At 62.5% G+C, this 57671-nt stretch carries 51 protein-coding genes and 1 tRNA gene (2 of these 52 only partly in view); 18 read left to right on the top strand and 34 right to left on the bottom strand.

Annotated elements, in window-relative coordinates:
• Window positions 1-2606, top strand: partial view of a [protein-PII] uridylyltransferase gene (locus tag GLX_RS13585; RefSeq protein WP_014106536.1) — the 3' portion only. 292 nt of this gene lie to the left of the window's left edge; the window shows 2606 of its 2898 coding nt (coding positions 293-2898); its start codon lies beyond the left edge, outside the window; it ends in the stop codon at window positions 2604-2606.
• Here the strand turns inward: GLX_RS13585 and GLX_RS13580 are convergent.
• On the bottom strand, window positions 2596-4536 hold the full coding sequence (locus tag GLX_RS13580; protein ID WP_050856135.1) for a tetratricopeptide repeat protein: 1941 nt from the start codon (window positions 4534-4536) through the stop codon (window positions 2596-2598). The genes GLX_RS13585 and GLX_RS13580 overlap by 11 nt on opposite strands.
• Before the next feature lie 95 nt (window positions 4537-4631).
• Here GLX_RS13580 and GLX_RS13575 point away from each other — a divergent pair, with 95 nt between their 5' ends.
• From GLX_RS13575 to GLX_RS13550, 6 genes are all read left to right on the top strand, one after another.
• Window positions 4632-6152: a carboxypeptidase M32 gene (locus GLX_RS13575; protein WP_014106534.1), complete on the top strand. Its 1521-nt coding sequence runs from the start codon at window positions 4632-4634 to the stop codon at window positions 6150-6152.
• A 267-nt stretch (window positions 6153-6419) separates the two neighbouring features.
• Window positions 6420-7571: an L-dopachrome tautomerase-related protein gene (locus GLX_RS13570; protein ID WP_041247445.1), complete on the top strand. Its 1152-nt coding sequence runs from the start codon at window positions 6420-6422 to the stop codon at window positions 7569-7571.
• Window positions 7572-7648: 77 nt separating this feature from the next.
• Window positions 7649-9055 (top strand): threonine synthase, encoded by a 1407-nt coding sequence (thrC, locus tag GLX_RS13565; protein ID WP_014106532.1) that lies wholly within the window; start codon window positions 7649-7651, stop codon window positions 9053-9055.
• An 80-nt stretch (window positions 9056-9135) separates the two neighbouring features.
• On the top strand, window positions 9136-10401 hold the full coding sequence (locus tag GLX_RS13560; RefSeq protein WP_014106531.1) for a M16 family metallopeptidase: 1266 nt from the start codon (window positions 9136-9138) through the stop codon (window positions 10399-10401).
• Window positions 10398-11738 carry a TldD/PmbA family protein gene (locus GLX_RS13555; protein WP_014106530.1) on the top strand — a complete coding sequence of 447 codons (1341 nt, stop codon included), beginning with the start codon at window positions 10398-10400 and terminating at the stop codon, window positions 11736-11738. Before GLX_RS13560 ends, GLX_RS13555 begins: the two co-directional genes overlap by 4 nt.
• Before the next feature lie 152 nt (window positions 11739-11890).
• A complete protein-coding gene (locus tag GLX_RS13550; RefSeq protein WP_014106529.1) occupies window positions 11891-12868 on the top strand; it encodes a Tim44 domain-containing protein in 978 nt (325 codons plus the stop codon).
• 191 nt (window positions 12869-13059) lie between these two features.
• Here GLX_RS13550 and GLX_RS18505 read toward each other — a convergent pair whose 3' ends face one another.
• The 14 genes from GLX_RS18505 to GLX_RS13490 form a co-directional block, all read right to left on the bottom strand.
• Entirely contained in the window at window positions 13060-13206 is a 147-nt protein-coding gene (locus GLX_RS18505; RefSeq protein ID WP_014106528.1) for a hypothetical protein, read from the bottom strand.
• A gap of 39 nt (window positions 13207-13245) precedes the next feature.
• Window positions 13246-14205: a heme o synthase gene (locus GLX_RS13545; protein WP_014106527.1), complete on the bottom strand. Its 960-nt coding sequence runs from the start codon at window positions 14203-14205 to the stop codon at window positions 13246-13248.
• 2 nt (window positions 14206-14207) lie between these two features.
• Window positions 14208-15497, bottom strand: a complete 1290-nt coding sequence (locus GLX_RS13540) for a cbb3-type cytochrome c oxidase subunit I (protein WP_041247444.1) — start codon at window positions 15495-15497, stop codon at window positions 14208-14210.
• Between the two features lie 252 nt (window positions 15498-15749).
• Window positions 15750-16463 carry a class I SAM-dependent methyltransferase gene (locus GLX_RS13535; RefSeq protein ID WP_041247443.1) on the bottom strand — a complete coding sequence of 238 codons (714 nt, stop codon included), beginning with the start codon at window positions 16461-16463 and terminating at the stop codon, window positions 15750-15752.
• Window positions 16464-16533: 70 nt separating this feature from the next.
• Window positions 16534-16668, bottom strand: coding sequence for a hypothetical protein (locus GLX_RS19245; protein WP_267128674.1), 135 nt, complete (start codon window positions 16666-16668; stop codon window positions 16534-16536).
• A 20-nt stretch (window positions 16669-16688) separates the two neighbouring features.
• Complete coding sequence (gshB, locus tag GLX_RS13530; protein ID WP_014106524.1) at window positions 16689-17699, bottom strand: glutathione synthase; 1011 nt, start codon at window positions 17697-17699, stop codon at window positions 16689-16691.
• A gap of 110 nt (window positions 17700-17809) precedes the next feature.
• Window positions 17810-18346, bottom strand: coding sequence for a transcription elongation factor GreB (greB, locus tag GLX_RS13525; RefSeq protein ID WP_014106523.1), 537 nt, complete (start codon window positions 18344-18346; stop codon window positions 17810-17812).
• Window positions 18340-19287, bottom strand: coding sequence for an aldose 1-epimerase (locus GLX_RS13520; RefSeq protein ID WP_014106522.1), 948 nt, complete (start codon window positions 19285-19287; stop codon window positions 18340-18342). Before GLX_RS13520 ends, greB begins: the two co-directional genes overlap by 7 nt.
• Complete coding sequence (uvrB, locus tag GLX_RS13515) at window positions 19280-21523, bottom strand: excinuclease ABC subunit UvrB (RefSeq protein ID WP_014106521.1); 2244 nt, start codon at window positions 21521-21523, stop codon at window positions 19280-19282. The genes GLX_RS13520 and uvrB overlap by 8 nt, the downstream gene beginning before the upstream one ends.
• A 71-nt stretch (window positions 21524-21594) precedes the next feature.
• On the bottom strand, window positions 21595-22986 hold the full coding sequence (locus GLX_RS13510) for an ABC1 kinase family protein (RefSeq protein WP_014106520.1): 1392 nt from the start codon (window positions 22984-22986) through the stop codon (window positions 21595-21597).
• Window positions 22967-24820: a M3 family oligoendopeptidase gene (locus tag GLX_RS13505; protein WP_041247442.1), complete on the bottom strand. Its 1854-nt coding sequence runs from the start codon at window positions 24818-24820 to the stop codon at window positions 22967-22969. The genes GLX_RS13510 and GLX_RS13505 overlap by 20 nt, the downstream gene beginning before the upstream one ends.
• A 196-nt stretch (window positions 24821-25016) precedes the next feature.
• Window positions 25017-29549, bottom strand: coding sequence for a glutamate synthase large subunit (gene gltB, locus GLX_RS13500; RefSeq protein ID WP_014106518.1), 4533 nt, complete (start codon window positions 29547-29549; stop codon window positions 25017-25019).
• Between the two features lie 2 nt (window positions 29550-29551).
• Window positions 29552-31006 carry an NAD(P)-dependent oxidoreductase gene (locus GLX_RS13495; RefSeq protein ID WP_014106517.1) on the bottom strand — a complete coding sequence of 485 codons (1455 nt, stop codon included), beginning with the start codon at window positions 31004-31006 and terminating at the stop codon, window positions 29552-29554.
• Window positions 31007-31165: 159 nt separating this feature from the next.
• Window positions 31166-32059, bottom strand: a complete 894-nt coding sequence (locus GLX_RS13490) for a complex I NDUFA9 subunit family protein (RefSeq protein WP_041247891.1) — start codon at window positions 32057-32059, stop codon at window positions 31166-31168.
• Window positions 32060-32284: 225 nt separating this feature from the next.
• Here GLX_RS13490 and GLX_RS13485 point away from each other — a divergent pair.
• The 7 genes from GLX_RS13485 (at window position 32285) to hpf (ending at window position 38074) form a co-directional block, all read left to right on the top strand.
• A tRNA-Leu gene (locus tag GLX_RS13485) sits at window positions 32285-32371 on the top strand.
• Between the two features lie 255 nt (window positions 32372-32626).
• Window positions 32627-33274 carry a ribonuclease D gene (locus GLX_RS13480; RefSeq protein ID WP_014106515.1) on the top strand — a complete coding sequence of 216 codons (648 nt, stop codon included), beginning with the start codon at window positions 32627-32629 and terminating at the stop codon, window positions 33272-33274.
• 49 nt (window positions 33275-33323) lie between these two features.
• A complete protein-coding gene (locus tag GLX_RS13475; protein ID WP_014106514.1) occupies window positions 33324-34379 on the top strand; it encodes a KpsF/GutQ family sugar-phosphate isomerase in 1056 nt (351 codons plus the stop codon).
• Entirely contained in the window at window positions 34376-35113 is a 738-nt protein-coding gene (gene lptC / locus GLX_RS13470; protein ID WP_014106513.1) for an LPS export ABC transporter periplasmic protein LptC, read from the top strand. Before GLX_RS13475 ends, lptC begins: the two co-directional genes overlap by 4 nt.
• A complete protein-coding gene (locus tag GLX_RS13465) occupies window positions 35113-36378 on the top strand; it encodes an LptA/OstA family protein (protein WP_014106512.1) in 1266 nt (421 codons plus the stop codon). The genes lptC and GLX_RS13465 overlap by 1 nt, the downstream gene beginning before the upstream one ends.
• Entirely contained in the window at window positions 36375-37166 is a 792-nt protein-coding gene (lptB, locus tag GLX_RS13460) for an LPS export ABC transporter ATP-binding protein (RefSeq protein WP_014106511.1), read from the top strand. The genes GLX_RS13465 and lptB overlap by 4 nt, the downstream gene beginning before the upstream one ends.
• A 284-nt stretch (window positions 37167-37450) precedes the next feature.
• Complete coding sequence (hpf, locus tag GLX_RS13455; protein WP_014106510.1) at window positions 37451-38074, top strand: ribosome hibernation-promoting factor, HPF/YfiA family; 624 nt, start codon at window positions 37451-37453, stop codon at window positions 38072-38074.
• A gap of 147 nt (window positions 38075-38221) precedes the next feature.
• Here hpf and GLX_RS13450 read toward each other — a convergent pair whose 3' ends face one another.
• Both GLX_RS13450 and GLX_RS13445 read right to left on the bottom strand, forming a co-directional pair.
• Window positions 38222-38479 carry a DUF1150 family protein gene (locus tag GLX_RS13450; RefSeq protein WP_014106509.1) on the bottom strand — a complete coding sequence of 86 codons (258 nt, stop codon included), beginning with the start codon at window positions 38477-38479 and terminating at the stop codon, window positions 38222-38224.
• A gap of 83 nt (window positions 38480-38562) precedes the next feature.
• The gene (locus tag GLX_RS13445) at window positions 38563-39045 is read right to left on the bottom strand and encodes an Hsp20 family protein (protein WP_081477908.1); all 483 of its coding nucleotides are present in this window, start codon (window positions 39043-39045) and stop codon (window positions 38563-38565) included.
• 224 nt (window positions 39046-39269) lie between these two features.
• Between GLX_RS13445 and def the strand changes: the two genes are divergently transcribed.
• From def to truA, 3 genes are all read left to right on the top strand, one after another.
• Window positions 39270-39812, top strand: coding sequence for a peptide deformylase (gene def / locus GLX_RS13440; protein ID WP_014106507.1), 543 nt, complete (start codon window positions 39270-39272; stop codon window positions 39810-39812).
• 80 nt (window positions 39813-39892) lie between these two features.
• The gene (gene fmt, locus GLX_RS13435) at window positions 39893-40828 is read left to right on the top strand and encodes a methionyl-tRNA formyltransferase (protein ID WP_014106506.1); all 936 of its coding nucleotides are present in this window, start codon (window positions 39893-39895) and stop codon (window positions 40826-40828) included.
• Complete coding sequence (gene truA, locus GLX_RS13430) at window positions 40821-41642, top strand: tRNA pseudouridine(38-40) synthase TruA (protein ID WP_041247440.1); 822 nt, start codon at window positions 40821-40823, stop codon at window positions 41640-41642. The genes fmt and truA overlap by 8 nt, the downstream gene beginning before the upstream one ends.
• A 127-nt stretch (window positions 41643-41769) precedes the next feature.
• Here the strand turns inward: truA and GLX_RS13425 are convergent, their stop codons facing one another.
• From GLX_RS13425 to rpmH, 9 genes are all read right to left on the bottom strand, one after another.
• Window positions 41770-42411, bottom strand: coding sequence for a hypothetical protein (locus GLX_RS13425; RefSeq protein WP_014106504.1), 642 nt, complete (start codon window positions 42409-42411; stop codon window positions 41770-41772).
• Complete coding sequence (dapE, locus tag GLX_RS13420) at window positions 42411-43565, bottom strand: succinyl-diaminopimelate desuccinylase (protein WP_041247439.1); 1155 nt, start codon at window positions 43563-43565, stop codon at window positions 42411-42413. Before dapE ends, GLX_RS13425 begins: the two co-directional genes overlap by 1 nt.
• Before the next feature lie 26 nt (window positions 43566-43591).
• The gene (dapD, locus tag GLX_RS13415; RefSeq protein WP_014106502.1) at window positions 43592-44440 is read right to left on the bottom strand and encodes a 2,3,4,5-tetrahydropyridine-2,6-dicarboxylate N-succinyltransferase; all 849 of its coding nucleotides are present in this window, start codon (window positions 44438-44440) and stop codon (window positions 43592-43594) included.
• A 120-nt stretch (window positions 44441-44560) separates the two neighbouring features.
• Entirely contained in the window at window positions 44561-45466 is a 906-nt protein-coding gene (gene argB / locus GLX_RS13410; protein ID WP_014106501.1) for an acetylglutamate kinase, read from the bottom strand.
• Window positions 45467-45539: 73 nt separating this feature from the next.
• Complete coding sequence (gene yihA / locus GLX_RS13405; RefSeq protein ID WP_014106500.1) at window positions 45540-46211, bottom strand: ribosome biogenesis GTP-binding protein YihA/YsxC; 672 nt, start codon at window positions 46209-46211, stop codon at window positions 45540-45542.
• 11 nt (window positions 46212-46222) lie between these two features.
• Window positions 46223-47983, bottom strand: a complete 1761-nt coding sequence (gene yidC, locus GLX_RS13400; RefSeq protein WP_014106499.1) for a membrane protein insertase YidC — start codon at window positions 47981-47983, stop codon at window positions 46223-46225.
• Window positions 47983-48279, bottom strand: coding sequence for a membrane protein insertion efficiency factor YidD (yidD, locus tag GLX_RS13395; protein ID WP_014106498.1), 297 nt, complete (start codon window positions 48277-48279; stop codon window positions 47983-47985). Before yidD ends, yidC begins: the two co-directional genes overlap by 1 nt.
• Entirely contained in the window at window positions 48276-48626 is a 351-nt protein-coding gene (gene rnpA, locus GLX_RS13390; protein ID WP_014106497.1) for a ribonuclease P protein component, read from the bottom strand. The genes yidD and rnpA overlap by 4 nt, the downstream gene beginning before the upstream one ends.
• A gap of 76 nt (window positions 48627-48702) precedes the next feature.
• A complete protein-coding gene (gene rpmH, locus GLX_RS17535; protein WP_007399178.1) occupies window positions 48703-48837 on the bottom strand; it encodes a 50S ribosomal protein L34 in 135 nt (44 codons plus the stop codon).
• Between the two features lie 151 nt (window positions 48838-48988).
• On the opposite strand from rpmH, the gene GLX_RS13385 reads away from it, so the two are divergent.
• Entirely contained in the window at window positions 48989-49216 is a 228-nt protein-coding gene (locus GLX_RS13385; RefSeq protein ID WP_070097770.1) for a hypothetical protein, read from the top strand.
• 15 nt (window positions 49217-49231) lie between these two features.
• On the opposite strand, the gene gloA is transcribed toward GLX_RS13385, so the two are convergent.
• From gloA to rseP, 8 genes are all read right to left on the bottom strand, one after another.
• The gene (gene gloA / locus GLX_RS13380) at window positions 49232-49621 is read right to left on the bottom strand and encodes a lactoylglutathione lyase (protein ID WP_014106495.1); all 390 of its coding nucleotides are present in this window, start codon (window positions 49619-49621) and stop codon (window positions 49232-49234) included.
• Between the two features lie 17 nt (window positions 49622-49638).
• Entirely contained in the window at window positions 49639-50511 is an 873-nt protein-coding gene (locus tag GLX_RS13375) for an LpxI family protein (RefSeq protein WP_014106494.1), read from the bottom strand.
• Window positions 50501-51352: an acyl-ACP--UDP-N-acetylglucosamine O-acyltransferase gene (gene lpxA / locus GLX_RS13370; RefSeq protein ID WP_041247438.1), complete on the bottom strand. Its 852-nt coding sequence runs from the start codon at window positions 51350-51352 to the stop codon at window positions 50501-50503. The genes GLX_RS13375 and lpxA overlap by 11 nt, the downstream gene beginning before the upstream one ends.
• 129 nt (window positions 51353-51481) lie before the next feature.
• Entirely contained in the window at window positions 51482-51967 is a 486-nt protein-coding gene (fabZ, locus tag GLX_RS13365) for a 3-hydroxyacyl-ACP dehydratase FabZ (RefSeq protein ID WP_014106492.1), read from the bottom strand.
• 93 nt (window positions 51968-52060) lie between these two features.
• A complete protein-coding gene (lpxD, locus tag GLX_RS13360; protein WP_041247437.1) occupies window positions 52061-53197 on the bottom strand; it encodes a UDP-3-O-(3-hydroxymyristoyl)glucosamine N-acyltransferase in 1137 nt (378 codons plus the stop codon).
• A complete protein-coding gene (locus GLX_RS13355) occupies window positions 53157-53999 on the bottom strand; it encodes an OmpH/Skp family outer membrane protein (RefSeq protein ID WP_014106490.1) in 843 nt (280 codons plus the stop codon). The genes lpxD and GLX_RS13355 overlap by 41 nt, the downstream gene beginning before the upstream one ends.
• Before the next feature lie 7 nt (window positions 54000-54006).
• Window positions 54007-56424 (bottom strand): outer membrane protein assembly factor BamA, encoded by a 2418-nt coding sequence (bamA, locus tag GLX_RS13350; protein WP_041247436.1) that lies wholly within the window; start codon window positions 56422-56424, stop codon window positions 54007-54009.
• Window positions 56425-56616: 192 nt separating this feature from the next.
• Window positions 56617-57671 carry the 3' portion of an RIP metalloprotease RseP gene (rseP, locus tag GLX_RS13345; protein WP_014106488.1) on the bottom strand. The gene runs 55 nt beyond the window's last position, so only the last 1055 of its 1110 coding nucleotides appear in the window; the start codon falls outside the window, past its right edge — the gene reads right to left on this strand; the stop codon is at window positions 56617-56619.

Raw genomic sequence — 57671 nt, 5'->3', positions numbered from 1 at the left:
CCGAAGCCCCCTTCACCATCGCCGCTACCGGCGGGTACGGGCGCGGGTTGCTGGCCCCTTTCAGTGACATCGACCTTTTGTTCCTCACCCCCGAGACGAAGGTGGAAAACATACGCACCTGCGTGGAATACATCCTGTATTTCCTATGGGATCTGGGGCTGAAGGTCGGGCACGCGACCCGCACTATCAATGAATGCATTGCCGAGGCCGAGGCCGACACCACGGTGCGCACCACGCTGCTCGATGCCCGCATCCTGACGGGCAGCGAGTCGCTTTTCGAGATGTTCCAGGCCCGCTACATCGTGGCCTGCGTGCGCGCGGGCGCGGACCGCTTCATCAGCGATAAACGCAAGGAACGCGCGGCGCGGCACCAGCGCTTTGGTGACAGCCCGTACCTGGTCGAACCAAACGTGAAGGAAGGTCGCGGTGGCCTGCGTGACCTGCAGACGCTGTACTGGATGTGCCGCTACACCTTCGGCACCCGCCATGTGTCCGACCTGCTGGCCCCCGGCTTTAGCGAACTCGGCCTGCTGACCGAACCCGAAGCCAAGCGCGCGCGCCGGGCATGGGACTTCCTGTGGCGGGTGCGTTTCCACCTGCATTACGTGTCAGGTCGGGCGGAAGAACGCCTGACATTCGACGTGCAGCCCGTAGTGGGTGGCCGCATGGGCTATACGCGCCATGGGCGCCAGGTAGGCGTGGAGCGCTTCATGCGCCACTACTTCCTGACCGTGCGCGAGGTCATGCGCCTCACACTGGTGCTGGAACCCGCCGTGCTGCGCCAGGCGCTTGGCCCCGTGGCCAATGCGCCCGAAGCCGACAGCCAGATGCGTGACGCGGGCTTTACCGTGCTCGATGGCCGCATCCTGCCCCAGCGCGGCACGTCGTTCGCGGATGAACCGATCCAGATGATGCGCCTGCTGGACTGGGCCAAGAAGCGCAAGCTACCCATCCACCCCATGGCCATGCACCAGTTGATCCGCTGGGAGCGCAAGGCCGCCAGCCTGCGCGGTGACCCGGAAACCGCACGCATCTTCCTGGACCTCATGTGCGGTGATCCGCCAGAACGCACGACCCGTGCTTCCCGCACGGGGGAAGCTGCGGATGCACCGGATGCCTCACCCAGCTTCCACCTGATGGATGAGGGGCGGCGCAAGGGCAATGCCTACTGGCTGCATATCCTTAACGAGACCGGACTGATGGGCCGCCTGCTGCCCGACTGGTCGCGCGTTGTGGGGCAGATGCAGTTCGACACCTACCATGTGTTCACGGTTGACGAGCACATCATCGACGCGCTGCGCATACTGGGCCGGGTGGAACATGGCCAGATGGCCGATGAGATCCCCGTCGCCTACGACCTTGCGCGCAACCTGCATTCGCGCCGGGCGCTGTATGTGGCGGTCATGCTGCATGACATTGCCAAGGGGCGTGGTGGCGACCATTCGGAAATCGGCTCGCAGATCGCACTCTATGTCTGCCCCGAACTGGGTATGGACAGCGAGGAGACGGAAACGGTTTCGTGGCTGGTGCTGCATCACCTGCTACTCAGCCACACCGCGTTCCAGCGCGATATTGACGACCCCAAGACCATCCTTGACCTGGCCGACATCATCCAGTCGCCCGAACGCCTGCGCCTGCTGCTTTTGCTGACCATCGTGGACATGCGGGCGGTGGGACCACGCGTGTGGAATGCATGGAAGGCGACGCTGCTGAACGAACTTTACATGCGCGTGGCCGAAGTGCTGGAAGGCAGCCTTGCCACCACTGAACGCGACGTGCGCGTGGAGCGCGCTAAGACCGCCACCGCACAGTGGCTGGTGGAAGACGGGATGAACGAGGCCGATGTCCGGCACTTCATGGGATTGGGCTATGGCAGTTACTGGCTGTCGTTCGATCACGACACCCATGCCCGTCATGCCCTGCTGATTGGCGAATCCGAACGCCAGCATTCCCCCCTTACGGTCGAGACCCAGCCCCTGCCCGCGCGCGGAGTGACGGAAGTCACGATCTATGCCGCCGACCATCCGGGGCTGTTTTCCAAGATTGCTGGCGCTGTGGCCATTGCCGGGGCCTCGATCGTGGATGCGCGCATCCATACCATGACCAACGGCATGGCGCTTGATACGCTGTGGATCCAGGATGCGGGCGGCGCTGCCTTTGAGGAACCGCAGCAGCTTGGCCGCCTGTCACTACTGATCGAGCAGGCGCTGACCGGCCACCTCAACATCAACCGCGAGATTGCCCAGTGCGGCCGCAGGCTGAGTGGGCGGCGCATGCGCGCGATCCATGTGCCACCGCGCGTGGTGATCGACAACCGCGCGTCCAACACCTGCACGGTGGTGGAGATCAACGGCCGCGACCGCCCCGGCCTGCTGCATGATGTCACGGCAGCGCTGAGCGAGCAGAAACTGCAGATTGCCTCCGCCCACATCACCACCTATGGCGTGCGCGCGGTCGATGTTTTTTATGTAAAGGACCTGTTCGGACTGAAAATCACGGACAAGGAACGTCTTGACCGCGTGCGCACCACCCTGCTTGCCGGACTGCAGGAAGCGGAAGCGGCAGCCCAGCGCCGCTCGTCCGAACTGGAATCAATCACGATCTGACCGCAAAGGTCACCCGCACCATATCCTGCAGGGCGGCGCACAACTGCGCCACGACCTGATCCCATGCCTGCGCAGGCGGCAGCAGTTCCTGCTGCCGGAACTGCCGCAGCGTGGGGTACCACTGGCTGGCAGGCGCACCTTCGGGCAGCACACCTGTCCCGGCACGCTCCGGCGGCGCGTCAAACGCCGCCGCCCAGCGCCAATCCCCCCCAAAACGGCTGAGCAGCCACACCGGGCACCCCATGGCACCCGCCAGATGCGCCACAAGCGTATCCACGCTAATCACCAGATCCAGCGTAGCCATAAGCCGTGCCGTATCCAGCATATCCGCACCAGCCGGCAGTTCATGCCTGATGAAGGGTAATCCTCCCGCATCCGCATCACCCGGCCGCAGGGATATAAATTCTACCCCACCAATACAGGCAAGCGGCGCCAGATCGGCCACCGCAACCGAGCGCCGCGCATCAAAGCGATAGGCCGCATTCCCCGCATGGCACAGGCCAACACGCAAGGGCGTCGTGCGCCCTGCGTGCGGTCGCCACGGCATTTCACCCAAATAAGGGGTAAAGGCGGGTACATCATGTGCACCCAGCAGGTACGGCAGACTGAACAGGTCGCACTGGGCTGCGACGTGCATTTTATCATATATATCATGTGTGATAATTTCTATGGCATGCCCACGCGCATCATCCAGCGTGGCCGCCAGTCGGGCCATCGCGGCAGGCACGCGCAGCACAACCGGTACCCTGCACGCGGCAAGCTGCACATAGCGCAGGAAATGCACCCCATCACCCAGCCCTTGCGCCATATGCACCAGCAACCTGCGCCCCGTAGGCAGCCCCTGCCCGTTCCATTGGGGCAACCGGTGTGTAGCTGGGTGAGGCGGCGTGAAGGCCAGGCGGGATTCCCACAACGCCCAGCCTTGCGCCAGATCACCCTGCGCCAGCAGGCCGACGCCCATGTTGAAGCGGGTCCGGGCACGGGTTGCCTCATCCAGCGCGGGGTTACGGGCCAGTAAGGCCACGTAACAAGCGCAGGCCGCACGGACCGCCCCGCCTTCAAACAGGCCGGTTGCGTGGTTTAGGGCGATGCGCGCATCATCGGGTGCAAGATCCATGGCCTGATGCAAGGCAGTATCGGCACCGGCCATATCTCCCAGCGCCATTAGGGCAAGACCGAGGTTATTGCAGCTTTCCGCCTCCGGCCTTTGCGCCACGGCACGGCGCAGCAGGCGGGCAGCCTCGTCCATCTGCCCGCGCGCAAGGACAAGTGCGCCCAGCCCCGACAGGGCACGAACATCGGATGGATCAGTGACAAGGCAGGCCCGCAGCACACCCTCCGCCCCATCCCGGTCGTGATGGGCCAGAAGCATGTCGGCCAGTTCATGCGCGCAACCCGATGCCAATGTTGCGTGTCGCACGATATGGCGCATTTGGGTTATGGCCGCCGCCCGCTGTCCACGCCGCCACAAAAAACGGGCATAAAGCCTGCGGGCGTGTCCGTTCTCCCTGCCCGGCAGGCGGGCCGCATGGCCAAATGCCCGCGCGGCATCTCGCACGGCTCCCGTAGCTTCCATTATCTCGGCACGGACCAGCCATGTGGGCGCATGACCGGGCCGACGCAGACAGGCAAGGCGAATGGCGGCACACGCAGCCTGTCCATGCCCCTGCGCCAGCAGGGCACGGGCCAGTACTTCATGAAACGCACCTTCCGGCGCAACCTGCAACGCGCGACCGGCAAGAGCTATGGCGATATCCGCCCGGCCGGCCGCCAGCGCCACGCAGGCCAGGCCGTGCAGGGCATCGGGGTCATCAGGACATATGGTACGCAGGGCGGCAAAATGGGTACGTGCCCCGGCCACATCGCCTGCGTGCAGTGCCGCCTGGCCGCATGCCAGCAGGTGCGACCTGTCCTGTCGGGCCTTCATCATCGCGTGGACTCCCTTGCATGGCGTGGCGTGCTCCCGCACACTCGCCGTGTCATTCATACGCGACGAAATATTAAGATTTTCAGTCAGGAGCCCGCATGAACATCCAGTCCGGCACCACCAGCCAGCAGGCTTATGAAACGCTGCGGCAGCGCTTTGCCCGCATGGGCCAGATCCGCAACGCGCTGGGCATCCTGGGCTGGGACAAGGACACCATGATGCCCGTCGGGGCTGCCGACAGCCGCGCCGAAAGCATTGCGGCCCTTGCCGTGCTCTCGCACGAACTTATGACCGCACCCGACATGCCCGCCCTGCTGGAGCGCGCGCAGGCCCCCGATGATGCCATGGCGCGCGCCAACCTGCACGAAATGCGCCGCAAGCACGCCCACGCCGCGGCTATCCCCTCCGATCTGGTGGAAGCGTCATCGCGCGCCGCCTCGCGCTGCGAGATGGCATGGCGCACCGCGCGCCAGAACAACGACTTTGCCTCCCTGCTGCCAGAATTGCAGAGCGTGCTTTCCTACACGCGCGAAATTGCCGCAGCCAAGGCCGAGGCTCTTGGCCTTTCTCCTTATGACGCGCTGCTGGACCAATATGATCCGGGCACAAGACAGGCCGATATCGACCCTGTCTTTGCCGAACTGTCCAGCGAACTGCCTGACCTGATTGCCACCGCGCTGGCGCACCAGAAAGACCAGGCCACCCCCCTGCCCCTGCCCGGCCCGTTTGAAGTGCCCGCGCAGGAAAGGCTGGGGCGTGACACCATGCGCGCCCTTGGATTCGACATGCAGCGCGGGCGGCTTGATGTCAGCCTGCACCCCTTCTGTGGCGGGGCGGAGGATGATGTGCGCATCACCACCCGTTATGAACGTGATGATTGCCTTAACGCCCTGATGGGCGTGGTGCATGAAACCGGGCATGCGCTGTACGAACAGGGATTGCCCAGGGCATGGCGCGCCCAGCCGGCAGGCGAGGCACGCGGCATGAGCCTGCATGAAAGCCAGTCCCTGCTGATGGAAATGCAGGTGTGCCGCTCGCGCCCCTTCATGAACTGGATGGCACCGCGCCTGCGCGCAACCTTTGGCGGCAGTGCAACCGACAGCGCATGGACGCCTGATAACCTGCACAGACTTGTAACCCGCGTGCGCCCTGGCTTCATCCGGGTGGATGCGGATGAAGTCACCTATCCTGCCCATATCCTGGTGCGTTACGAGATGGAGACCGCGCTGATTGCGGGAAAGATGAAGCTGGCTGACCTGCCCGAAGCCTTCAACACCCGCATCCATGACCTGCTGGGCCTGAAAGTGCCCGAGGACCGGTTGGGCTGCCTGCAGGACATTCACTGGCCATCGGGATCATGGGGGTATTTCCCCACCTATACGCTGGGCGCGATCATCGCCGCCCAGTTGCGCGCAGCAGCCGAGCGGGACAACCCGGCCATCATGCCCGCCATTGGCAATGGCGATTTCACACCACTGCTGGACTGGCTGCGCCCGCGCATCCATGCGCGCGGCAGCGGGGCCACAACGGTAGAAATCGTACGCGACGCCACGGGGGCGGTGCCCAATACGGGACCATACCTGCGCCATCTGCGCCAGCGTTACTGTGCGCAGGTGTAGAATAAATCCCTGATAAAAAATCATGGAAGTTTCTGGGTGCCACCATTTTTAAAAAATTCTGTTTTCTTCTGAGTTTTTTAAAATATTCACCAAAAACTTCCTTATGATTGCCGGATATTCCCTGCACATGCCGCCACATCGCAACCGTGAGTCATGGCGTAACCAGACAATCACGCTCCCCCTTCATGATCGGGGGCGAACTGGCAGGGCGGGCATGCCATATCATCCCCTTGCCATTCGCGCCGGTTCGTGACGAGATATCGCGCGATGTACGCAAAATCCCTTCCCGCCCTCCGCTGCCTGCGCCATGCGGGCTTTCTCCTTGCCTGCGGCACCGGCCTGCTGGGCATGCTGCCTGCCGCACATGCCGCCAAGCCCGCCCCGCCGCTCAACCCACCCGCAGCACTTGAGGAAATCGCCGCCTCATCCACCAGCGCATGGGACCGGGTAGTCGTGCTGCCCGATGGTCGGCTGCTGGTCGAACTGCCGCGCTGGGCGGGCAATAAAGGGCCAGCTATTGCGGTGCTGGACGCAAATGGCACCCCCCAACCTTACCCTGATGCCACATGGAACGACCCGTCCGCCCCGCCATCCTCGCGCTTCGTGGCACCGGCCGACATGCAGCTCCAGCCCGATGGTACGCTGTGGGTGCTTGATAGCGGCCAGCCCGACCCTGCCGGCAAGCCGGTTGAAGGGGGGCCCAAGATCGTGAAGCTGGATACGCATGGCCAGCGGGTATTGCAGACCTGGCCGCTCAATCCCGACATGCTACGCGTGGGCAGTTACGCCGCCACCATGCGGGTGGCACGTGGCCATGCCTTTGTGGGTGATGCCGGCATTCCGGCCATGATCGTGGTGAAACTGGACACCAACACCCAGCGCCGCCTGATGGAACACACGCCAGCACTGACCGCCCACCAGCCCATTACGGTAGATGGCAAAATTGCCACCAATCCCGCAGGGCACACCGCCATTGTCAACATCAGCCAGATGGACATCAGCGCCGATGGGCAGTGGCTGTATTTCGAGCCGCTCTGTGGCCCGGTCTACAAGCTCGATACCGACCTGCTGGTAGACCCCAAGGTCACCCCCATCGAACTGGAGGAAGGCCCGACCCTGTGGTATAAAACGCCCCCGCTGGGCGGTATTACCGCAGGGCTGGACGGCACGCTGTATTTCAATGATGTCTCTACCGGCAGCATCTTCCGCCTGATGCCTGACCGTGTGTACCAGAAAATCGTGACCGACCCGCGCCTGCACTGGCCCGGCGGTTCGTTCGCCACAAAGGATGGGCAGCTATACGTCCCCGCTGCCCAGCTTGACCGCACGGCCCCGCTCAATGGCGGTATCAACGCCATACAGTGGCCGGTACATATCTACCGCATCAATGTAGGTGTGCTGCCTCCCCCCAAATTCTGACACGCCACGCGCGGAATTGCGCATGCCGGCGCATGCGCCCCCTTCGCGCGCGGGACGGTTGGGATTATGGTGGTGCAATGCGCTATATTTCTACCCGGGGGAATGCCCCCGTCCGCGACTTTTCGTCCGTTCTGCTGGCGGGGCTGGCAGAGGACGGTGGCCTGTACCTGCCCGAAAGCTGGCCCGAACTCACGCTCCCCCAGTGGCGTGACCTGCGCGGCCTGCCCTACCCGGAGCTTGCCGCCCGCATCATCGCGCCCTTTGCCGAAGGGTCGATCACACATGATGTGCTGCTCAAGCTGTGCCGTGAAGCCTACAGCCGATTCGACCACCCCGCGATCGTGCCGCTGACACAGGTGGAAGACGGGCTTTTCGTGCAGGAACTGTTCCACGGCCCCACGCTGGCCTTCAAGGACATGGCCATGCAGTTGCTTGGCCGCCTGTTTGACCATGTGCTGACCGAGCGTGACGAGAAGGTCACGATCGTGGGTGCCACATCGGGTGATACCGGATCGGCCGCGATTGAGGCATGCCGGGGCCGCGCGCGGCTGAACGTGGTGATCCTGCACCCCGAAGGCCGCACGTCAGAAGTGCAGCGCCGACAGATGACCACCGTGCTGGAACCCAACGTAACCAACCTGGCCGTGCAGGGCACATTCGATGACTGCCAGGATCTGGTCAAGGCCATGTTTGCCGACCTGCCCTTCCGCACCGACATGCATCTCTCGGCGGTCAATTCCATCAACTGGGCGCGCATTGCAGCGCAGGTGCCTTACTATGTCTATGCCGCACTTGCACTGGGCGCACCGGATCGCGAAGTCTCGTTTGCCGTGCCCACCGGCAATTTCGGCAACGTGCTGGCCGCATGGGTGGCGCGCCGCATGGGTCTGCCCATCCGCGCGCTGTGCGTCGGCTCCAACCGGAACGACATCCTCTCGCGCTTCCTCAATGAAAACGACATGAGCATCCACGGCGTGGTGCCCAGCCTGTCGCCTTCGATGGATATTCAGGTCTCATCCAACTTCGAGCGCCTGCTGTTCGAACTGCTGGACCGCAATGCGGGCGAATGCGCGCGCATCATGACCGATTTCCGCAAGACCGGCGTGATGAAGGTCTCCACCCCGGTATGGGACCGGGCCAATGCGCTGTTCCACGGCCTGTCGCTGGATGATGGAGCAACAGAGGCGGAAATCCGCATGCTCAACACCCGCAGCCACTACCTGGCTGACCCGCACACGGCCATCGGCATAGCGGCGGGGCGCGCTTTCCGTGAGGCCGGGATTCCCATGGTCGCCATGTCCACGGCCCACCCCGCCAAGTTCCCCGATGCCATGGCACAGGCAACCGGCATCCGCCCTGCCCTGCCTGCCGCCTTGGCTGACCTGTATGACCGTCCCGAGCGTTACAGCGTGGTACCCGCCAATCTGGGCGTGATCGAGGACAGGGTACGCGCTGCCGTCCTGTCCAACACGCCTGCCGACTGAACCAGTCCTTCTACCATCCTTTCAAGCAAACAAGGGGCGGCATGGGTGCATAGAGCACCCGTACCGCCCGCAGGACCAGCATGACCGACCTGATCAATGTGACCCGACTGGACTCCGGCCTGACCATCGTGACCGAACGGATGGACAGGGTGGAGACCGTCTCGCTTGGGGCGTATGTCGCCGCGGGCACCTGCAATGAAACCACGCCCGAAAACGGGGTCTCCCATTTTCTGGAACATATGGCATTCAAAGGCACGGGCACCCGCACCGCCGTCGGCATTGCGGAGGAAATCGAGAATGTGGGCGGCCACATCAACGCCTACACCGCGCGCGAGCACACGGCCTATTATGTCAAGCTGCTCAAGGAAAACCTTGACCTGGGCGCTGACATCATTGGCGATATCCTGACCCACAGCAGCCTGGCCCCCGAGGAGCTTGAGCGCGAACGCGGCGTGATCCTGCAGGAAATCGGGCAGGCCAACGACACGCCGGACGACATCGTGTTCGACCATTTCCAGGAAACCGCCTTCCCCGACCAGGCGATGGGCCGCCCCACGCTGGGCACCGAAGCGGGTATCCAGACCATGTCGCGCGCAACGCTGGTCAACTACATGGGCACCCACTATACGGCCGGCAACACCATCATCGCCGCCGCCGGCAACCTTGAGCATGCCCGCGTGGTGGACCTTGTGCAGCGACACTTTGCCGACCTACCCACCGCAACCGTGCCGCCGCAGCCTGCCGTGAACTACGTGGGTGGTGCGTTCACACGCGAGCGGGATCTGGATCAGGCCCATATCGTGCTCGGCTTTCCCTCCATGCCCTATGGCGATGCGGACTATTACCCGGCCCTGCTGCTGTCCACGCTGCTGGGGGGGGGCATGTCGTCGCGCCTGTTCCAGGAAATCCGTGAAAAGCGCGGGCTGGTCTATTCGGTCTATTCCTTCAACGCCCCCTTCCGTCAGGGCGGGCTGTTCGGCATCTATGCTGGCACGGGCGAGGCACAGGTAGCCGATCTGGTGCCCGTAACGCTGGAAGAACTGCGCAAGGTGCGCCATACGGTCAATGCGGCCGAACTGGGGCGCGCACGGGCACAGCTCAAATCCTCGCTGCTCATGTCGCTGGAAAGCACAGGCAGCCGATGCGAACAGCTTGCCCGCCAGCTCCAGATCTTTGACCGCCTGATCCCCACCGCCGAGACCGTGCGCAGGATCGACGCCGTCACGATTGAAGACGTGCAGCGCGTCGCTACCCGCATCTTCAGCGGCAGGCCGACGCTGGCATCGCTAGGGCCGATCAGCCATGTTCCCTCGCTCGACAGCATTGCCGGGGCGCTGGCGGCATGAGTTCCGAACCGCTCGACCTGATTGCGACCCTGATTTCCCGCGCCCGCGCCGCCGGTGCCGATGCGGCGGACGCCATATATGTCAATCGCACGGCCCATGGCGCGCAGGTGCGCAATGGCCGCACCGAGGACCTTGAACGCTCGGAGACCTGCGACCTTGGCTTGCGGGTATTCGTGGGGCAGCGCGCGGCCATCGTCTCGGCTACAGCCCTTGACCCTACGCGCTTCGACACGCTGGCTGAACGCGCCGTAGCCATGGCACGCGTAGTGCCCGAGGACCGTTTTGCCGGTCTGTGCGATGCTGCGGAAAAAGGCTTTGTGGACGCAACGGGCCTGGATCTGTTTGACCCTGCAACCCCCAGTACCGCCGATCTGGTGGCGCGTGCCCGTACGGCGGAAGATGCGGCGCTGTCGGTCGCTGGCATTTCCAACAGCAACGGGGCTTCGGCCAGTTTTGGCCTGTCTGACATCATCCTCATGACATCGGCGGGCTTTTCGGGCCGCTATGCGCGCACCAGCCATTCCGTCTCGGCCAGCGCGGTAGCGGGCAGTGGTACGAAGATGGAGCGGGACTACGATTACCATTCCGCCGTCCACCTGTCTGACCTGGAAGATGCGGCAAGGATCGGCCTGCGCGCGGGTGAGCGCACGATCGCCCGCCTCAACCCCGTGCGCCCACGCACCGGCAGGCTGCCCATTGTGCTGGACCCGCGTATCTCAACCAGCATGCTCAGCCATCTTTCAGGGGCAATCAACGGCATTGCCATTGCGCGCGGCACCTCCTTCCTCAAGGAGAAGATGGGGGCACGCATCATGCCGGCCGGTATCACCATCATCGACGACCCGCGCCGCGTGCGTGGCCCCGGTGCCCGCCCGTTTGATGGCGAAGGCATGCTGACCCATACCCGCACGCTGGTGGAAGATGGCGTGCTGAAGACATGGGCGCTGGACTCCCGCTCCGCCCGCCAACTTGGGCTTGAACCTACGGGTTGCGCCAGTAGGGGCACATCCGGGCCGCCCGCGCCGTCGCTTGGCAACATGCACATGCAGCCCGGCCACCTGACCCCTGCGGAACTGATGGCCGATATTGACGAGGGCATCTACGTGACCGAACTGATGGGGTCCGCCATCAACGGCATTACCGGTGACTACAGCCGGGGAGCGTCAGGTTTCATGATCCGCGGTGGCGTGCTGGCCGAACCCGTGGCGGAACTGACCGTGGCGGGTAACCTCAATGACATGTTCGCCCGCCTGGTTCCGGCCAGTGACCTGACCTTCCGCATGGCCACCAATGCCCCCACCATCCGTATTGATGACATGGTGATCGCGGGCGCCTGATCGTTACCCTTTCCGTGATTTCATGTTTCTACAGGCCCGTTGCCCCTGTTTTCGGGGTGCGGGCCTGCTTATATGCATGACAGGCGGCCAGATGATGCTGGCCGCATGGATAAAGATGGTTCCGACACAGGATTGCAGATAGCCTGACCCAGATGAAAAAAGATCCTTCGCGCCTGATGCCGCGTAAAAGCATCGTCCTCGCCGCCAGCGCGGCCCTGACCATGCTGCCACTGCTGGCCCATCCGCATGATGCCGATGCCCGTGCAGGCGGTGGCATGTCCATGGGCAGCCGTGGCTCGCGCACCTACAGTGCGCCTGCGCCATCTGCGACCGCGCCGATGGGGGCCATGCCCTTCCAGCGTACCATGACACCCCGCCAGCCCGACGCGGGCTATGGCGCGCGTGCGCCCTTTGGTGCTGGTGCAGGCAGCATGGCAATGGCCCGGCCCCGCCACCCGTTCATGAGCGGGTTCATGGGTGGGCTGATCGGTGCCGGGTTGTTCGGCATGGTGTTCGGCCATGGCATGTTCGGTTCGGGCATGGGAGGCAGCGGCTTTCTGGGACTGCTGATCCAGTTGGCGCTGGTCTTCTTTCTCGTGCGCTGGGCAATCCGCCGCTTCAGCGGTAGCGGCACGGGCGGCGGCACGCTCAACCCGTTTGCATCCGGTGGCGCAGGCCCGACGGGTGGCCCGGTCCCGCAGGGGAGCACGCAGCCGGTGGGTGTAGCCATTACGGCGGCCGACTATCAGGCCTTCCAGCAAGCGCTGATCAATATCCAGACCGCATGGAGCCAGCAGAACGTGGCCGCCATGCAGCATATGGCCACGCCGGAGATGGTCTCCTACTTCAACAACCAGTTGAGCGATCTTGCCAGCCGTGGTGCACGCAATGTGGTATCCGACGTGCGCTTCGAGCGTGGTGACCTGGTGGAAAGCTGGCGTGAAAACGGCATGGATTACGCAACGGTAGCCATGCAGTATTCCCTGATCGACATCACCACGGACATGACGGGCCGCGTGATTGATGGTGATCCGTCCAACCGCACCACCGTAAGCGAACTGTGGACCTTCGTGCGCTCAGCCGGGACGGGCACGTGGCTGCTCTCCGCCATCCAGCAGACGCGCCGCTGACCGGCACGATAACCTGAAACTAGACGACAAAAGGCCCGCATCACATGATGCGGGCCTTTTTTCATGCACAATCATAAAAGTTTTTGGTGATGTGTTTTCCCAAAAAACTGCATGAAGTGTCACATTTTAAAAGAAGGCGACACTCAAAAAATTTTTGTTTTTTGTCAATTTATACTTCAGGAACAGTTTTTTCAGATATGCGCCAGACTAAGCGCATACAGGATAACCGCCAGCGCCGAGAGCGTGATCGCTACCCCCCGGATACGCCCCCTGTGCCGACGCGCTGCCTCCTGCGCTTCCATCTCTGGTGTTACTTCAACCGCTGTTGCCTGGTCCATCAGCCCGATCTCCCTATTGAGTCAGAAAATACCCGTCCGTCAGTGGGCAATGAAGGCGTGATCGGCCAGCAGACCGCAGAATAGGAGAAACAGGTAGGCCAGTGAGTAGCGGAAGGACCGCCGCGCCGCGCCATCCCCCGTCAGGCTGACACCATTGGCGTCCTGCCTGTCACGCAGCACCTTGATGGCACAGTAGATGAACCCTGCCCCCAGCACACCGGCAACACCCGTGTAGAGCCAGCCCGCCAGATGCAGGAAGGACGGCACCAGCGATACGACAGTCAGGATGATGGTGTACCACAGGATCTGCCAGCGTGTATGCCGTGCGCCCCGGACAACCGGCAGCATGGGAATGCCCGCCCGTCCGTAATCCTTGCACGCATAGAGCGACAGCGACCAGAAATGCGGCGGTGTCCATAAAAAGATGATGCCAAACATCACAACCGGCATCACGGCCATGGACCCCGTGGCCGCTGCCCAGCCGATCATGGGCGGAAAGGCACCCGCTGCCCCACCAATCACGATGTTCTGCGGCGTGGAGCGCTTGAGCCACATCGTGTAGATTACGGCGTAAAAGAAAATGGAAAATGCGAGTATGCCCGCCGCCAGCGCATTGGTGGCCAGCCACATCAGGATGACGGAGGCAACCGACAGACCAATCCCGTAACCCAGCGCTGCTGCCGGCCTGATCCGCCCATCGGGGATAGGACGGGTTACGGTACGCTTCATGACCGCATCAATATCACGATCATACCACATGTTGATGGCGCCCGCTGCACCTGATGCCATGCATATGCACAGGATACTGACAACCGCCACCAGCGGGTTGATCGGCCCCGGTGCCATGTACAGCCCCGCAGCGCCCGTGAACACAACCAGCGAAATGACGCGCGGCTTGAGTAGTGCCAGCCAGTCGCGTGCATCGGTACCGACGCGGCTGGCATCAAAAGTCAGGACCGTGCCCTGTGCAGCATCCGGCAGTGTTGCGGAACCGCTCATGCTCATGCATCCCCATGAGTGGATACGGGGGTCTGCCATTCCGGCGTACGGGCACCGGGCCCCCAGTAATTGGTCGGCAGCGTTTCAGCCGGGCGTAGCCCCGCCTGCACGACGATACCCGCAAAGACGAGGATCGACAGCCCCATCAGAACCGCCCCCAGCATGCCCGCCATGCCATGGAACGCCAGCAGTGACAGCACGGTGCCACCAACCGTCAGGCCAAAATGCAAACGGCTGGCACCAGCCGGGGCGACATGGCCCACCATCTTGCCAATCCAGTAATAGAAACCGGTGAACAGCGCGAAAACCGCCGCATAAAGCGTGGCGGCATGCACGTCAGCCATCCCGCCGGCCCGCAGCGACATAACCGAACCCGCCAGCACAAGGGCCACAAAACCCGCCGCCCATTCCATCGGGACCGAAGCGCGAACCCGCCCCACACGCACCGTCTGCCCCCACGCGGCCAGCACGGCCAGCACCGGTAGCACGATCAGTGCGAGTTGCAGCACGGCGGCAGGAGCCACCATGTGTTCCAGCCCGCCGTGCAGCAGGTCATGCACCCAGACCGATGCCCCACCAATCGACATGACAGTCAGCGCCCCCAGCACCACGCGCGGCATCTGCAGGGGTGCGTTGGAGAATGTCTCGATAACCTGCGATACGATCCCGATCGAGGGCAGCAGCAGCAGCGCGATCTCGGGGCCGGCAAAGACATGCAACAGCGCATCAATCCGTGGTGCCATATCGGCCCCCGACAGCACGATCCGCGTAAGCCCCCCCGCCAGAACCGGCATGACCATAACAGCCATCATGGCCGTAAGCCCCTGCGCCCAGACAAACATCGGCAGGTCACGCAGGCGCTGTTCCACCGGGCCCATGTTAAGGATGGTAGCCACCATGTTAATGGCCTGCAGCAGCATGCCAAGACACCAGGCAAGCAGGGCAAAAACCGAGACCTGCGGTGCCACGGCGGGCGACAGCCCGGCCAGAACCCCCACAAACCCCATGGCCACCAGCGCCCACCCCGCCAGCGCCATGCGCGGGAAGGCCAGGGCGCGGGCGCGCAGCAGTAACGGCACAAACCAGTTGCCAAACCCGCCACACAGGGCAGGCAGGGCGCAGAAAAATACCATCATCATGCCATGGCGCCGGGCGATACGCTCCGCCGCGCCAGCCGCATCGCCACCTGCCCAGGCCTCCAGCAGTCCATGTGGCAGCAGGCCAGCCTGCAGGCCCACGGCCAGCAGGCCCCCGGTCATGCCCGACACGATCGCCAAGACAAGATACAGCATGCCTACCGTCCTGTAGTTACAGGACGGGGCTGTTCCCCGCACGGCCTCTGCCCCGAACTGTGTGCCTGTGGGCATTCGGTGTACTCCCTGCTGCCATGCACCGGTTCCCGGCATGGCCAATCGTTACCATGTTTTCATCTATATACAGCGACCGGTACGCAAAAACGACCCTGCAGGCCGTCCCAGCAGTCGCGCAAATGTCATTTCAGCCCTGCCGCAGGGACAGGGCTGGCGGGATGGTCAGTCCTGAAATCAGGCCACCATGGGATTGGCGGTGATGTCGGCTTCACGCTCAAGCGTCACGAGCGTGAACAGCCCGGCTGGCGGCACGGACTGTAACGTCGCGCGCCGCAGGTCGGCCGGCGGCAGAAGAGATTCGATGGCAAAATCCGGGTGCCATCCCAGCGAATGCGAGGCGCGCGCCATGCCACGCTCAACCGCCAGCCGCACGCCGCCCTGCGCGAGGAAATGGTTGACGAACAGGATATGGCCGCCCGGCCTGACCACGCGCTTGAGTTCGGCCAACAGGGCGCGCGGATGCGGCACGACAGAAGCTACGAACATGGCCACTGCTATGTCGAAGGCACCGTCCTCGAACTGGGTGGCCTCGGCGTCCATTTCCAGCAGGTTGTCCACATTGGACAGTTTAAGACGACGCACACGCTGGCGTGCGCGCTCCAGCATGTCACCAGACAGGTCGATACCAGTAATATGCTTGTCGGCGCGGTAATAGGGCAGCGCAAGGCCGGTGCCCACACCCACTTCCAGCACGCGCGTGCCGGGCAGCGCATTGACCGCCTCCACCGCGCGCTTACGCCCGAAGGCGGAAACACTGCCGAACAGCGCATCATACACACCGGCCCAGCGCCGGTAGGCGGCCTTGACCGCCGCCGCGTCCATCGCGGATTTGGGAGAAGGAATTTCCACTACTTTCTCGGCGGTCTCGTCATGCAGGACGTCACTCATCAGGCTGCTCCCATGCCCTGGCCATGGAAGATGGCACACCCGGCCCGCTCCTGTGCTGCACCCGCCATGATCAAATCCGTCCCGTTCTGCTGCATTGCAATTCCACCTGACATGCCTGCGCGCCAACCGGCCCACATAACCGCCTGTAATCCATATCCGATGCCATGCCCCATGGCGCGGCAGCCACGACCACCGTGCCTGCCATGAACATCGTTCCTCACATCCTTAAGTGCCCGGAGTCGCGGCTGACAGGCGGGCCTCGATCGCGTCCCATATCAGGCCGGCCGTATTGATGCCGTTAAAACGATCAATTTCCTGCAGACCGGTCGGCGAGGTGACATTGATCTCGGTCAACCATTCACCGATCACATCGATTCCAACAAAAATAAGCCCCTCGTCGCGCAGCATAGGGCCGATGGTGTCACAGATCTCGCGGTCGCGCGCGGTCAGTTCCGCACGCACGGGCCGACCGCCCACATGCATGTTCGACCGTGTCTCACCATCTGCCGGGATGCGGTCAATCGCACCCACCGGCACGCCATCCACCAAGATGATGCGCTTGTCCCCCCTGCGCACGGCAGGTTCGTAGCGCTGGATCATCAACGGCTCGCGCGAGCGAGCGAAGTGCATTTCCAGCAGGGCGTTGAGGTTGGGGTCATCCTCACGGATGCGGAACACGCCAGCCCCCCCGTTGCCGAACAGGGGCTTGACGATGATGTCACGCCACTTTGCACGGAATTCCTGTATTGCCTTCACATCCCACGTCACCAGTGTTGGCGGCATGAGGTCGGGGTAATGCGTGACCAGTATCTTTTCAGGTGCATTGCGCACGGCGGCGGGGTTGTTGACCACCAGCGCCCGACCGGGCCCCGTGCCGTGGATATGTTCAAGAATATGGGTAGCCGTGATGTAGGCCATGTCGAATGGCGGGTCCTGACGCATCAGCACCACGTCCATGCTGGCAAGGTCGATCACCTGCTCGGGGCCGAAGGCCGCGTGGTCACCTGTCCTGCGCTGCACCGTAACCGGGCGGGCACAGGCGGTCACACGGTCCATGCGGCCAGTGCCGTGCGGGGTGGCGCGTCCCTCGCTCAGGCTCAGCGCCTCGACCTGATAGACAAACAGTTCATACCCCCGGGCCTGCGCCTCCAGCATCATGGCAAAGGTTGAATCGCCATTGATGTCGATACCACCAAGCGGGTCCATCTGGACGGCAACCTTGAGCGGGCGTGACATGTAACTGTTTTCTCCACACGGGACAGAACCGGTTCAACAGACAGTCATGGACTGAAACTGTCTGCGACAAATGTCATAATATGCCTTGGGCCGCACTGCCAGCCCCCTTGTTACGGCGCAGCAGGATAGGAAATGGCCAGAACCTCTATCATCTCCTCGCCACGTGGGGTGGCCAGGCGGACCTCATCGCCTATGCCTGCGCGCATGAGCGCACGCGCCACGGGCGAGACAAGGCTCACCTGCCCCGCCGCCATGTCAGCCTCATCCACGCCGAGTATGGTAACCGTCCGTTCCTCATCGTGTTCCGTGGCGTAGGTCACGGTTGCGCCAAAAAACACCCGGTTGCGCTGGGGCTGGGCCGCTGGATCAACAATGATGGCGTTGTCGATGCGCTTGGTCAGGAAACGAATGCGGCGGTCAATCTCACGCAGGCGCCGCTTGCCGTACTGGTAATCCCCGTTTTCGGAACGGTCGCCATTCCCTGCCGCCCAGGAAACGATCTCGACAATCTTGGGCCGCTCGTCGCGCAGCAGCGTCGTGAGTTCGCCCCGCATGGCCGCAATGCCTGCTGGCGTGATGTAACAGGACAGCCCGCCCGGAGCCGGACCGCCAGCTTTGGGACCGGACGCCGCAGGATTCTTCAGCATCGTGACAGTGTCATGCGGATATGGCCTTCCATCTTCTCGCCCGGGGCCAGCACGCGCACCCCGTTATCGGCTATGTCGGGGTGGTTGAAGCCGTCATTCATGTTGCTGACCGGTTCCAGTCCGATATAGGGGTGCTGTGGTGGCGTAAACAGCACGAGATGACGCAGCGCCGCACCGGCTTCCACCGTCAGGGCATATTCCCTGCGCGGCCAGCGCAGGAAGGCGCTGCCGGACCATCCGGCGTAACAGTTGTCAATGGCGCTCTCACCCGCGTCACGCATATGGGCAAATGACCATGCCCCTTCCGCCGGGACCCGCAGGGCGGGCGCATGATCCGGCCCGTTGGTCCATACACTGCTGGCCGCAAAACCGAGCTTCAGCCCGTCATGGCGGGGAAAGTAGGGGTGGAACCCCATGCCTACGGGCTGGCTACGGGTATCGGTATTTTCCAGCAGCAGGCCAATGGAAAGCCCGGCCTCACGCAGGTCGTAGCGCAACTGGGCGCGGTAACTGAACGGCCACTGCAGGGCAAGGTCGCGCGTGGCCACATGTTCCAGTACCAGCGTAGCACTGCTGTCGGACAGCATGTCGATTCGCCACCGGCGCTGCCACCCGTTGCCATGGATGGCGCAGTCTTCCCCCGCAAAGCTGGGGGCCAGATGGTAATCCACCCCTTCAAAGCGGAAACGGTCCCCCGCCACCCGGTTGGAAAACGGGATGAGTGGATAGCCCGCCACCGCCCTGCCATGCTGTGCAACAAGGTGAGGATCGGTTACGGGGTGGAGGAATTCCATCTCACTGTTGTGCCAGAATGCGATGCTGCCCCCCACATCGGGCAGCAGGCCAAGTATGGCATTGCCCGCCCGCAGTTCCAGCGTGGGCGAGAGGCTTCGTTCCCGCTGCCCCGCGCAGGGCGCGGGTGTTGCCCTTCCCTCATCCACGTCGTCTGCCCCTGCCTTTTGCCTGTTGCGGATCAGGCCGCCCGGCAGCAGGCTCTAGCGGAACCGGGCCACGGTTACGCCGGGCCACGGCCTTGGGGCTGGTACCGGGCATGCCAGCGCTCGATTGGGGTAAGGGGGGTGGTTCCATGCCCAGCTCCAGCGCTTCCAGCCTGCGGATCTCGTCGCGCAGGCGGGCTGCGGTCTCGAATTCCAGTTCCGCCGATGCCGCGCGCATCTTCTTATCCAGTTCGGCAATGGCGGCCTTGTAGTCCTTGCCCACCATTTCGCGCACGCTGCCATCGGCCGTGGGGGTCACGGTCACGTAATCCTGCTCGAAGACCGAGGACAGGGCATCGCCAATATGCTTGCGCACGGACTGGGGTGTTACGCCGTGTTCCTCGTTCCACAGGTTCTGCTTTTCGCGCCGACGCGCGGTTTCCTCTATGGCGTAGGCAAGGCTGTCGGTCATCTTGTCGGCATAGAGCAGCACACGCCCGTCCACGTTACGCGCCGCGCGGCCAATGGTCTGGATAAGCGAGGTGCGCGAGCGCAGGAAGCCTTCCTTGTCGGCATCGAGGATGGCAACCAGCGAGCATTCGGGAATATCCAGCCCCTCACGCAGAAGGTTGATGCCGATCAGCACGTCAAACGCGCCAAGCCGCAGGTCGCGGATGATCTCGATACGCTCCAGCGTGTCCACATCCGAATGCAGGTAGCGCACGCGGATGCCTGCCTCGTTCATGTATTCCGTCAGGTCCTCGGCCATGCGCTTGGTCAGGGTGGTGACCAGAACGCGGCCGCCATCGGCGATGGTAAGGCGGCATTCCGCCAGCAGGTCATCCACCTGATGCTCAACGGGGCGGACAATAGTGACGGGATCGATCAGGCCAGTGGGGCGGATCACCTGTTCGGCAAACACGCCCGCCGTCCGGCGCATTTCCCACGGGCCGGGAGTGGCGCTGACGAACACGGTCTGGGGGCGATACGCATCCCATTCGGCAAAGGTGAGCGGCCGGTTATCAAGGCACGACGGCAGGCGGAAACCGAATTCCGCCAGCACGGATTTACGCGCATGGTCCCCACGTTCCATGCCGCCAATCTGCGGCACGGTCACGTGGCTTTCATCCACGATCAGCAGTGCGTCCTCGGGCAGGTATTCAAACAGGGTCGGTGGCGGTTCGCCCGGCGCGCGGCCCGACAGGTAGCGTGAATAGTTCTCGATTCCCTTGCACACGCCCGTGGTCTCGATCATCTCGAGGTCAAATGTGGTACGCTGTTGCAGGCGCTCGGCTTCCAGCAGCTTGCCTTCCGCATTGAAGCGGGCCAGCGTCTCGCGCAGTTCCTGTTTCATGCCCGTCATGGCCTGCGTCAGCGTAGGCCTGGGGGTTACGTAATGGCTGTTGGCGTAAATGCTGACAGATTCGAGGTCGCCGGTCTTTTCGCCCGTCAGCGGGTCGAATTCGCTAATCTCGTCAATCTCGTCGCCAAACAGGCTGATGCGCCAGGCCCGGTCCTCGTTCTGCACGGGAAAGACATCAATCGTCTCGCCCCGCACGCGGAAGGTACCACGCTGGAAAGCGGTATCATTGCGGCGGTACTGCAATTCGACCAGTCCCTTGATCAGCTTGTCGCGGTCGATTTCGCCACCGACCTCCAGCTTGACCACCATGCGCGAATAGGTCTCGACCGAGCCGATACCGTAGATGCACGAGACCGAGGCCACGATAATCACATCGTTACGTTCCAGCAGCGCCTGTGTCGCGGCATGGCGCATGCGGTCAATCTGTTCGTTAATCTGGCTATCTTTTTCGATATACGTATCCGACCGGGGCACATAGGCCTCGGGCTGGTAATAATCGTAGTAGCTGACAAAATACTCAACCGCATTATCGGGAAAAAACTGCTTCATTTCCGCGTAAAGCTGGGCTGCGAGTGTTTTGTTAGGGGCCAGGACCAGGGTTGGCTTCTGCGTTGCCTCGATGATCTTGGCCATGGTGAAGGTCTTGCCCGACCCGGTTACGCCCAGAAGCACCTGGTCGCGCTCCCCCCCTTCCACGCCGCTGACCAGTTCAGCAATGGCCGTGGGCTGATCACCCGCAGGGGCATACGGGGAATGGACCTTGAATTTATTGACTTTGGGCTTGGCCGCCTGCCGCTCCGGCTGGAACAGGACAGGCATATCCGCCGGGTCGATGTCGGTGGTCTTCTTTTTCCTGTTACGTGATGCTGTTGCCATAACTAGACACAGTGGGGATGCGGTCGCCGCTGCGCAAGAGCTGCATAGCGTGATCGCATCCCCATCCGCACTTACACCCGTGCGCCCAGTGGCTGCGGCACGCGGGCTTCACGCAGGGCATCGACCTGCCGGTGAGCCAGTGCTGCTTCGTTGAAGTCCGCTGCCACTTCCTGAAACAACTGGTGCCAGTTCACCTTGGCCTTCAACCGCAGGAACACGCTGCCAAGCCCCACGGCGGAGCGGTCCACCAGCACGAATTCACGCGGTGGCTGCACGCCACCGGTGCGCTTGAGGCCGTTATAGACCCGTTCCGCCACGGCGCGACCATATTGCGGGTCATTGTCTTCCTGAATGAAGCGCTCACGGTCATCCAGCAGTGGACCATAGATGAAGCGCGCCCATTCATTGAGCACGCGCACCGTATCGCGTGACAGGTTGACAAAGCCCCATGCCGCGTAGGCATGCATCGCCAGATCTTCATCATCCGTCTCAATCGCTTTGTGCAGGTCGATGATGCCCTGCACGAAACGTGAGGGGAAAATCCGGATGGCGCCGAAATCCAGCAGGTTGATGCCGTAATCATCGCGCACGGTGAAGTTACCCATATGCGGGTCGCCATGAATGACACCATAGCGGTACAGTGGCGCATACCACGCGCGGAACAGGGCACGCGCCATGCGGTTGCGCTCTTCCTGCGTGGGGTTGGTATCCAGTACTTTCTGGATGCCGCGCCCATTGACCCATTCCATGGTCAGCAGGCGCTGGGTGCACAGGCTATCAATCGGCTGGGGAACGGTTACATCCGGGAATTCAGCCAGCATCAGGTGGTAGAGCCGCATATTCGCGGCCTCGCGCTGGTAATCCAGCTCCTCGTACAGCCGGTCCTGCAATTCATCCAGCACGTCATCCTGGCAGATCGTGCTGTCGAGTTTATAGAACAGGCCCACCGCCATGCGGAACTGGCGCAGGTCAGATTCGACCGTGGATTTCATGTCCGGGTACTGCAGCTTGCACGCAACCTCCCGCCCATCGGGCAGCACCGCGCGATGCACCTGTCCCAGACTGGCCGCAGCCGAGGCTTCGCGGTTGAAGGAGCGAAAATTACGCTCCCAGTTCGGCCCCAGTTCGGCAGACATGCGGCGGCGGACAAAGTTCCACCCCATGGGCGGCGCATTGGCCTGAAGCTGCGCCAGTTCCTTGGCATATTCCTCAGGGATCGCGCCGGGAATGGTGGAGAGAAGCTGCGCGCCCTTCATGAGCGGGCCCTTCAGCCCGCCCAGCACGCTTTTCAGATCCTCGGCATGAATGGACTGGTTGGAGCGGAAGCCCATTTTATGCCCGGCAATGCGCGCGGCAATGCCGCCGACCGTGCCGGACGTGCGCACCATGCGGCGGAATTCACCAAACAGGCCGGTATTGTCGATATTCCGTTCATCCGCCACGTCAGACACGCTCCAGTTCATCAATAAATCCGGCGATCACATCCAGTCCCTTCTGCCAGAAACCGGGATCTGCCGCATCCAGCCCGAAGGGGGCCAGCAGTTCACGATGCCGCTTTGTCCCGCCAGCCTCAAGCATATCGAGGTACTTGTCCTGAAACCCCGGATGCCCGGAGCGGAACACCCCATATAGCGCGTTTACCAGGCAATCGCCAAAAGCATAGGCATACACATAGAACGGTGAATGGATGAAATGGGGGACATAGGTCCAGTACACATCATAATCTGGCGTGAAGTTGAAGGCCGGGCCAAGACTTTCAGCCTGTGTCTGGCGCCAGATTTCACCAATGCGCGCAGGCAGCAATTCACCCTTGCGGCGTTCTTCATGCACCAGTGTCTCGAAACGGTAGAAGGCGACCTGTCGCACCACGGTGTTGAGCATGTCCTCCACCTTGGCCGCCAGCATCAGCCTGCGACGAACAGGATCGGTCTGAGCATCGAGCAATGCACGGAAGGTCAGCATCTCGCCAAACACGCTGGCGGTTTCCGCCAGTGTCAGCGGCGTGCTGGACATGAGGTAGCCCTGCCTGCCCGCCAGAACCTGATGCACGCCATGGCCCAGTTCATGCGCCAGTGTCATCACATCGCGCGTGCGGCCACGGTAATTCAGCAGCAGGTAGGGGTGCGCCGACGGCACGGTCGGGTGCGCAAACGCGCCTGACGCCTTGCCCGGCACGGGGGGCGCATCAATCCATGCATGGTCAAAGAACTGCTTCGCAACCTTGCCCATGCGCGGATCAAAACCTTCATACGCGGCCATGACCTGTCTTGTTGCATCCGCCCACGGGATCAGCGGTTCATCCTGCGTGGTCAGCGGTGCATTGCGGTCCCAGTATTCCAGCTTTTCCAGCCCCAGCCACTTTGTCTTCAACGCATAATAACGGTGTGACAGGCGGGGATAGGCTTCGGTCACGGCCTGCACCAGCGCATCGACCACTTCATCCTCGACCATGTTGGCGCAGTTGCGCGCCGAGGTCGGGCGCGGGTAATGGCGCAGCCCGTCCATGATCGCCTTGTCCTTGGCCAACGTGTTGGTAATCAGCGAGAACAGCTTCACGTTGCGGCCCAGCTCATCCCCGATGGCGCGCGCGGCACCGGCGCGCACGCTGCGGTCGGGGCTGGACATGGTATCAAGCGCATTGCCCAGCGTGGTATTTTCTCCCCCCACACGCACACGCAGGCCGGCCATCGTCTCGTCAAACAGGCGGTTCCACGCGGCGGAACCAGTGACCGATTTTTCGTGCAGCACCGCCTCAACCTCATCAGAAAGCTGGTAGGGGCGGAAAACACGCAGATCGCGTAGGAAGGGGGCCCAGTGCGCCAGTGCCGGGTCACTCATCTGGGCTGCCAGCCCTTCATCAGGGATGCGGTTGATCTCGAGCGTGAAGAACAGCAGGTGGGTGGAGATGGCGGTCAGCCGCTCATTGATCGACTGGGCAAAGCGCGCAACATCCGAATCCGACGTATTGGCCGCAAACAGGAGCTGGGCATATGACCCCGCCCGGCCAAGCACCTCATCAATACGCTGGTATTCGGCAATGGCCTGCGCCAGTTCGGCACCGGACACGCCAGCCAGACGGCCTTGCCACACGCGGGCAAACGCCTGCGAATCCTCATCCGCCTGGTCAAGGTCGATAGTAAGCTGCGGGTCCTGCGGGTTTGCATACAGGTCCGACAGATCCCATCGCGGCGGCCCCGATAGAGCGGGTGCGCCGCCAGAAGGCTGGCCGGATTCCTCCAGCAGGGGGGAAAGGCCGGGCGCGCCGGACACGGGAGCGGAAAAATACGCTTTGGACATAGATCGACCACCAACCATCACATCAGGCAGACCCGGCACCCATGCGCCAGTCCTGCGATTCCCATGTGGTCAAACCTAATGCGTCCGACAAGCCTATGCGACCCCGCTGGCCAATATTCTGCCCCGCATACAAAAGGAGCCGGGCATCGCTGCCCGGCTCCCACACTGTTTCCTGTATGCAAAAAACCGTTACGGTTTACGCGCCACGGGCCATGGCCGGGGCCTCGAAACCGATCACGCGCGCATATTCCGTGGGTACGACATGCCAGAAACGCGGCAGGGTCCTGTCCCAGTTATGCAGCAGCAGTTCGGCATAACGACTGCCGGTTTCGCGCGCATGGATCTCCACCTGCTCGCGCAGTACGGCTTCCCATTTCGGATCCTGCACGCGGCACCACATGACCGTATCGGGGTTGACCCGTTCGGCAAAGGTGCCGCTGACATCATAGACGAAGGCCATGCCACCGGTGAAGCCCGCGCCGAAATTGTCGCCAATTTCCCCCAGGATCACCACTGTGCCGCCGGTCATGTATTCACAGCCGTTGGAGCCACACCCCTCGACCACCGCGGTAGCACCCGAGTTACGCACCGCAAAGCGCTCACCCGCCTGTCCCGCCGCATACAGCGCGCCTGCTGTCGCGCCATACAGCACCGTGTTGCCGACAATCGCGTTCTCGTTCGACACAAGGCTGGAAGACGGCGAGGTACGGACCACGATGGTCGCCCCCGAAAGACCCTTGCCCACATAGTCGTTCGCATCGCCCAGCACTTCAAGCTTGAGGCCCTGCACCGCGAATGCACCCAGCGACTGCCCCGCCGAACCACGCAACCGCACTGTCAGGTGCCCCGGCGCGAGTGTGCTCATGCCGAACTGCCGCACGATCAGCGAAGAAATGCGCGTGCCGATGGCGCGATGCGTGTTCTGCACGTTGTACTGCAACTGCATCTTCTCGCCGTGATCGAACAGCGGGCGCGCATCAGCGATCATCTGCGCATCCAGCGTCTCGGGCACCTCGTTGCGGCCTTCGCGTGTGCAGTAGCGGCCATAGGGGCCGGGATCGGCCTGGGCCAACAGCGAATTGAGGTCAAGGTCATCCAGATAATCCGCCCCGCGCAGCACCTGATGCAGCAGGTCGGTGCGACCGATGATCTCGTTAAGCGTGGTGAAGCCCAGCGAGGCAAGGATATTGCGCACGTCCTCGGCAATGAAGGAGAACAGGTTGATCACCTTCTCCGGTGTACCCTCGAACTTCTTGCGCAGTTCCTCGTCCTGCACGCACACGCCCACGGGGCAGGTGTTGGAGTGGCACTGACGCACCATGATGCAGCCCATAGCCACGAGGCTGGCCGTGCCGATACCGAACTCTTCTGCCCCCAGCATGGCGGCGATCACCACGTCACGGCCGGTTTTCAGGCCGCCATCGGTGCGCAGCTTCACCCGATGGCGCAGACGGTTGAGCATCAGTACCTGATGTGCCTCCGCCAGCCCCAGTTCCCACGGCATGCCCGCATACTTGACCGAAGACTGCGGGCTTGCGCCCGTGCCACCGGAATGCCCCGAAATCAGGATCGCATCCGCCTTGGCCTTGGCCACACCTGCGGCAATCGTGCCGATGCCCGAACGCGCAACCAGTTTCACGGTCACGGTAGCCTCGGGGTTGATCTGCTTGAGATCGTAGATGAGCTGCGCCAGATCCTCGATCGAGTAGATGTCGTGATGCGGCGGCGGCGAGATCAGGGTCACGCCTTCGGTCGCATGGCGCAGCTTCGCGATCAGGCCGGTCACCTTGAAACCGGGCAACTGCCCACCCTCGCCGGGCTTGGCACCCTGCGCCATCTTGATCTCGATCTCGCGGCAGTCATTAAGGTACTGCGCGGTCACGCCAAAACGACCCGACGCGATCTGCTTGATGGCAGACGAGGCATTATCCCCATTGGGGCGGGGCTTGGCGCGTGCCGGGTCTTCACCACCCTCACCCGAATCGGACTTGGCGCCAATGCGGTTCATCGCAATCGACAGCGTTTCATGCGCTTCGGGGCTGAGCGCGCCCAGCGAAATGCCCGGCGCGATCAGACGTTTGCGCAGTTCGGTAATGCTTTCGACCGATTCTACGGGGATGGGTGTGCGCCCGCCACGGAAGTCCAGCAGGTCACGCAGGGCCACCGGCGGCAGGCGGCGCACGGCATCGGCATAACGCTGGTAGATGGAAAAGCTGCCGGTGCCCACCGCTGTCTGCAGCATGTGGATCAGGTTGCCGTCAAACGCATGCACTTCACCGCTGCGACGCAATTTGTAGCGCCCACCGACGGAAAGCGTCTCCACCTGTCTGTTCCACGCCTTGTGGTGGAAGCTCAGCACATTACGCGCGATACCGGTCAGGCCGATACCGGAAATGCGCGAGGGCATGCCGGGAAAAAATTCCGCCGTCAGCGCACGCGAAAGCCCGATAGCCTCAAAATTGTAGCCGCCACGGTACGACGCCACGATGGAAATGCCCATCTTGGACATGATCTTCAGCAAGCCTTTGTTCACCGCCTTGCGGTAGCGCTCCACCGACTCGCTCAGCGTCAGCTTGCCGAACAGGCCGCGGCGGTGGCGGTCGGCAATGCTTTCCTGTGCAAGGTACGGGTTGACCGTAGTCGCCCCCACCCCGATCGTCACCGCGATCGCATGCACATCCAACGCACCGGCGGAACGGACATTGAGCGAAGTGAACGTCCGCAGAGACTGGCGTACAAGATGCGTATGCACCGCCGCCGTGGCCAGAATCATGGGGATGTAGGCGCGCTCGCCCGACTGGTGCTCATCTGTCAGGAACACATGGGTGCAGCCCTGGCGCACGCGGTCCTCGGCCTCGGCGCGGATGCGCGCGATGGCGGCGCGCAGCCCGGCCTCGCCTTCGGCAGCGGGGAAGGTGCAGTCGATGATACAGGCGTTCTTGCCACAGAACTCGACCAGCGCCTGGAACTCACCCGTGGTCAGCACCGGAGAGGGAAGCTGGAGCAGATCGCACTGGCTCTCGCTTTCCTCAAGAATGTTGCCAAGGTTGCCAAGGCGGGTCACGAGGCTCATCACCCGCGTCTCGCGCAGGCTGTCGATGGGCGGGTTGGTGACCTGGCTGAACGCCTGGCGGAAGTAATGTGCAAGCCCCCGGTAGCGGCTGGACAGCACCGCAAGCGGTGTGTCATCGCCCATCGACCCGATGGCTTCAGACGCGGTTTCCACCATCGGCTGCAGGATGGTTTCAAGGTCTTCCAGCGTCAGGCCAACGGCCAACTGCCGGCGGCGCAGCATCTCGGCATCATACAGCACGGGTTCGCTGCCATCGGGGCGGACAATGGAGGAAATTTCCTGCGTATGCTTGACCCAGGCCGAGAAGTCCTGCCGACCCGACAGTTCATCGAGCAGTTCCTCGTTGCTGTACAGCTTCGCGGTTTTCAGGTCGAGTGCAAGCGACTGCCCCGGCCCAAGGCGGCCACGGCTGACGATATCGGCTTCGGGCACCTTCACCATGCCCGTCTCGGACCCCACGATTAGCAGGCCGCTACCGGTCACGGTATAGCGCAGCGGGCGCAGGCCACTGCGGTCAAGACCCGCAACCATCCACCGTCCGTCGGTCGCGCAGATGGCGGCCGGGCCATCCCACGGTTCCATCACGGCGTTGCAGTAAGAATACATGTCCTTGTGCCGCTGCGGCATGGCGGAATTGCCGCCCATGCTGGCCGGCACCATCAGGCAGCGCGCCATGGGCGCATCACGACCGGCGAAGGTCAGCAATTCGAACACGTTGTCAAAACATGCCGTATCCGATCCCTGTGCCTGCACCACGGGCTTGAGGTCATCCATGTACGGGTCAAGGATGGGATCGGCCAGACGGGTCTCGTGGCTTTTCATCCAGTTGACGTTGCCGGAAATGGTGTTGATCTCACCATTATGGGCCAGCCTGCGGAAGGGCTGCGCCAGCTTCCATGTGGGGAAGGTGTTGGTCGAGTACCGCTGGTGATAGATGGCGAAGCGACTGACAAAACGCGGGTCGAGCAGGTCGGGATAGAATTCCGTCAGGTGTTCGGCCAGGAACATGCCCTTGTAGATTAGCGACCGGCACGACAGCGAACAGACATACAGGTCCACCTGATTGGCGATGGCACTTTTCTCGATCTTGCGACGGATCACATACAGGTCGCGCTCGAACTCGGCCTCGTCACTGCCGGGCAGGTTGCGGATCAGGATCTGCTCGATTTCGGGACGGGTGGCATTGGCCTTCTCACCAATACAGTCAGTATTGATGGGCACCTGGCGCCAGCCATAGATGCTGTAACCGAAGGCGAGAATCTCGCTTTCGATGATCTGGCGGCAGCGTTCCTGTGCCGCGATATCGGTCTTGGGCAGGAAGATCATGCCCACCGCGATCTGGCTGTCCACACCGCTTTCCGCACCGCCGGCATGGATTGCATCGGCAAAGAAGTCCTGCGGGATCTCGACATGGATGCCAGCACCATCGCCGGTCTTGCCATCGGCATCGACAGCGCCTCGGTGCCATACGGCCTTCAGCGCCGCAATACCGGCCTCCACCACGTCGCGGCGCGGCTTGCCATCAAGGGCTGCGACCATGCCCACGCCACAGGCGTCATGTTCATCGGCAGGGGTGTACAGGCCAGAAATAGCCTGTGCATTGTCCTGCCATTCCTGAACGAAATCGGTGGGCTGGTTTTCAAACTGATCCATCATGCTTACTCCGCCACCTCGGCCTGTGCGGCCGTCAATTCCTCAAGCCATGCGTGCATCTGCGCTGCGGCATCCCGCCCGTCGCGGATGGCCCACACCACCAGGCTGGCCCCGCGCACGATATCGCCTGCGGCAAACACGCCGGGCAGGCTGGTCATGAACGTCTTGCGATCCACCATGAGCGTGCCCCAGCGCGACACCTCCAGTTCCGGCTGCCCCCACAGTGTGGGTAGCGGTTCGGGGTCGAAACCCAGCGCCTTGACCACCATGTCGGCTTCCAGCGTGTACGCGCTGTTTTCCACCGGCTCGACCGACTGGCGGCCCGACGCATCGGGCAGGCCCAGCTTCATGCGGATGGCGCGTACGCCGGTCACGTGGCCTTCGCCCTCGAACGCCTGGGGAGCGGCCAGCCACACGAACTCGACACCCTCTTCCTCGGCGTTCTTCACCTCACGCACGGAACCAGGCATGTTCGCACGGTCACGGCGGTACAGGCACTTCACCGATTTCGCACCCTGACGGATGGCGGTGCGCACGCAGTCCATGGCCGTATCGCCACCACCGATCACCACGACCGACTTGCCCGCGGCATTCAGTTCGCCATTGTCATATTGCGCAACCTTATCGCCCAGCGAGACGCGATTGGACGCGGTCAGGTAATCCAGCGCGCGCACGATACCACCCAGCCCCGCGCCGGGACCGCCAATATCACGCGACCTGTACACACCCGTTGCGATCAGCACACCATCATGCCGTGCGCGCAGGGTGGAAAACGCGATGCTGTCCGCGCCATCCGCATCGCCAATGCCCTTGCCCAGATGGAACTGGATGCCTGATTCCACCAGCAGCTTATGGCGGCGCAGGACAATGTCCTTTTCCAGCTTGAAGCCGGGGATGCCATACATCAGCAGGCCACCAATGCGGTCGTAGCGGTCATAGACATGGACCTGATAGCCCTGCTCGCGCAACTGGACCGCCGCGGCAAGGCCACCGGGACCGGCACCGATGATGGCAACGCTCCCGTCACGTTCGGCCACCGGCTTCACTGGCTTCACCCAGCCGTTATCAAACGCGGTATCGGTAATGTAGCGTTCGACCGCGCCGATCGTGACACTCTCGAAGCCTTCCTCGATCACACAGTTGCCTTCACACAGACGGTCCTGCGGGCAGATGCGGCCACAGATTTCCGGGAAGGTGTTGGTGGCGGATGACAGTTCATATGCCTCCTCCATCCGCCCTGCCGCCGTCATCATCAGCCAGTCGGGGATGTTGTTACCCAGCGGGCAGTGCACCGAGCAGAACGGCACGCCACACTGCGAGCAGCGCGAGGCCTGCGCCTCGGCCTTTGCGGGCACGAATTCAGCATAGATTTCATTGAAATCGTTGCGGCGCGCCTCGGCAGCCCGCTTGTCCGGCTGCTCCTGCGCCACAGAGACGAATTTCAGCATGCGCTCGGCCATCGGTCTGCCCCCGGGGTGTGACGGATAAAGGTAAGGATGCCACGGCCACGCCTGCGCGCCATGGTCGAGGGACAGACCTACGCACCCCCTTGCGAAAAGAAAAGACAGCAGTACTGACTAAATGATGGAAAAACGGCAAATTCCCCCGGTTTTCTTTCCTCAACCCAGGATCAGGTCCATCGGGGCAGGTGTAATACCCAGCATTGCGATGGTGCGGGAGCCGGGTGCTACGACATTATCGACGTACAGCAGGCGGACCTGGTCGCGCGTCAGCATCCTGCCCGGCAGGTGCTCAAGCACGCTGGCCTGCGCATTAGCCAGCCAGCGCGGCACCTCGAACAACGGGCGCGGGTGGCCCGACCACTGCGCCGCCCATGCCACGATCTGGCGCATGGTCATGATTTTTGGGCCGCCAAATTCAAACACGGCGCCCGCCACGGACTCCCCGGTTGCGATCCGCAGCATGCCCTCGGCCACATCTCCTACCCAGACCGGCTGGAACCGGGTGGCCGCCCCGAATACCGGCATCACCGGCATGAGCCGCGCCATGCGCGCGAACATGGCAGGGAACGCACCATCCACCCCGAATATGAGCGAGGGCCGGATAATGACAGCCTCGGGCATGGCACGGGTCACGACACATTCCCCTTCCGCCTTGCTGCGCGCATAGGCGGAAGGACTGTCGAGCGCGGCTCCGATGGCCGAGACATGGATCAGTCGCCCCACCCCCGCGCATGCGGCCAGGCGGGCGACACGCCCTGCTCCCTCCACATGGATCGCCTCGAAAGTCGTACGCCCGTGCGGCGAGAGGATCCCCACCAGATTGATGGCAAGGTCACATCCTTCCAGTGCCGCGACGCACCCGGCTTCATCGGTAATGGAGGCGACAACCGGCACCACCTGCCCCACATCACCCTGCATGCGCATGCAGGCGGCGTCGCGCGCGGTGCGCCCGGCCACGCGCACCACATATCCCGCCCGCGCCAGACGCCCCACGACGGAGCGGCCCACGAATCCCGATCCGCCAAAAACCGTTGCCACCTTACGTGTCATGAACTGCTCCCGCGCATGGCGCATGATTGCGCTGTCCGCCATTTTTTGCATGCGACCCCATGGTGGCACAGTCAATTCTGCCCGCGCATCCGGCCCCGCCCGCACGGGGTGGAGAAAAAATACGCCTGATTTCAAAAAAAAAGCATTTAGCCTGTTGACCGCTCCCCCCTGCCGGACTAAACAGCGCTCACACCACCCCGGCGGCCTCCGCTGGGGAGCCTCTGAGCCCAGATGGCGGAATTGGTAGACGCGCAGGTTTCAGGTACCTGTGGCCGCAAGGTCGTGGAAGTTCGAGTCTTCTTCTGGGCACCATATCTCTTCAAAACTGGATATTACTCCCCTCCGGGGGCGGACAGGGCAGCCCCTTTGGGTCTGTCCCCTTATCTTTTTGCCTGTTCCCCCGTGCAAATTGGTGTAAACCGCCCACGAACCCATCCTTTACGCACGGGGCCGCCAGCCAGTACGGTCCCGGCCCGGCACGGTCTGCAACCCAACGGATGGCATTGCTTGCGGTTGCGTTCCAGACCTGCCACCGTGAAGGCGATATCGTGACGGAGCGTTTTCAACATGGCTGCAAGCCCTGCACCCGATACCATCCATTTCCATCGCGGCGACCTGCCCGCCGATGTGGTCTTTACGGGCATGGTGGCGGTCGATACCGAAACGATGGGGCTGAACCCACACCGGGACCGGCTGTGTCTGGTCCAGCTTTCAGCAGGGGACGGGCAGGCCCACCTGGTGCAGGTGACACAGGGCGCCACGGCGGCGGACTACCCCAACCTTATCCGCGTGCTGACCGATGGTCATATAACCAAGCTCATGCATTTCGCCCGCTTTGATGTGGCGATCCTCCAGCACACGTTTGGCATTACCGTTGCTCCCTCCATCTGCACCAAGATCGCCTCCAAGCTGGTGCGTACCTATACCGACCGCCATGGTCTGGCCAATCTGTGCCGGGAACTGCTGGGGGTGGAACTGAGCAAGCAGCAGCAGAGTTCGGACTGGGGCGCGCCGGACCTTACGCGCGAACAGTTGTGCTACGCGGCATCTGACGTACTTTACCTGCATGCATTGTGGGCAAAACTGGACGTGCTGCTTCACCGTGAAGGCCGACGCGCGATGGCGCAGGCCTGCTTTGATTTCATGCCCACGCGTGCACGGCTTGATATACTGGGTTATCAGGACCCGGACATTTTCGCGCACCGGGCCGCCTGACACCGCTCCCGGTTCTACCGGCAGCCTGTCGCAACAACACAGATCGGGCATGAACAGCAGCCTTTCCCCCTTCCCCGCCTCCGCTTCCAGCGAAAGCACACGCACGCCACAGGCGCGCATCCTGCTTGATGCCTGCAATGTGCTGCGTACCGAATCCGCAGGCCTGCACGCCATGATCGCGGCACTGGACGCCCCCCCCACGCCAGATGGGGGGGGGCTGGGGCAGGCCTTCATCCAGGCCATCACACGCATCCTGTCGGACAACATGCGCGTGGTCGTGACCGGCATTGGCAAGTCGGGGCATATCGGGCGCAAGATACAGGCCACCCTGGCCTCTACCGGCACGCCCGCCATCTTCGTCCACCCTGCCGAGGCCTCGCACGGGGATCTGGGCATGCTGCAGAAGGGAGATGCCGTGCTGGCCATCTCCAATTCGGGCGAGACGTCGGAGATGGCCGATATCATTTCCCACACCCGGCGCTTTGGCATGCTGCTCATCGCCATGACATCGTGCGCCGATTCCACACTGGCCCGCACGGCCGATATCGTGCTGCTGCTGCCCCGCGCGCCGGAAGCCTGCCCAAACGGCCTGGCCCCCACAACAAGTTCCACCATGCAACTGGCATTGGGCGATGCGCTGGCCATCGTGCTGCTGCAGCGTCGCGGGTTCAGCGCCAGCGATTTCGGCATCTTCCACCCCGGCGGCCGACTGGGCACGCAGTTGCGCCGGGTGCGTGAACTCATGCACCTGGGTTCCAGCATGCCGCTTGGCGCACCGGACATGTCGCTGCGTCAGGTGATCGTGGAAATGACCCGCAAGGCCTTTGGCTGCATGGGCGTGGTGGATGCGGACAACCGCCTGGTTGGGCTGATCACCGACCGCGACCTGCGCCTTGCGCTGGATCTGGACCTTGATCACACCCATGCCGCCGATATCATGAACACCCGCCCCCAGACCCTGGGGCCGGACGTGCTGGCAGCGGAAGCGCTGCGGATCATGAACGACCGCCCGCGCCCCATTTCCAGCATTTTCGTGCTGGATGATACGAACCAGCCTGTCGGCATCGTCCATCTGCACGACCTGCTGCGTGCTGGCATTGCATGACGGACCGGCCTGACGATACGGACGGCGGGAGCATACCCGAGCGCATCGAGCGCGAGGACTATACCCGCAGCGCCGACGATGTAGAGCGCCAGCGCAGCATATTCGACCTGTCCACCCGCACGCGGCTGCTGCCCAATGCCGCCGACCTTGCGCGCCGGCAGACCATCATGCGCTCGGCCAAGTGGATGCTGCCGCTGCTGGCCCTTATCCTGCTTGGGTCCATTGCCGCGTGGCCCGCTGTCGAACGCGCCGTAATCATGCATACCGGCACCATGGCGCAGATGAACCATGTGCGCGTGAAAAGCGGCAGCATGCTCAACCCGACCTATCGCGGGCTGGACGAGCATGGCCATCCCTACATGATTACCGCCGATGAGGCGCGGCAGGTCTCATCCGAACGCATTGACCTGACCAACGCCGCCGCCGATACCCTGATGGACAACGGAAACTGGCTGTACGTGACCGCGAATGAAGGTGTCTATATCCAGCACGCGCAAATGCTGGACCTGACACATGCGGTCACGCTCTATCGCAATGACGGAACCCTCATGCTCACCCCCACCGCCGATATCGACATGCGTCACAACATCATCGTAACCGACAGCTGGATCCATGGCGAAGGCCCGGTGGGCGTGATGGACGTGCAAGGCGGCATGCTAGACATCCATGGCGGCATCATGATGTTTCGCGGGCCGGGCCGCATGATCCTCAATGCAGCGGAAAGATCCAACTGATGGCGCGCCTCCTCTCCCCCCTGCCTGTGGGGGGCATCCTGCTCGGGCTGGTCGCGGCCACGCCGGTTATGGCGCAGGGACTGGACATGTCGCATGGCCAGCAGATCAACGTAACCGCCGCGGGCGGCTTCAACTGGGACCAGAATGCCCAGACCGTAACCGCCTATGACCGCGCCCAGGCCATAAGGGGGGACATGACCGTACGCGCCGACCGGCTGGTGGCCTTCTACCGCAAAAAGGCAGCCACCGCCGCTACCACGCCCGGCGCACAGGCAGGCAAGGCACCCGTAGCAGCAGCACAGCCCCCGGATGCAAAAGCCCCGCTAGCCGACCATCTGGGCGTTGCCCCCCCGCTGGAGACCCGGCGCCCCCACATCACTGATGATGGCGCGCCCCCCACCGCACCCGCCACCATACCGCCGCCCACACCCGTCCTGCCCAACGACCCTGATGTTGATACAAGCCTCACCACTACATCCGACACTCTGCCGCAGGATATGCCCACACCCGACCGGCCGCCCCCGACAGGCGTACCCGGCGGCCCCGCCACGGGTGCCCCGTCCAGCGATGCATCGGGCGACAGCAATGGCCCCGGCGGTGCGAGCGAAGTGTACAGGCTTGAAGCACTGGGCCATGTGCATGCCTTCACCACCAGCGATCAGGCATGGGGCGACCATGCGGTGTATGACGTGGACCAGGCGATCCTGGTCATGACCGGCCAGCATCTCAAGATGACCACTCCGCAGGATATCCTGACCGCGCGTGACGTACTGGAATACCATTCACATGAACACATGTCCGTTGCCCGCGGCAACGCAACCATGACAACCGATGACGGGCGGCAACTGCGCGCCGACGTGCTGGTGGGCTATGACCGACCCAAGGACCAGCGCAGCCACCCCCGGCGCGAATGGAATGACACCCATCCGAACGGCAAGAAGGACACCCCGGTCGGCACCGCCGATGACCGGCCCGCCCCCGGCGCGGGCACGATCGACCATGTGGATGCCTTCGGCCATATCGTGATCCGCACCCGTACCGAAACCGTAACGGGAGACCGTGGCGTGTATGTACCCGATACAGGCATTGCCCGACTGGTGGGCAACGTGCATATCACCCGTGGGGAAAATCAGGTCAGCGGCACGTCAGCCATCGTGAACATGCACACCGATATCGCAACGCTGACCGACAACCCCGGCTCACGTGTGAGCGGCCTGGTCATTCCGAACCAGGCAGGCAAGGGTGACAAGGGATCCGCACGATGAACACGACGCTCCCGGAACAGACCGCAGATGGGCCAGCCACCAGCGGACAGGCGGATGCCTTACCTTCGGGCGGGCTGATCGCCAGCGGCATCGGCAAGAGCTACAAGAAGCGACAGGTGGTGCGTGATGTCTCGCTACAGGTGCAGCGTGGCGAGGCCGTGGCCCTGCTTGGCCCCAACGGTGCGGGCAAGACCACAAGCTTCTACATGATCGTAGGGCTGGTACGGCCCGACATGGGCATCATCACCCTTGATGGCGCGGACATAACCCAGTTGCCCATGTACCGCCGCGCACGCATGGGCATTGGCTACCTGCCACAGGAATCAAGCATCTTTCGCGGCCTGACTGTTGAACAGAACATCATGGCGGCACTCGAGATCGTGGAGTCCGACCCCGACCGGCGGCAGACCATGCTTGATGGCCTGCTTGGCGAGTTTGGCATTACCCGCCTGCGCCATTCCTCGTCACTGGCGCTGTCGGGTGGCGAGCGGCGGCGGCTGGAAATTGCCCGCGCGCTGGCCAGCCAGCCGCATTATGTCCTGCTTGACGAACCGCTGGCCGGCATCGACCCCATTGCAGTGGGCGAAATCCGTGATCTTGTCGCCCATCTGAAAGATCGCGGAATCGGCGTGCTGATTACCGACCATAACGTGCGCGAGACGCTGGAGGTCATTGACCGGGCGTACATCATGCATAGCGGGCAGGTGCTGACCGAAGGACGGCCGGAGGAAATCGTGGCGAACGAGGATGTGCGCCGGGTATATCTGGGCGAAAAATTCACGCTCTAGCCCGCAATCCGCCTCGCCCTGTGCGAGGTAAGGCGACAGGCAAGCTCTCATTTATATAAAAACATACCATCTCTTATGCAAATAAAGAATGGACAGCAGGCATGCAACCATGCCCAAATATACCCGTTCGGGACCATGTGCCCGACTGGTACAACACAACAATACACACATCGCAGCCCATATGGGAGCACGCCCGGCGCCGCATAGATGAACCCATGAACTGAACGACCGTATTGTGTCTCCCGCAGGGAACTGCACTGTGATCAGATAAGGAGTTGTCCCTTATGCACATCAGTGTTGCCGGAAAGCAAATTGACCTGTCCGATGCCCTGAAACACCGGGTAAGCGCCCATCTTGACCGGATTTCGGAAAAGTATTTCGGGCAGGCCATGGAAGCGCGTGTCACTTTCAGCCGCGCCCGTTCATTTTTTACCTGTGACATCAACCTCCATGCCACACGCGGGTTGACCCTGCGCGGCGAGGGCGAGGCCGCCGATGCCCATTCGGCCTTTGACGATGCGGCCGAGCACATTGCCCGCCGCCTGCGCCGCTACCACCGCAAGGCGACCAACCACGGCCATATGAAAACCCGCCAGCAGGTACCCGAATTCGGGCGCAGCTACGTCCTACGCCCCGGCATGGCTACCCTTGCCACCGTCGAAGAGGACAGCCCGCCTGATGAAGAAGACGCGGCGCTGGGCACGGCAGGCCCCTATGCCACCATCATTGCCGAGCGCCCCGCCGAGATCCCGACCCTGAGCGTGAGCGAGGCGGTGATGCGCCTGGACCTGGCCGATAGCCAGATCCAGCTTTTCCGCAACAGCGGGACCGATACGGTCAACGTGCTCTACCGCCGCCCCGACGGGAATATCGGCTGGCTCGATCCCTCAATCCGGGCCAGCAACTAGGCAGAGCCCCATCGCGCGTGCGGGCAGGGGTCATAAGGCCACCCCGGCACGCGCAGGGCCGCCGTATCGTCCTTCTCCAAAACAGAAAATGGCCCTGCCTACACATGTGGACAGGGCCATCAGTCTAAAAAAAGGTATGAAGGAATATCAATGCAGGGGCACCAGCATCATTTCGTGCTGGAGAATGGCGTTGATCGCTGCCTCCCGGTCATCGGTTACGGCAAGCGACGTGCCATCAGCGGCATGGATGGCGAAGGCGATTTCTCCCTCCACCTCGACCGTGCGAATATAGGCTACCGATTCCATACCCAGTCCCCGCAACTCGCCCGTGGTCAGATGGGGGGCCGCTGAGGATTCCGGGTCGTTATGCAGTAAGACCCGGCCATTTTGTGTTGTGACTCTCATCGCTTCATCTCCTGCTTCATGAAGGGACAGCCATCCCTCCGGTTCCGCATCGCAATACCGACCGTTCCATTACGGCTCTGCTGTCATTCCTCGTCAATCACCCTCACGACACGTTGCTTACGCCCCATGGGCACATCCACCACCGGTGGAACACGATCGCGCGAGGATGGGGTAGCGGCCGAAGGGGCGCGCGTAATCTCGATCTTACGCACGCGCACTTCAGGCTGTGGGCGCGCCAGTTCGATATGCAGCAGGCCATTATCCATCCAGGCTCCGCCAACTTCTATTCCTTCGGCCAGCACGAAGGCCTTCTGGAACTGGCGGGCGGCAATGCCGCGATGCAGGAAAATGCGGCCCTGCCCGTCATCACCCTGCCGCCCGCGAATGACAAGCTGGTTATCTTCCTGCGTGATGTGCAGGTCTTCCATCACAAAACCAGCCACCGCCAGCGTAATGCGCAAGGTCGTGGGGCTGACCTGCTCTATATTGTAGGGCGGATAGCCGTCCGTTGCATTTTTTGATGCCCGTTCAAGCATTTGCTCAAGGTGGTCAAACCCGAGGAACATGGGTGACCCGAAAACTCTTCCCGACAAATCGGCCTCCTCTGCTGCGAGCGAGACAAGAAACGCGAAGCGAACCCGCTCAGGCACCCGCTTCCGTTCTTTCACGATATGGGAGAATAATAGCCATACGCAAGGGGAGGCCGCTCCCTGCGCTATCGGCGGCAGGTGCCTCTTTTTGGCTGCATCCCCACTGGCATCACGGGTACGGACACGCTAAATGGCGATCTATGATTGATCATGATGTCATCGCTCAGGCGACCCCCATGCCGATCCTGGTCGCACCCCAGGCGGTCCTGCGCCAGAAAACCCGCCTTGTCCGCCCCGAGGACATGGGCGATCTGCGCACCATCATCCCCCGCATGTTCTCCGCCATGTACCAGGCTCCCGGCATTGGCCTGGCGGCACCGCAGGTGGGGCTGGGCATGCGCTTTGCCATTGTGGACGTGTCCGACAAGGACGAACCGCGCAACCCGATCGTGCTGATCAACCCTGAGGTGATCGCCGAGACGGACAGCATGGCCGCGCGTGAGGAAGGCTGCCTGTCGCTGCCCAACCAGTACGCCGAAGTCATCCGTCCCGAGGCAGTACGCGTGCGCTACCAGGACATGGAGGGCAAGGTACAGGAACTCGAAGCCGATGACCTGCTGGCCACCTGCCTGCAACACGAGATCGACCATCTGGAAGGCATCCTGTTTGTCGATCACCTATCCACGCTCAAGCGTAACATGATCATGCGCCGCCTGGCCAAGGAACAGCGCCAGAAGCACTGACCGCACGCGCGGATTACACCCGCCGGAACCTTGGGTTTTCCAGCATGGGGTCCGGCCCAGCCTGAACGGAGCCCCACGCCATGCGACTGGCCTTCATGGGCACGCCCGATTTTGCCGTGCCCGCCCTTCGCGCCCTGCATCAGGCCGGGCATGAAATCGTAGCCGTCTACAGCCAGCCCCCCCGCCCTGCGGGGCGGGGTAAAAAGCTGCGTCCCTCTCCCGTGCAGATCGCAGCGGAAGAACTGGGCATTCCCGTACGCACGCCGCTTTCGCTGCGGCGCAATACGGAAGAACACGCCCATTTCCGTGACCTGAAGCTCGATGCCGCCGTAGTCGCCGCCTACGGGCTGATCCTGCCGGTGGAAATGCTCGATGCGCCACGCCGCGGCTGCCTGAACATCCATGCCAGCCTTCTGCCACGCTGGCGCGGTGCCGCCCCCATACAGGCAGCCATTCTGGCGGGAGATAGCGAAAGCGGTGTTACCATCATGCAGATGGATGCCGGACTGGATACGGGCGCGATGCTGCTGCGCGACCATGTGGCCCTGACCCCGCACACCACTGCCACTACCCTGCATGATGACCTGGCCGCCATGGGCGGGCGACTGATCGTGGAAGCACTACGCCAGCCTGCCCATCCGGGCACGCCGCAGCCCGAGACAGGTGTGACCTATGTGCAGCGCCTGAGTCGCGAGGATGGGCGCATCGACTGGACAGCCCCCGCAACCACCATCGACCGCCAGATCCGCGCCCTGACCCCATGGCCCGGTACCTTCACCATGCTCGGTGGCACCGTCATCAAGGTCGGGGCGGCGGAAATCGCACCGGGCCACACGCAGGCCCCTCCCGGTACTGTGGTAGATGGTCGGCTTCTGGTCGCCTGTGGCGCGGGCACGCTGTTGCGTATCACGCGCCTGCAGCGTCCCGGGCGCGGCATGATGGCGGCAGACGACTTCCTGCGCGGGCAGCCCATGGCCTCGGACACGCGCCTTGGCATGGAGCTGCCCGATGCCTGAGATGCCTACAGCCCGCCCGGATGACGCTGCCCCCCCCAATGTCTGCCGCTGGGCGGTACTGATGGAATATGACGGGCGTGGCCTTGTAGGTTGGCAGCGCCAGAAAGGGCAGGACCTGCTGTCCGTACAGGGCCTGCTGGAAAGTGCCGCCCTCCGCCTGACCAATGGCCGCGACGTGCGCAGCATTACCGCCGGCCGCACGGATGCGGGCGTACATGCCAGTGGTCAGGTCGCCCACCTGGATTTTCCAGCCGATGTAACCCTGTCCAGCGCCACGGTGCGCGACGGACTGAACTTCTACATGAAACCCCACCCGGTTGTGGTGCTGATGGCCCGCCCGGTGCTGCCACATTGGAATGCCCGTTTTTCAGCCATTTCGCGCGCGTACCGCTACCGTATCCTGAACCGTCCGGCACGCCCCGCGCTGGAAGACGGGCAGGTATGGCATGTCCGTGCGCCGCTGAATGAAAACATCATGCAACAGGCGGCCATGCACCTGGTGGGACGGCATGATTTCACATCCTTCCGTGCCACAGCCTGCCAGGCACGCAGCCCCGTGCGAACACTAGACCGGCTTGATGTGCGGCGAGAGGGGGAATACGTGGTTATTGAAGCCGGGGCGCGTTCCTTCCTGCACCATCAGGTCCGCAACATGGCGGGCACGCTGAAACTGGTGGGAGAAGGCCGCTGGGAACCTGAACAGGTCGTACACGCGCTGGCTGCATGCGACCGTCGCGCGGCAGGCCCCACCGCCCCACCGGAGGGGCTGTGCCTGACCGGTGTGGGATATCTTGAAAACCCGTTCAGCCGATAAAGAATATGTTAGTAGAAAATAATAAAAGTTTCTGGGTGCCACCTTTTTTTAAAAAGGCAGTATTCTTCGGAAGCTTTTTAAAAAAGACTTCACCAAAAACATCTTTTAGGATTGGCCAATACCGACCTTAGTGCCCGGCACCCTGCTGCACCAGCATCGGGTACAGGAATTCATGCCATGCACGCTGTCCCGGTGAGGACAGACCAGTCAGAAGCACCAGCAGGCCAAGACTGCCAAGGATAGCCAGCACCAGCACCACCGCCTGCCTCCGGCGCAGCAGCAGGCCAATACGGGCCACATACCATGTCAGCCACAGGCTGTAGGCAAACTCCACGCCATTGAGAATGGCGGCCCCCATGGCGGATTGCAGCAACCGGGGCGATGCCAGCGCCATAAGCAGCGCCACCACCAGCCCCACGAACAGCGTAACCCAGTCCGTCCACCATGTTGCGGTAATATAGCGCAGCCACAGTGCCTCGCGCTTCCAGTGGTGGGCCAGCGCCTGTGTCACCACCGCAGGCAACAGGATCAGGCACAGGGCGAACAGTACCTTCACACCGCTGATGGCCTGCGGGGCATAACCTATGGTCAGCCCACCCAGCACCAGCCACAGTGCCAGACGGGGCGCCAGTGCCGACAGGACGGAGTCACGCGTGCCGCCAAAATAGGCGATCCCTTCCGCCCGGCCACGACCCAGCAGCAGCATTCCCTTGAGGATACCACCAAATCCCGCTGCATTGGGGCCGGAAGATGCGCCGCGATCAGACATCAATGCATTACCTTTTCAAGAAACCCGGTATAGATCGCCGTCAACTGTCGCAGGTCCGCCACAGTAACATGCTCGTCGGTCTTGTGCATGCTGGCCCCCACCAACCCGAACTCCGCAACATCGCAATAACGGGCAATGAAGCGGGCATCGGACGTGCCGCCACCTGTATCCAGCCGGGGCACCTGCCCAGTCACGGCGCGCACACTGGCGCGCAAGGCCTCCACCGGGGCGCCCGGTTCGGTCAGGAAGGATTCGCCGCTTACGGATATATCCACCCGCGCCCGGGGGGCGTGGCGTGCCACCACCGTACGAATCCAACCCGCAAGGTCGGCTCCGGTATGCAGGTCATTGAAGCGGATGTTCAGCCGGGCTTCTGCCTGTGCAGGGATGACATTGGTGGCTGTGTTGCCCACGTCAAGGCTGGTGACCTGCAGGCTGGAAGCATCGAACCAGTCACTGCCCCCGTCCAGCGGAGCGACCGTCAGTTCCCCTAGCAGGGCCAGAAGCCGGTGAACCGGGTTGTCGGCCCGGTGCGGATAGGCCACATGCCCCTGCGTGCCCGGTACCACGATGCGGGCATTGAGACTACCCCGGCGGCCGATCTTGATCATTTCCCCCATACCGGCGGGATTGGTCGGTTCCCCCACCAGGCAGAAACCGGGGATCTGGCCATGTTCTGCCATCCATTCCAGCACGCGTACGGTGCCGTTGGTGGCGGGGCCTTCCTCATCACCGGTAATGAGCAGGCTGATTGATCCCTGCGGCGTGCCCACCTTCCCCAGATACAGCCGGACGGCGGCAACGAAGGCGGCAATGCCCCCCTTCATGTCACACGCGCCCCGGCCGAACAGGATGCCATCGTGGATCTCGCCGCCAAAGGGATCGTGGCTCCACTGTGCCGCGTTCCCCACCGGCACGACATCCGTATGTCCGGCAAAGCACACATGGGGCTGCCCCGTACCCAGCCGGGCGAACAGGTTCGGGGTACGGGCCGTCCCCTCCCCGAATGGCAGCAGGGTCACGCTGAAGCCAATACCTTCCAGCACCCTAGCCAGGGCACTGATGGCACAGCCATCATCCGGTGTTACGGACGGGCAGCGGATCAGATCACGCGCAAGGCTGACAGCCCCACCGGGATCCTGATCCGCATCCATTACTGCGCCATCCGCCATGATACCGCTCAGCCGCGCAGCAGGTCGTTGATCGAGGTCTTGGAACGCGTGCGCTCATCCACGCGCTTGACAATCACCGCACAGTCCAACGACGGCAGCGGCTTGCCATCGGTGCTGGTTGCCTGACGTGGCGGCAGCGTACCGGGCACAACCACGGAATAGGCCGGGACGCGCCCCATGAAGACCTCGCCCGTCGCACGGTCTACGATCTTGGTGGAAGCGCCAAGGAATACACCCATGGACAGCACACTGCCACGCTCAACCACAACGCCTTCGGCCACTTCCGAACGCGCGCCGATGAAGCAGCCATCCTCGATGATGACAGGTGCCGCCTGCAGCGGTTCCAGCACGCCACCAATGCCCACGCCACCGCTGATATGGCAGTTCTTGCCAATCTGGGCGCAACTGCCGATCGTGACCCACGTATCAACCATCGTGCCGCTATCGACATAGGCACCGGCATTGACGAAGCTGGGCATCAGCACCACACCCGGCGCGATGAAGGCGGAACGGCGCACGATGGAGCCCGGTACCGCACGGAAGCCCGCAGCAGCAAACGCCGCCTGGTCCCAGCCCGCGAATTTCAGCGGCACCTTGTCATAGCTGGGTGCACCCGCACCACCACCCTCGACCAGACGGTTGTCGTTCAGGCGGAATGACAGCAACACCGCCTTCTTCAGCCATTCATTGACAGTCCAGCCACCTTCACCGGGGGTTGCCACACGCAGCCTGCCGGAATCCAGCGCCAGCAGCGCGGTCTCGACGGCTTCACGGTCAGCGCCGGTGGTTGCGGTGGACAGCGTCTCGCGACGCTCCCACAGGGCCTCAATCTGGCTCTTGAGGGATGTATCGGTCATATCGGTAAAATCCTGTCTGGGACGGGATCCCTGCGGCCTGCGCCGGGTGCCCCCGCCTGTACTGATTGCCTGCGGACCATGCGAAGGATCGGAGCCGATGTCAACGCATGCCCGGCACAGCTATGCGCCGCGGATCAGGGTGCCCGGCCCGGCCTCGGTAAAGAGTTCAAGCAGGCAGGAATGCTGCACCCGGCCATCAAGAATGACCGCGGCCCTGGCGCCCGCGCGCACAGCTTCAAGGCAGGTTTCCACCTTGGGGATCATGCCGCCCGAGATCATGCCGCTGGCAATGCCGCGCCGCGCATCCTCTGCCGTAAGCTCCGGGATCAGCCTGCCATCACCATCCAGCACACCGGGCACATCCGTCAGCATGAGCAGGCGGCTGGCATTGACCGCCCCCGCGATCGCACCGGCGGCAGTATCGGCATTGATGTTGTAGGTCTCGCCCTGCTCGCCCGCGCCAATCGGGGCGATCACCGGGATCAGGCCCGAGCCGGACAGCGCATAGATCACGCGCGGATCAATGCGCGCGGGTTCACCCACAAAGCCCAGATCGAGCATGCGGTCCGTTTCCACCCCATTCTCACGCGCGCGGCGCAGCAGGCGGCGCGCGGTGATCAGGCCGCCATCAAGGCCGGAAATGCCAACCGCCAGCGCACCGGCGCGGTTAATCAGTCCCGCCACCTGCTTGTTCACCTTGCCCGCCAGCACCATCTCGATCACGTCGATCATGGCGGCATCGGTCACGCGCAGGCCATCAATGAAGGTAGATTCAATCTGCAGGCGCTTGAGCATGGCGCTGATCTGCGGGCCACCCCCATGCACCACCACCGGGTTCACGCCAACCTGCTTGAGCAGAGCTATATCATGGCCAAACGCGGTGGAGAGCGTGGTATCGACCATCGCACTGCCGCCATATTTCACCACCACGGTATCACCCGCATAGCGCCGCAGGTATGGCAGCGCCCTGGCCAGAACCTCGGCCCGTACCTGTGCTTCCCGGTCGCCCGGTCCTGTTGCTGTCATCCGAACGGTCCCTTCGCTCCTGACGTGTCATTCATTCCGCCCCAAAGCATGGAGCGGGCGCTTGCATGGATTGCTACGCTGGCGGATTGGCCAGTCGCGCGAGTTCGGCGCGCAGATCCTCGATCCCCATTCCCGTCTCGCTGCTGGTTGCCAGCACATGGGGAAAGGCCGCCGCGTGTGCCGCCACAATCGCACTGACCTCACGCAGCTTGGCTTCCAGCGCATGCGGCTTGGGCACGTCGCATTTGGTCAGCACGACCTGAAAGGTCACGGCCGCGCGATCCAGCATCTTCATGATCTCCTGGTCGCTCGCCTTGACCTCCACCCGGCTGTCCAGCAGCAGCACCACGCGGCGCAGCGTCGGCCTGCCACGCAGGTAGGAGAACATCATGCCCTGCCAGTCTTCCTTTACCGCCTTGGCGGCCTTGGCAAAACCGTAACCGGGCATGTCCACCAGAGTCAGGCGGTTGGCCATCTCGAAAAAATTGAGCTGCTTGGTCCGCCCTGGCTCCGATGAGGCCCGCGCCAGCGCGCGCCGCCCTGTAAGCGCGTTGATCAGGCTGGACTTGCCCACATTGGAACGCCCGGCGAAGGCTATTTCAGGCAGGATCGGGTCGGGCAATTGCCCAAGCTTCTGGGCGCCGAATACGAAGTTGAACTCACCGGCAAACAGGACGCGACCGATCTCCCGGTCGCGTTCCATTTCTTCTGGCGTCAGTGCGGAGGAGGAAAAATCCACCATCATCGTCCCTGTGGTTATTTCTTCCCGGCCGGAAGCTTCGGCTTCTCAGGCGGCAGCACGGTGGTCGTGCCCTTCGTGTTCATGCGGCGCTGGATCAGGGTCTGCTGCGCCATAGTCAGCAGGTTGTTCCAGCAATAGTAGATCACCAGCCCCGATGGCTGCCGCGCCATGAAAAAAGTGAAGATGATCGGCATGAACTGGAACATCTTCTGCTGGGCGGGATCGGCAGTGGGTGTCGGGTTAAGCCGCATCTGCGCGAACATGGTCAGGCCGAAGGCGATGGGCCACAGCCCAAGCTGAAGCATGGGCGAGATAACCGCCGGATTCCACGGAATCAGTCCAAACAGGGTGAACAGGTTGGTTGGGTCAAATGCCGAAAGGTCATGGATCCAGCCAAAGAAGGGCGCATGCCGCATCTCGATGGTGACATAAAGATCCTTGTAAAGGCACCAGAACACCGGGATCTGCAGCAGCATGGGCAGGCAGCCACTGGCTGGATTCACGCCTTCCTGCTTGTACAGCCCGATCATCTGCTGGTTAAGCGCCATCTGGTCGTCTTTATAACGCTCACGCAGGGCTTTGATCTTGGGCTGGAGTTGGCGCATCTTGCCCATGGAATGGAACTGCTTGGTCGCCAGCGGGAAGAACAGCGCCTTGACCAGCAGCGTGAACGCCATCAGGGCCAGGCCAAAATTGCCAAGCATGGTGTTCAGCCAGTCCAACACCGTAAAGATCGGGCGGGTCAGGAACGCAAACCAGCCAAAATCGACCGCTTTCCAGAAATCAGGGATATGCAGGCTGGATTCATACTTCTCCAGCAGCGGTACTTCCTTGGCACCAGCAAAGACGTGGCTTTCGGTGCTGGCCTCACTCCCTGCCGCCACAACCAGCGGCGCACGCGCGGTAAAGCCGACATCATAGATGCCCCTCTCCCCGCCACCGGTGCCCTGATAGGCATAGGTGCCTGCAACATCGCTGTCCTGCTGCGGAATAACGGCGGCCAGCCAGTACTTGTCGGTAATGCCGGCCCAGCCGCCCTGTCCCGCCTTGGTCCAGGCTATGTTGCCCGGCGGCACCGCACCCTTGCGCAGGGACTTGTAGGAACTTTCGTCCAACCGGTGATCAATGACGGAAATCGGCCCCTCATGCACCAGGTACCCCCCGGTCTCGACCGGAGTATAGCCACGCTCCACGCGGGAGAAGGGAAAGAGCGAGACCGGCTCGCTACCATGGTTGACCACTTTCTGCGTGACCGAGAACATATAGTTCTGATCAATCGCGACCGTGATGCTGAAAACCTGTCCCTGCCCATTGTCCCAGCTCAGGGTAACGGGCTGTGCCTGGGTCAGGCTGTCATGGTCGGCGCTCCACAGCGTGTTGGCATCCGGCACGACCACGTGGCCGCCGCTGATGTTGGTCCAGCCAACTTCCACCAGGTTGGGCTGGTCCTTGCCACGCGGTTCCAGCACGCGCACCAGCGGGCTGCCGTCCTGCACGGTCTCGTGGTAATTCTTGAGCACAAGATCATCGAGCCGCGCACCGCGCAGGTCTAGCGAGCCATGCACGCGGTCGGCATCAATCGCCACACGCGCGTCCTGCTGGTCTGGCGCAGGTACCGTGGCCGCTGTCGCTGGGGTGACAGCGGGTGCGGGTGCCGCCGGTGCCGGGGCCTGCTGCTCGACCGTCTTATGGTTCTGCTGTGGCAGGAAATATTCAAAACCGACCAGCACCACGGCAGATAGTGCTGTTGCCACCATAAAACGCTTGATATCCATCAGCGACCCGCCAGATTTTTACTGTTTTTCATTGAGTCATGCATGTCACAGCCGCAGGGCGTGCCGGGCACGGGATCGTACCCACCCGCATTCCACGGGTTGCAGCGCAGGATGCGCCAGCCGGACAGCACACTGCCCCGCATTGCCCCATGGCGGGCGATCGCGTCACGCGCGTAATGACTGCATGAAGGAGAGAATCGGCAATGCGCGCCCCATATCGGGCGGATTACCAGTTGATACGCGCGGATAACCGCGCGCAGCATATGGGCAGGCAGGCTTATGGAAGACACCGTCACGATTCTTCCCTCACCCCTGCCTTGCGCAGGGCCTTGCGGTAGTCACCCAGCAGGGCATCAAACCGCCGCCCGCATGTGCCGGAGCGACCGATCACCACGATATCAACGCCCTTGAGCGCCATTTCGCGGTCCAGCAACCGGACCACCTCACGCAGACGCCGCCGCGCCCGATTACGCACGACGGAATTACCCACTTTTTTGGTAACGGTAAAACCGTACCGGGCGGCAGCCGTGTCACCGCGTTCAAGCGCCTGAAGCACCAAGCCCGGCACGGGCGCCTTGCGGCCCTTGGCCGCCACCCGCAGGAACTCGGCGCGTTTTTTAAGGCGCCTGGACTGATCGGCCACTTTTAGCCGCCCCTGTTATAAAAATATTCATGGCACCGGGCACCGTGGTGCCCGAGCCGTACAGACGCCACCTGCTTCAGGCAGAAAGACGCTTGCGACCCTTGCTGCGGCGGTTTGCAACAACTTTACGGCCACCAACGGTTTCCATACGCGAACGGAAGCCGTGGCGACGCTTGCGGACCAGCTTCGAGGGTTGATACGTGCGCTTCACAACGGCACTCCCAGATTGACAATGACAGACAGGTTACGGAAAAATCTTACCGGGCACCGCATGATACGGATGCCCCGAGCGGCGCCTTATACTGCCGGTTCGGGGCAACGTCAATGCCGATACCCTTTTACGCCACAACCGGATGATTTACATGACCAGTCCCGCCAGCGACTCTGCCACACCGCTCGATGAAACGCTGCGGCGGCACATCCACGACATCCGTGGCCATCTCTCTCCCGCCATGCTGCGCGCGGATTCGCTGGCCCTGAGTCAGGACGAACGAACCCGGCAGGCCGCCCACGATATCCTGACGGCACTTGATGCCGCCACCAAGGAACTCAGCGCCATGCGCCGCCTGCTGGCACGCCCTGCTGCCTGATGCGCGCAGGCAGGGTCAGGCCTTCTGGATCAGTTCGATCTTGTAACCATCCGGGTCTTCCACAAAAGCGATGAAGGTCGTGCCGAACTTGACCGGCCCCGGCTCACGCGTGACCTTGCCACCACCTTCGCGCACGGCTTCCACCACCGCCGTCACATCCGGCACGCCAACGGCAAAATGACCAAAACCGGTGCCAACCTCATATCCATCATCTTGGCCCCAGTTATAGGTCAGTTCGATTTCCGCCTGCCCGGCCGCGTTATCCCCGTAACCGATGAACACAAGGGTATATTTCCCTTCCGGTACATCCCTGCGGCGCAGTTCATGCATGCCCAGCAGGCGGTAGAAATCAAGGCTGGCCTCAAGGTTGCGCACGCGCACCATCGTATGCAGATAAGTCCCCATTCGGCATTCTTCCCTGTTCAGGTTATCTTTTCATCTCCGCCGCCAATTCCGGTCAGGAAAAGACCGGCCTCGTCCGCCATGGCAGTACACGCAGCGGGATCGGTAATGAGTGTGGCCCCTGCCTCCATGGCAATGCCACGCAGCCCGGCTGCCATGACACCCGCAATAGTACGCGGGCCAATGGTCGGCAGGTCGGCCCGGCGCTCCTGTCCCGGCTTGGCCATCTTGACCAGAACGCCACCGGGACGGTCGGGTTGCCGCAGGCTGGCGACCCGCTCAAGCATCCGGTCCGTGCCCTCCAGCGCCTCGACGGCCAGTACCAGTCCGCCCTGCACCACGCAGCCCTGCCCGATATCAAGCTGGCCCAGTTGCCTTACGACATGGCGGCCAAGGGCAATATCGGAACGGGCTGCCGCATCAGGGGGGACCACACCCAGCGGCCCGCGCCGCGCCACCGATCCGGGCAGGAATTCATGCGCGCCCCGGATAGTAAAGCCTTCTTCCCCCAGCACGCGTACGATTGCACCAAGCAACCCGTCATCACCCGCGAACAGCGCCTTGCCAATGCGTGTCAGGATGCGGGCACCCGTGGCATCGGGCCGCAGGCTGACTAGGGATGGCCGCCGGACCGGCCCGATCAGTACAAGGTCACGGCAGCCATGGGCATGCAGGCTGGACAGGATCTCGCCCGCCGCCGCGAGCCGGACCATGCGGTGTGGCCAGTGGCCGATCACCTCGGGTTCGGCAAAACCTTGAAAACCTATTATGAAAACGCGGCCGCCCGCCTGTTCCACCGCACGCGCAACCTGGCCGGGCAGCGGCCCGCCACCTGCCAGGATACCGACACACGCACCATGCAAGCCACCATCAGGCCGGGGGTCAGGCGCCATCGCTCTCGATCATGTCCCCGCTCTGAACACGGACCAGGCCGCGATGGCTTGGGGCTGCGATAAAGTCCAGGATCTCGACCACGCGCGGGTTATGGCCATAAGTCTGGCGGACATGTTCAAGCCGGGCCTGGAACACCGTGCCCGTAGCGTGCGCCGCCTTGGGGTACAGTGCGCGGAACGCCTGCCGCATGCGGCGGACCTCATCTGGCTGCACGCCGTTACGGCGCAGCCAGATCCAGTGCAACCCGACAAGGCGGGCACGGTTGCCCAGCACGCTGCCATAGGGAATGACATCGGCCTCAACCCCGCACACCCCACCAACCAGCGCCGCATGGCCAATCCGCACGAACTGGTGCAGCGCTGCGGCACCCATGATGCGCGCGCTGTCACCAATCACCACATGGCCACCCATGACCACGTTGTTGACGATAATGACGCCCCGCCCCAGCGTGCAGTCATGCGCCACATGGGAGTTGGCCATGATCAGACAGTCCGGGCCAATACGGGTCACGCCGGTACCGGTTGCGGTGCCACGGTGGATGGTCACGTTTTCACGGATGATGGTCCGCGCGCCAACAACACACCCGGTCGGCTCACCCCGGTATTTCAGGTCTTGCGGTGCCATGCCGACGGTGGTGAAGGGGTAGCACACCACGCCTTCACCCAGCGTGGTATGTCCGTCAATCACCACATGAGAGATCAGTTCGACATTTTCCCCGATCTCGACATCCGGCCCGACCGTGCACCACGGGCCGATACGCACGCCACAGCCAATGCGCGCATGACTGGAAACGATGGATGACGGATGGATTTCCGGCGGTTTTCCGCGCCGTTCATCCATTTGATGACCGTCAGATGAACTTCCTGCCAGAATAGCCTCCCTTCCCGCAAGTAACCATGGCCTGCAAACCCGAAGCAGGCTGCGGGCGCGCCCAGGGCGCATGCGCCGCCGGACCAACTTCGTGCAGGATCACCCCATGATCATGGCGCTGAATGTTGCCTCGGCAACAGATACGCCATCCACGCGCGCCACACCCTTGAATTTCCATACATTGGCGCGGCTGCGTTCTTTTTCCACATGAATGCGCAGCTGGTCGCCAGGCCCGACCGGACGGCGGAACTTCGCACCATCAATGGTCATGAAATAGACCAGCTTGCCCTCGAATGCCGCACCCAGCGTCAGTACGACCAGACAGGCCGCGGTCTGGGCCATGGCTTCAATGATCAGGACACCGGGCATGACCGGACGGGCCGGGAAATGTCCCTGGAAATGCGGTTCGTTGACCGTGACATTCTTGATGCCAACGGCCGACTGACCCAGCGTGATATCAACCATGCGATCAATCAGCAGGAACGGATAGCGATGGGGTATCGCCTCCATGATTCGCATGATGTCGATTGATTCCAGAACTGCGGGCGTTGCGTCCGCTGGCAGTGCCTCTACTTCTTTATCCACGTCGTCCAACCACTTGTTCGGTCAGGAGTGTAGGCATGCCACCAGCCGGGACAGGCCCCTCCTACCGGTTGAATATCTGATGGAAACAGGCAATCAGGCCCTGTTGGCCTTTTCCCCGGCTCCATCCTGCGTCGTTTTCTTGGCCATCCGGCGCAGGAAGGCCACATTCCGGAAAAACTCCCGAAACGGCATGGCCGGACTGCCAATGACATCCGCCCCCGCCTCCACATCGGACATGACACCGCACTGCGCCCCGATCCGGGCCTTGGTGCCGATCTTGATATGCCCGATCAGTCCGGCCTGGGCTGCGACCGTTACAAAATCACCCAGTTCGGTCGAACCGGAAATGCCTGCCTGGGACACAACAATACAGCACCGTCCCAGCCGCGCATTATGGCCAATCTGCACCAGATTGTCGAGGCGTGAGCCTGCGCCGATTACCGTATCGCGCATCGACCCACGGTCAACCGTGGAGTTGGCGCCGATTTCCACTCCATCCTCTAGCACGACAAGGCCGAGTTGGGGCACGCTTTCAAAGCCTTCGGGCGTTACGGCAAAACCAAACCCGTCCTGCCCGATCCGGGCACCGGGCAGCAGTGTCACCCGTTCACCCAGCAATGCGTGCGATATCGCGACATGCGCGCCAATGCGGCACCGCGCCCCGATCTGCACGCCGGGACCGATGCTGACATGCGTGCCGATATCCACTCCAGCACCCACACGCACCCCATCCCCCAGCACGGCAAAGGCGCCGATAGCCGCGGTGGGGTCAATCTCGCACCCCGCGCCAATCACGGCGGAGGGATGGATACCGGGATTGACCGGCGGCGGCGGATAGAACGCGGCGGCAATGCGAGCCCAGGCCTGATATGGCGTTCTGGACACCAAGGCCGCGGCATGTGGGGGCACCTTGTCGGCAAAGGCCGGGGCAACAATGACCGCCCCGGCACCGGTTCCCGCCAATAGGGGCAGGTAGCGCCGGTTATCGAGAAAGCTGACCTGCTCGCGCATGGCGGATTGCAGCGGCGCAATACCGTCAAAGCTGCTGGTTGCGGTGGCACCGTCCGCTGCAGGTCGCAGTTCCGCACCACTGCGCTGCGCCAGTTCCTCCAGCCCGAAGGGTCCATGCCTTGTAAAAAAACGTGGATCGCCCGGTACGTTATCCGGCGTCACTGTCATGGAATGGACCTTAATGCTTGGCCGGCGCGGCAGGAGCAGGCTTGTCGGCATCTGCCGTGGTGGGCATGGTGCCTGATTTGGCCAGCACTTCCGGGTCCACGTTCGCTGCGGGGATGAACACGGTGGGCAGCACCGCATTCAGCTGGGTGGCCACCTGCTGGGTAATATCAAGGCTCTCCTGGCTTAGGGCCACCTGCTCACGGTGCAGCACGAGATTCATGCCACGGCTGGCCGCAAGCTGGCGGATGATCTGGACAAGTTCACGCTCAATCTGCCCAAGCGAAACCTGTGCCGCTTCCTGGATGATGCGGTTGCGGTTACGGAAGTCCTTCTGGGCTGCGATCACGCGTTCCTGCAGCTTGCGCTCGCTTGTCTGGATCTGGTCAGACGACATGGTCTTGGCCTGACCCTGCAGCTTCTGCTGCTCATCACGCCAGCCGGCCTGTTCCTTCTGGGCCTCACGCGCCAGATCGTCACGGCGTGCGCCCAGCACGCGCTCGGCCTGCTGTGCCGCCGTTGACAGCCGCATTACTTCCGGCACGCTGATCACACCGATGACGGGTGCAGGCGGCGGCGCACTCTTGGGCACATCCGGTGCTTTGGGCACGGGCGGCACGGGCAGGATGGGCGGATTCTGGGGCTGAGCGTCCTCGCTATCCGCCGGCGCGGCGGGCAATGCCACCGGGGCCGGGGCCTCGTGCTGGGGCGCATGGGCGGGGGGCTGGACGGCCTTGGGCACGAACCAGCCAGCATTGCCGCCCGCCCCCTGGGCATGTGCACCGGGCACGATCACGGTTCCCCACCCGATCAGAGCGGTTGCGGCAAGCAGACGGATGCCGGATTTACGCAACATTATCACCTCAGAATTGTTGGCCGAAGCCGAAGCGGAGCAACTGGGTCCGGTCATTCGTGCCCTTGTGCAGCGGCACACCCAGATCGATGTTCACGAGACCGAACGGACTTTTCCACGCGATACCCACACCGGTCGAAACCACGGGCGTAAGCGTGTCGTCATAAACGGGGGTATATTTCGGCCAGTCCTTCATGGACGTGTAGCGACGGCGGACACGTAGGCCGTCCAGTCCACCCATATCCACAAAGTACCGCCCCTTGATCCCCATCGCCGATGCGAACGGGATGGGGAAGTCCACCTGGGCCGATGCAGTGTACATGAACCGGCCACCGAGGAAGTCCTGCTGCGAGTGCATCGGATTACCGTCACGCGCGGGGATGGCGTAGCTTCGGGGGCCGACACCACCATCCATGAAGCCACGCAGCGAGTTACCACCAAGATAGAAGTTATCGATGATGTCGCTGCGACCACCGCCCCAGTTCATGATCTCACCCGCGCCGGCACGGAAGCTGACCGTCCAGTCATGGTTGCCCATGATGCTGTCAAGCGGAATGTAGTAGGCGGTATCCACCTTGCCACGCAGGTAACGCTCGTTACCACCAATACCGGCAAAGTCACCACCTACACGTACCACGAAACCTTTATGCGGCTGCTGCCTGCGGTCACGTGTATCGTATGTCAGTGTCGTGCTGAGCTGCGACAGGAGCGACCAGCCATTCTGGTCCTGCACGTAATACGACGAATCCGACCATGTATCACCGATGTCACGATCGGTCAGCGTATAGCTCCACGACTGCGACAGGTGGTTGTTATAGGAATACCCCATGCGCAGCGTCATGCCGATACGCGCTTCGGAATAGCTCTGGTACGTCATGTAGCGGTTCTGGATACCGAACAGGTCGATGCCCGCCACAAGGTTACGGTTGAGGAAATACGGGTCCGTCAGAGAGATATCGGCCTGATCTTCGTAATACGCGGCAGTGCCGGTAAAGCCCGCGTCGATACCCGTGCCCAGCAGGTTGTGCTGCTTGAGCCCAAGGTTGCCCAGTACGCCAGCATCAGTCGAATACCCCCCGCCCAGCGAGAACTCGCCTGTCGGCTTTTCCACAACATCAGCCGAGATGTTGACCTTGTCAGGCGCCGAACCGGGCGTCTGGTCGATCGAGACGGTCTTGAAGAACCCGAGGTCTTCCAGAATCATCTTGGAATACTTGCGGTCAAGCGGTGTGTACGGGTCGCCTTCAGCCATGGGCAACTGGCGGCGGATCACCTTGTCTTCGGTAATCGTGTTGCCATTGATGTCGATGCGCTCGACATACATCCGCGGCCCCTCGCTGATGTCAAACAGCAGGTTGACGGTATGCTTTTCGGGGTTACGTGCAATTTCGGGGTGAACCATGGCGAAGGGATAGCCCTTGCCCTGCAACAACTCCTGCATGTCCGTGGCGTTGTGCTGGATGGCGGAGCCATCGTACCACTGGTTGTGGAACAGGCCGATATACTTGCGCATGGATTCCGCGCTGACATGGCGCAGCGAGGAGCGGACATCCATCTTGTTCAGGCGGTAGCGCGGCCCTTCCTCGATCGTATAGGTGATGTAGAAGCTCTTACGGTCAGGCGAGAGTTCGCCCGTCGCGTTTTTGACCTGAAAATCGACAAAGCCGTTCTTCAGGTAGAAACGATGCAGCAGTTCCGCATCATATTTCATACGCTCGGGGTTGTACTGGTCACTCGACGCAAAGAAGCGATACCATGCCGTCTCCTTTGATGAAACGACACCGGCCAGTGCTGCGGTGCTGAACGCCCGGTTACCGACGAAAGAGACCTTCTTGATCAGGGTCTTCTGCGCTTCGTTGATGTGGAAGATCACATCAACGCGGTTATGGGCAAGGTGGATAATCTGCGGTGTCACGGTGGCGGCGTAGCGTGCCTTTTCCGCATAGACACCCAGGATCTTCTGCCGGTCGGCTGAAATGCCCTGCGGGGAGTATACCGCGCGCGGGCGCAGCGAAATGACCTTGGTCAGGTCCTCGTCCTTGGCGGCGTGATTGCCTTCAAACACGATGCGGTTGACGATCGGGCTCTCGACAACATGTACTTCCAGCACGTTCCCCACGCGCTTGAGTGTTACATCATGGAACAGGCCAGTCGCGTACAGGGTCTTGAGCGAACGATCGAGCAGGTCCTGATTGAAGCGGTCACCCGGCTGGACAACCATGTAAGACAGGATGGTGCTGGTCTCGATCCGGCTATTGCCCTTAATGTCTACCGCTTCAATCGGATCTTCAAGCGGGGGTGCCTTGATGGCTTCAACCGCAGGCTCCTGCGGCTCCGCACCGGGCATGGGCGCCATATTCCCACCGAATGATGTGTTCTGTGCCGCTTCATCCTGCGCATATGCCCCAGCTGCCCAGAACAGCGGCATAATGCAGGCAGACGCAAGCAGCGCTGAACGTTTACTCGACAAAATCGCTATTCCTCACCACTCGGCATGCGGATCAGCCATGCATTGAGACCGGATGGAGGGCCGGCTCCCTTCCTGTCATGTATCAGCTTTTGTGGCGGACCTATCCGATATGGACCACCATGTGCAAGCACTTGTATCACTCTGCCCACCTTAACCCTGCCCCGCATGCGAAGCGAGCCACTGAAACAGGCCAAAATGTGACAGATCGTTAAAGGTTGAAAACAGGAATAGCCCCGCAATAAGCGCGAAACCTGCCTGGAAACTGATCTCCTGCACTCGCCGTGAAACCGGACGCCCCAGAATAGCCTCAAAAATATAAAACACCAGCCGACCCCCATCAAGAATCGGCACCGGAAACAGGTTGATCAGCCCGAGATTGATCGACAGCAGCGCCATGAATGACACAAGGCTGGGCAGCCCGTACTGTGCAACCTGGCCCGACATCTGGGCAATGCGCAACGGACCACCAAGGTCCTTGGCGCTGTGCTGACCCGTGACCATCTGCCACAGGCCCTGCAGGGTCTGGATGGAGACGTTCCAGGTTTCCTTTACCGCCGAGACAAAAGCCGTGGGCAGTGATTTAGGATGACCCATTTCCATGGCGAAGGAGACGCCGATCTGACCGCGCTGCGCGCCCCCCTTCTCCGCCACAATGCCTATGTGCATGGGCAGGGTCGTATCGGCCTCGCCCCGATGCACCGTAAGCGTGGTCTGTGCATCCGGCTGGCCGCCCACAAATGCTTGCAGATCGGCCACGTCACGCACCGTGTGATCACCCACGCGCACAATCACATCGCCCTTCTGCACGCCAGCGACAGCGGCGGCACTGCCGGGCACAACCTGCGCCACCTGGTTGAGGATATGAGGCTGACCCACGGTAGCGAACAGCCCCGTGAACAGTACAATGGCAAGAAGGAAATTAAAAACCGGTCCTGCCACGATCACGATCGCACGTGACAGGACGGGCTTGTCATGAAAGGTGCGACCTGGCTGCCACGCAGCCTTCTGTTCCTCGGTCGCGTCTTCCGGTCCCTCAAACCCGTGGGGCCGGACATAGCCACCCAGCGGCACCGGGCACAGCCGCCATTCCGTGCCCACGCTATCATGCCAGCGCAGGAGCGGACGGCCGAACCCGATCGAGAACACCTCCACATGCACACCACGCCACCGCGCGGCCAGGTAGTGACCCAGTTCGTGAATGAAAA

The sequence above is a fragment of the Komagataeibacter medellinensis NBRC 3288 genome, assembly GCF_000182745.2.
In the GTDB taxonomy this organism is placed as follows: Bacteria; Pseudomonadota; Alphaproteobacteria; order Acetobacterales; family Acetobacteraceae; genus Komagataeibacter; species Komagataeibacter medellinensis.
This window is presented reverse-complemented; position numbering and strand designations above follow the sequence as displayed.

What these genes read in the sequence shown, in the direction of transcription:
- gltB (WP_014106518.1), bottom strand. Translation starts at nt 29,549, where the DNA reads ATGATGGATCAGTTTGAAAACCAGCCCACCGATTTCGTTCAGGAATGG.
- GLX_RS13450 (WP_014106509.1), bottom strand. Translation starts at nt 38,479, where the DNA reads ATGAGAGTCACAACACAAAATGGCCGGGTCTTACTGCATAACGACCCG.
- gloA (WP_014106495.1), bottom strand. Translation starts at nt 49,621, where the DNA reads ATGGGGACTTATCTGCATACGATGGTGCGCGTGCGCAACCTTGAGGCC.
- GLX_RS13510 (WP_014106520.1), bottom strand. Translation starts at nt 22,986, where the DNA reads ATGAACTGGAGCGTGTCTGACGTGGCGGATGAACGGAATATCGACAAT.
- uvrB (WP_014106521.1), bottom strand. Translation starts at nt 21,523, where the DNA reads ATGGCAACAGCATCACGTAACAGGAAAAAGAAGACCACCGACATCGAC.
- GLX_RS13575 (WP_014106534.1), top strand. Translation starts at nt 4,632, where the DNA reads ATGAACATCCAGTCCGGCACCACCAGCCAGCAGGCTTATGAAACGCTG.
- yidC (WP_014106499.1), bottom strand. Translation starts at nt 47,983, where the DNA reads ATGGATATCAAGCGTTTTATGGTGGCAACAGCACTATCTGCCGTGGTG.
- greB (WP_014106523.1), bottom strand. Translation starts at nt 18,346, where the DNA reads ATGCTGAAGAATCCTGCGGCGTCCGGTCCCAAAGCTGGCGGTCCGGCT.
- lptB (WP_014106511.1), top strand. Translation starts at nt 36,375, where the DNA reads ATGAACACGACGCTCCCGGAACAGACCGCAGATGGGCCAGCCACCAGC.
- argB (WP_014106501.1), bottom strand. Translation starts at nt 45,466, where the DNA reads ATGACAGCAACAGGACCGGGCGACCGGGAAGCACAGGTACGGGCCGAG.
- fmt (WP_014106506.1), top strand. Translation starts at nt 39,893, where the DNA reads ATGCGACTGGCCTTCATGGGCACGCCCGATTTTGCCGTGCCCGCCCTT.
- GLX_RS13375 (WP_014106494.1), bottom strand. Translation starts at nt 50,511, where the DNA reads ATGGCGCCTGACCCCCGGCCTGATGGTGGCTTGCATGGTGCGTGTGTC.
- GLX_RS13425 (WP_014106504.1), bottom strand. Translation starts at nt 42,411, where the DNA reads ATGTCTGATCGCGGCGCATCTTCCGGCCCCAATGCAGCGGGATTTGGT.
- thrC (WP_014106532.1), top strand. Translation starts at nt 7,649, where the DNA reads ATGCGCTATATTTCTACCCGGGGGAATGCCCCCGTCCGCGACTTTTCG.
- GLX_RS13555 (WP_014106530.1), top strand. Translation starts at nt 10,398, where the DNA reads ATGAGTTCCGAACCGCTCGACCTGATTGCGACCCTGATTTCCCGCGCC.
- GLX_RS13385 (WP_070097770.1), top strand. Translation starts at nt 48,989, where the DNA reads ATGACCAGTCCCGCCAGCGACTCTGCCACACCGCTCGATGAAACGCTG.
- GLX_RS13535 (WP_041247443.1), bottom strand. Translation starts at nt 16,463, where the DNA reads ATGAGTGACGTCCTGCATGACGAGACCGCCGAGAAAGTAGTGGAAATT.
- GLX_RS13465 (WP_014106512.1), top strand. Translation starts at nt 35,113, where the DNA reads ATGGCGCGCCTCCTCTCCCCCCTGCCTGTGGGGGGCATCCTGCTCGGG.
- GLX_RS13570 (WP_041247445.1), top strand. Translation starts at nt 6,420, where the DNA reads ATGTACGCAAAATCCCTTCCCGCCCTCCGCTGCCTGCGCCATGCGGGC.
- GLX_RS13545 (WP_014106527.1), bottom strand. Translation starts at nt 14,205, where the DNA reads ATGAGCGGTTCCGCAACACTGCCGGATGCTGCACAGGGCACGGTCCTG.
- dapE (WP_041247439.1), bottom strand. Translation starts at nt 43,565, where the DNA reads ATGGATGCGGATCAGGATCCCGGTGGGGCTGTCAGCCTTGCGCGTGAT.
- lpxA (WP_041247438.1), bottom strand. Translation starts at nt 51,352, where the DNA reads ATGGATGAACGGCGCGGAAAACCGCCGGAAATCCATCCGTCATCCATC.
- GLX_RS13505 (WP_041247442.1), bottom strand. Translation starts at nt 24,820, where the DNA reads ATGTCCAAAGCGTATTTTTCCGCTCCCGTGTCCGGCGCGCCCGGCCTT.
- lptC (WP_014106513.1), top strand. Translation starts at nt 34,376, where the DNA reads ATGACGGACCGGCCTGACGATACGGACGGCGGGAGCATACCCGAGCGC.
- GLX_RS13475 (WP_014106514.1), top strand. Translation starts at nt 33,324, where the DNA reads ATGAACAGCAGCCTTTCCCCCTTCCCCGCCTCCGCTTCCAGCGAAAGC.
- GLX_RS13495 (WP_014106517.1), bottom strand. Translation starts at nt 31,006, where the DNA reads ATGGCCGAGCGCATGCTGAAATTCGTCTCTGTGGCGCAGGAGCAGCCG.
- hpf (WP_014106510.1), top strand. Translation starts at nt 37,451, where the DNA reads ATGCACATCAGTGTTGCCGGAAAGCAAATTGACCTGTCCGATGCCCTG.
- GLX_RS13445 (WP_081477908.1), bottom strand. Translation starts at nt 39,045, where the DNA reads ATGTTCCTCGGGTTTGACCACCTTGAGCAAATGCTTGAACGGGCATCA.
- def (WP_014106507.1), top strand. Translation starts at nt 39,270, where the DNA reads ATGATTGATCATGATGTCATCGCTCAGGCGACCCCCATGCCGATCCTG.
- GLX_RS13355 (WP_014106490.1), bottom strand. Translation starts at nt 53,999, where the DNA reads ATGTTGCGTAAATCCGGCATCCGTCTGCTTGCCGCAACCGCTCTGATC.
- yihA (WP_014106500.1), bottom strand. Translation starts at nt 46,211, where the DNA reads ATGATGGTGGATTTTTCCTCCTCCGCACTGACGCCAGAAGAAATGGAA.
- truA (WP_041247440.1), top strand. Translation starts at nt 40,821, where the DNA reads ATGCCTGAGATGCCTACAGCCCGCCCGGATGACGCTGCCCCCCCCAAT.
- GLX_RS13560 (WP_014106531.1), top strand. Translation starts at nt 9,136, where the DNA reads ATGACCGACCTGATCAATGTGACCCGACTGGACTCCGGCCTGACCATC.
- bamA (WP_041247436.1), bottom strand. Translation starts at nt 56,424, where the DNA reads ATGCCGCTGTTCTGGGCAGCTGGGGCATATGCGCAGGATGAAGCGGCA.
- GLX_RS13550 (WP_014106529.1), top strand. Translation starts at nt 11,891, where the DNA reads ATGAAAAAAGATCCTTCGCGCCTGATGCCGCGTAAAAGCATCGTCCTC.
- GLX_RS13490 (WP_041247891.1), bottom strand. Translation starts at nt 32,059, where the DNA reads ATGACACGTAAGGTGGCAACGGTTTTTGGCGGATCGGGATTCGTGGGC.
- GLX_RS18505 (WP_014106528.1), bottom strand. Translation starts at nt 13,206, where the DNA reads ATGGACCAGGCAACAGCGGTTGAAGTAACACCAGAGATGGAAGCGCAG.
- lpxD (WP_041247437.1), bottom strand. Translation starts at nt 53,197, where the DNA reads ATGCCGACAAGCCTGCTCCTGCCGCGCCGGCCAAGCATTAAGGTCCAT.
- dapD (WP_014106502.1), bottom strand. Translation starts at nt 44,440, where the DNA reads ATGACCGATACATCCCTCAAGAGCCAGATTGAGGCCCTGTGGGAGCGT.
- GLX_RS13580 (WP_050856135.1), bottom strand. Translation starts at nt 4,536, where the DNA reads ATGATGAAGGCCCGACAGGACAGGTCGCACCTGCTGGCATGCGGCCAG.
- GLX_RS13540 (WP_041247444.1), bottom strand. Translation starts at nt 15,497, where the DNA reads ATGCTGTATCTTGTCTTGGCGATCGTGTCGGGCATGACCGGGGGCCTG.
- GLX_RS13480 (WP_014106515.1), top strand. Translation starts at nt 32,627, where the DNA reads ATGGCTGCAAGCCCTGCACCCGATACCATCCATTTCCATCGCGGCGAC.
- GLX_RS19245 (WP_267128674.1), bottom strand. Translation starts at nt 16,668, where the DNA reads ATGGCAGGCACGGTGGTCGTGGCTGCCGCGCCATGGGGCATGGCATCG.
- gshB (WP_014106524.1), bottom strand. Translation starts at nt 17,699, where the DNA reads ATGTCACGCCCGCTCAAGGTTGCCGTCCAGATGGACCCGCTTGGTGGT.